The sequence below is a fragment of the Roseomonas sp. OT10 genome (assembly GCF_020991085.1).
Lineage (GTDB): Bacteria > Pseudomonadota > Alphaproteobacteria > Acetobacterales > Acetobacteraceae > Roseomonas > Roseomonas cutis.
In genome coordinates this window covers 5,057,943-5,114,695 of sequence record NZ_CP087719.1, presented here as the reverse complement: position 1 = coordinate 5,114,695, position 56,753 = coordinate 5,057,943, and the positions used below count along the sequence as shown (strand labels likewise).

The 56,753-nt window shown below is 71.5% G+C and carries 47 protein-coding genes and 1 tRNA gene (2 of these 48 cut by a window edge); 21 read left to right on the top strand and 27 right to left on the bottom strand.

Features of this window, described 5'->3' with window-relative positions; translation table 11 throughout:
• On the top strand, positions 1-479 hold the final stretch of the coding sequence (locus tag LPC08_RS23265) for a DEAD/DEAH box helicase (protein WP_502592168.1). The gene continues 1,348 nt to the left of window position 1, outside the view; 479 of the gene's 1,827 nt are visible here — the last part of the coding sequence; the start codon falls outside the window, past its left edge; the stop codon is at positions 477-479.
• A gap of 332 nt (positions 480-811) precedes the next feature.
• Here the strand turns inward: LPC08_RS23265 and LPC08_RS23260 are convergent, their stop codons facing one another.
• The gene (locus LPC08_RS23260) at positions 812-2,146 is read right to left on the bottom strand and encodes an MFS transporter (RefSeq protein ID WP_230450593.1); all 1,335 of its coding nucleotides are present in this window, start codon (positions 2,144-2,146) and stop codon (positions 812-814) included.
• A 261-nt stretch (positions 2,147-2,407) separates the two neighbouring features.
• On the opposite strand from LPC08_RS23260, the gene LPC08_RS23255 reads away from it, so the two are divergent.
• Positions 2,408-3,085 carry a TetR/AcrR family transcriptional regulator gene (locus tag LPC08_RS23255; protein WP_230450592.1) on the top strand — a complete coding sequence of 226 codons (678 nt, stop codon included), beginning with the start codon at positions 2,408-2,410 and terminating at the stop codon, positions 3,083-3,085.
• Here LPC08_RS23255 and LPC08_RS23250 read toward each other — a convergent pair.
• Complete coding sequence (locus LPC08_RS23250) at positions 3,070-4,413, bottom strand: DUF2254 domain-containing protein (protein WP_230450591.1); 1,344 nt, start codon at positions 4,411-4,413, stop codon at positions 3,070-3,072. The genes LPC08_RS23255 and LPC08_RS23250 overlap by 16 nt on opposite strands.
• Positions 4,410-5,396, bottom strand: coding sequence for a mechanosensitive ion channel family protein (locus LPC08_RS23245; RefSeq protein ID WP_230450590.1), 987 nt, complete (start codon positions 5,394-5,396; stop codon positions 4,410-4,412). The genes LPC08_RS23250 and LPC08_RS23245 overlap by 4 nt, the downstream gene beginning before the upstream one ends.
• 114 nt (positions 5,397-5,510) lie before the next feature.
• Here LPC08_RS23245 and LPC08_RS23240 point away from each other — a divergent pair, with 114 nt between their 5' ends.
• Together LPC08_RS23240 and LPC08_RS23235 are read left to right on the top strand one after the other, a co-directional pair.
• Positions 5,511-7,355, top strand: a complete 1,845-nt coding sequence (locus tag LPC08_RS23240; protein WP_230450589.1) for a transglycosylase domain-containing protein — start codon at positions 5,511-5,513, stop codon at positions 7,353-7,355.
• Positions 7,352-7,879, top strand: coding sequence for a hypothetical protein (locus LPC08_RS23235; protein WP_230450588.1), 528 nt, complete (start codon positions 7,352-7,354; stop codon positions 7,877-7,879). Before LPC08_RS23240 ends, LPC08_RS23235 begins: the two co-directional genes overlap by 4 nt.
• Before the next feature lie 424 nt (positions 7,880-8,303).
• Here the strand turns inward: LPC08_RS23235 and LPC08_RS26255 are convergent, their stop codons facing one another.
• Both LPC08_RS26255 and lhpI read right to left on the bottom strand, forming a co-directional pair.
• Positions 8,304-10,739 (bottom strand): PQQ-dependent sugar dehydrogenase, encoded by a 2,436-nt coding sequence (locus LPC08_RS26255; protein ID WP_304622047.1) that lies wholly within the window; start codon positions 10,737-10,739, stop codon positions 8,304-8,306.
• A 200-nt stretch (positions 10,740-10,939) separates the two neighbouring features.
• Entirely contained in the window at positions 10,940-11,881 is a 942-nt protein-coding gene (gene lhpI / locus LPC08_RS23210) for a bifunctional Delta(1)-pyrroline-2-carboxylate/Delta(1)-piperideine-2-carboxylate reductase (protein ID WP_230450587.1), read from the bottom strand.
• A 289-nt stretch (positions 11,882-12,170) separates the two neighbouring features.
• On the opposite strand from lhpI, the gene LPC08_RS23205 reads away from it, so the two are divergent.
• From LPC08_RS23205 to LPC08_RS23180, 6 genes are all read left to right on the top strand, one after another.
• A complete protein-coding gene (locus tag LPC08_RS23205) occupies positions 12,171-13,214 on the top strand; it encodes an amino acid ABC transporter substrate-binding protein (RefSeq protein ID WP_230450586.1) in 1,044 nt (347 codons plus the stop codon).
• Between the two features lie 89 nt (positions 13,215-13,303).
• Positions 13,304-14,506 carry an amino acid ABC transporter permease gene (locus LPC08_RS23200; protein ID WP_230450585.1) on the top strand — a complete coding sequence of 401 codons (1,203 nt, stop codon included), beginning with the start codon at positions 13,304-13,306 and terminating at the stop codon, positions 14,504-14,506.
• Positions 14,507-14,519: 13 nt separating this feature from the next.
• Positions 14,520-15,653, top strand: a complete 1,134-nt coding sequence (locus LPC08_RS23195; protein ID WP_230450584.1) for an amino acid ABC transporter permease — start codon at positions 14,520-14,522, stop codon at positions 15,651-15,653.
• 129 nt (positions 15,654-15,782) lie between these two features.
• Entirely contained in the window at positions 15,783-16,574 is a 792-nt protein-coding gene (locus tag LPC08_RS23190) for an amino acid ABC transporter ATP-binding protein (RefSeq protein WP_304622046.1), read from the top strand.
• A 662-nt stretch (positions 16,575-17,236) separates the two neighbouring features.
• A complete protein-coding gene (locus LPC08_RS23185) occupies positions 17,237-19,105 on the top strand; it encodes a potassium transporter Kup (protein ID WP_230450583.1) in 1,869 nt (622 codons plus the stop codon).
• A gap of 97 nt (positions 19,106-19,202) precedes the next feature.
• A complete protein-coding gene (locus tag LPC08_RS23180) occupies positions 19,203-19,568 on the top strand; it encodes a hypothetical protein (RefSeq protein ID WP_230450582.1) in 366 nt (121 codons plus the stop codon).
• Positions 19,569-20,198: 630 nt separating this feature from the next.
• Here the strand turns inward: LPC08_RS23180 and LPC08_RS23175 are convergent.
• Positions 20,199-20,274 (bottom strand) — tRNA-Ala (locus tag LPC08_RS23175).
• A gap of 204 nt (positions 20,275-20,478) precedes the next feature.
• On the opposite strand from LPC08_RS23175, the gene LPC08_RS23170 reads away from it, so the two are divergent.
• Positions 20,479-21,231, top strand: a complete 753-nt coding sequence (locus LPC08_RS23170) for a CoA transferase subunit A (RefSeq protein ID WP_230450581.1) — start codon at positions 20,479-20,481, stop codon at positions 21,229-21,231.
• A 12-nt stretch (positions 21,232-21,243) separates the two neighbouring features.
• Entirely contained in the window at positions 21,244-21,900 is a 657-nt protein-coding gene (locus LPC08_RS23165; RefSeq protein ID WP_230450580.1) for a CoA transferase subunit B, read from the top strand.
• A gap of 219 nt (positions 21,901-22,119) precedes the next feature.
• Here the strand turns inward: LPC08_RS23165 and LPC08_RS23160 are convergent, their stop codons facing one another.
• The 7 genes from LPC08_RS23160 to cyoA all read right to left on the bottom strand — a co-directional run bounded on the left by LPC08_RS23160 (position 22,120) and on the right by cyoA (position 28,888).
• Positions 22,120-22,686, bottom strand: a complete 567-nt coding sequence (locus tag LPC08_RS23160; RefSeq protein WP_370643268.1) for a response regulator transcription factor — start codon at positions 22,684-22,686, stop codon at positions 22,120-22,122.
• On the bottom strand, positions 22,670-23,959 hold the full coding sequence (locus tag LPC08_RS23155; protein ID WP_230450579.1) for an ATP-binding protein: 1,290 nt from the start codon (positions 23,957-23,959) through the stop codon (positions 22,670-22,672). Before LPC08_RS23155 ends, LPC08_RS23160 begins: the two co-directional genes overlap by 17 nt.
• Complete coding sequence (locus LPC08_RS23150) at positions 23,956-24,684, bottom strand: SURF1 family protein (protein ID WP_230450578.1); 729 nt, start codon at positions 24,682-24,684, stop codon at positions 23,956-23,958. The genes LPC08_RS23155 and LPC08_RS23150 overlap by 4 nt, the downstream gene beginning before the upstream one ends.
• 5 nt (positions 24,685-24,689) lie before the next feature.
• Positions 24,690-25,082 (bottom strand): cytochrome o ubiquinol oxidase subunit IV, encoded by a 393-nt coding sequence (gene cyoD / locus LPC08_RS23145; protein ID WP_230450577.1) that lies wholly within the window; start codon positions 25,080-25,082, stop codon positions 24,690-24,692.
• The gene (gene cyoC, locus LPC08_RS23140; protein ID WP_230450576.1) at positions 25,079-25,714 is read right to left on the bottom strand and encodes a cytochrome o ubiquinol oxidase subunit III; all 636 of its coding nucleotides are present in this window, start codon (positions 25,712-25,714) and stop codon (positions 25,079-25,081) included. The genes cyoD and cyoC overlap by 4 nt, the downstream gene beginning before the upstream one ends.
• A gap of 4 nt (positions 25,715-25,718) precedes the next feature.
• Positions 25,719-27,719 carry a cytochrome o ubiquinol oxidase subunit I gene (cyoB, locus tag LPC08_RS23135; protein ID WP_230450575.1) on the bottom strand — a complete coding sequence of 667 codons (2,001 nt, stop codon included), beginning with the start codon at positions 27,717-27,719 and terminating at the stop codon, positions 25,719-25,721.
• Between the two features lie 89 nt (positions 27,720-27,808).
• Positions 27,809-28,888, bottom strand: coding sequence for a ubiquinol oxidase subunit II (gene cyoA / locus LPC08_RS23130; RefSeq protein WP_230450574.1), 1,080 nt, complete (start codon positions 28,886-28,888; stop codon positions 27,809-27,811).
• Positions 28,889-29,055: 167 nt separating this feature from the next.
• Here cyoA and LPC08_RS23125 point away from each other — a divergent pair, with 167 nt between their 5' ends.
• The gene (locus LPC08_RS23125) at positions 29,056-30,387 is read left to right on the top strand and encodes an MFS transporter (protein WP_230450573.1); all 1,332 of its coding nucleotides are present in this window, start codon (positions 29,056-29,058) and stop codon (positions 30,385-30,387) included.
• Between the two features lie 149 nt (positions 30,388-30,536).
• On the opposite strand, the gene LPC08_RS23120 is transcribed toward LPC08_RS23125, so the two are convergent.
• Positions 30,537-32,204, bottom strand: a complete 1,668-nt coding sequence (locus tag LPC08_RS23120; RefSeq protein ID WP_230450572.1) for a hydantoinase B/oxoprolinase family protein — start codon at positions 32,202-32,204, stop codon at positions 30,537-30,539.
• The gene (locus LPC08_RS23115; protein WP_230450571.1) at positions 32,201-34,255 is read right to left on the bottom strand and encodes a hydantoinase/oxoprolinase family protein; all 2,055 of its coding nucleotides are present in this window, start codon (positions 34,253-34,255) and stop codon (positions 32,201-32,203) included. Before LPC08_RS23115 ends, LPC08_RS23120 begins: the two co-directional genes overlap by 4 nt.
• 162 nt (positions 34,256-34,417) lie before the next feature.
• Here LPC08_RS23115 and LPC08_RS23110 point away from each other — a divergent pair, with 162 nt between their 5' ends.
• The 7 genes from LPC08_RS23110 to LPC08_RS23080 all read left to right on the top strand — a co-directional run bounded on the left by LPC08_RS23110 (position 34,418) and on the right by LPC08_RS23080 (position 43,052).
• Complete coding sequence (locus LPC08_RS23110) at positions 34,418-35,734, top strand: NAD(P)/FAD-dependent oxidoreductase (RefSeq protein ID WP_230450570.1); 1,317 nt, start codon at positions 34,418-34,420, stop codon at positions 35,732-35,734.
• Positions 35,735-35,774: 40 nt separating this feature from the next.
• On the top strand, positions 35,775-37,304 hold the full coding sequence (locus LPC08_RS23105; RefSeq protein ID WP_230450569.1) for an ABC transporter substrate-binding protein: 1,530 nt from the start codon (positions 35,775-35,777) through the stop codon (positions 37,302-37,304).
• 30 nt (positions 37,305-37,334) lie between these two features.
• A complete protein-coding gene (locus LPC08_RS23100; protein WP_230450568.1) occupies positions 37,335-38,282 on the top strand; it encodes an ABC transporter permease in 948 nt (315 codons plus the stop codon).
• Position 38,283: 1 nt separating this feature from the next.
• Positions 38,284-40,137, top strand: a complete 1,854-nt coding sequence (locus LPC08_RS23095; protein WP_230450567.1) for a dipeptide/oligopeptide/nickel ABC transporter permease/ATP-binding protein — start codon at positions 38,284-38,286, stop codon at positions 40,135-40,137.
• 358 nt (positions 40,138-40,495) lie between these two features.
• On the top strand, positions 40,496-41,482 hold the full coding sequence (locus LPC08_RS23090) for an ABC transporter ATP-binding protein (protein WP_230450566.1): 987 nt from the start codon (positions 40,496-40,498) through the stop codon (positions 41,480-41,482).
• An 84-nt stretch (positions 41,483-41,566) separates the two neighbouring features.
• The gene (locus LPC08_RS23085) at positions 41,567-41,989 is read left to right on the top strand and encodes a Rid family hydrolase (RefSeq protein WP_230450565.1); all 423 of its coding nucleotides are present in this window, start codon (positions 41,567-41,569) and stop codon (positions 41,987-41,989) included.
• A 121-nt stretch (positions 41,990-42,110) separates the two neighbouring features.
• Complete coding sequence (locus tag LPC08_RS23080; protein ID WP_230450564.1) at positions 42,111-43,052, top strand: LysR family transcriptional regulator; 942 nt, start codon at positions 42,111-42,113, stop codon at positions 43,050-43,052.
• A gap of 53 nt (positions 43,053-43,105) precedes the next feature.
• Here LPC08_RS23080 and LPC08_RS23075 read toward each other — a convergent pair whose 3' ends face one another.
• From LPC08_RS23075 to LPC08_RS23065, 3 genes are read right to left on the bottom strand one after another with little or no spacing between them, the layout of a single operon-like run.
• Positions 43,106-44,173 carry a Gfo/Idh/MocA family protein gene (locus LPC08_RS23075; protein ID WP_230450563.1) on the bottom strand — a complete coding sequence of 356 codons (1,068 nt, stop codon included), beginning with the start codon at positions 44,171-44,173 and terminating at the stop codon, positions 43,106-43,108.
• Positions 44,170-45,204: a Gfo/Idh/MocA family protein gene (locus tag LPC08_RS23070; protein ID WP_230450562.1), complete on the bottom strand. Its 1,035-nt coding sequence runs from the start codon at positions 45,202-45,204 to the stop codon at positions 44,170-44,172. The genes LPC08_RS23075 and LPC08_RS23070 overlap by 4 nt, the downstream gene beginning before the upstream one ends.
• Positions 45,197-46,483, bottom strand: coding sequence for an ABC transporter substrate-binding protein (locus LPC08_RS23065; protein ID WP_230450561.1), 1,287 nt, complete (start codon positions 46,481-46,483; stop codon positions 45,197-45,199). The genes LPC08_RS23070 and LPC08_RS23065 overlap by 8 nt, the downstream gene beginning before the upstream one ends.
• A 164-nt stretch (positions 46,484-46,647) precedes the next feature.
• On the opposite strand from LPC08_RS23065, the gene LPC08_RS23060 reads away from it, so the two are divergent.
• Positions 46,648-47,886: a Gfo/Idh/MocA family protein gene (locus LPC08_RS23060; RefSeq protein WP_230450560.1), complete on the top strand. Its 1,239-nt coding sequence runs from the start codon at positions 46,648-46,650 to the stop codon at positions 47,884-47,886.
• A gap of 346 nt (positions 47,887-48,232) precedes the next feature.
• Here the strand turns inward: LPC08_RS23060 and LPC08_RS23055 are convergent, their stop codons facing one another.
• From LPC08_RS23055 to LPC08_RS23015, 9 genes are all read right to left on the bottom strand, one after another.
• Entirely contained in the window at positions 48,233-49,285 is a 1,053-nt protein-coding gene (locus LPC08_RS23055; protein WP_230450559.1) for an ABC transporter ATP-binding protein, read from the bottom strand.
• A complete protein-coding gene (locus LPC08_RS23050; protein ID WP_230450558.1) occupies positions 49,282-50,169 on the bottom strand; it encodes a carbohydrate ABC transporter permease in 888 nt (295 codons plus the stop codon). Before LPC08_RS23050 ends, LPC08_RS23055 begins: the two co-directional genes overlap by 4 nt.
• Positions 50,162-51,106 (bottom strand): carbohydrate ABC transporter permease, encoded by a 945-nt coding sequence (locus tag LPC08_RS23045; RefSeq protein ID WP_230450557.1) that lies wholly within the window; start codon positions 51,104-51,106, stop codon positions 50,162-50,164. The genes LPC08_RS23050 and LPC08_RS23045 overlap by 8 nt, the downstream gene beginning before the upstream one ends.
• A 179-nt stretch (positions 51,107-51,285) precedes the next feature.
• Positions 51,286-52,266, bottom strand: coding sequence for a Bug family tripartite tricarboxylate transporter substrate binding protein (locus LPC08_RS23040; RefSeq protein ID WP_230450556.1), 981 nt, complete (start codon positions 52,264-52,266; stop codon positions 51,286-51,288).
• Positions 52,267-52,294: 28 nt separating this feature from the next.
• Positions 52,295-53,116: a sugar phosphate isomerase/epimerase family protein gene (locus LPC08_RS23035; RefSeq protein WP_230450555.1), complete on the bottom strand. Its 822-nt coding sequence runs from the start codon at positions 53,114-53,116 to the stop codon at positions 52,295-52,297.
• Positions 53,117-53,126: 10 nt separating this feature from the next.
• Complete coding sequence (locus LPC08_RS23030) at positions 53,127-54,287, bottom strand: dihydrodipicolinate synthase family protein (RefSeq protein WP_230450554.1); 1,161 nt, start codon at positions 54,285-54,287, stop codon at positions 53,127-53,129.
• A gap of 5 nt (positions 54,288-54,292) precedes the next feature.
• Positions 54,293-55,447, bottom strand: a complete 1,155-nt coding sequence (locus LPC08_RS23025; RefSeq protein ID WP_230450553.1) for a Gfo/Idh/MocA family protein — start codon at positions 55,445-55,447, stop codon at positions 54,293-54,295.
• Positions 55,448-55,508: 61 nt separating this feature from the next.
• Positions 55,509-56,144, bottom strand: a complete 636-nt coding sequence (locus LPC08_RS23020; RefSeq protein ID WP_230450552.1) for a TetR/AcrR family transcriptional regulator — start codon at positions 56,142-56,144, stop codon at positions 55,509-55,511.
• Positions 56,145-56,256: 112 nt separating this feature from the next.
• A protein-coding gene (locus tag LPC08_RS23015) for a Bug family tripartite tricarboxylate transporter substrate binding protein (RefSeq protein WP_230450551.1) crosses the window boundary here: on the bottom strand, positions 56,257-56,753 show its end. 505 nt of this gene lie beyond the right edge of the window; 497 of the gene's 1,002 nt are visible here — the last part of the coding sequence; the start codon falls outside the window, past its right edge; its stop codon occupies positions 56,257-56,259.

Here is a 56,753-nt window from a genome sequence, read left to right as displayed (position 1 = left end):
GGGACGTAGTCCGCAATGACCGCCAGCTTGCGCTCTTGCTGACGAAACTGCGACAGCTTGGGGCGTCGGGGTTCATCAAGACCCAGGCCCAAGCATCGGGCCCGCGCGCGCCTGCGGATCCGAGCGACCGGGTTGAAAACGCGCTGGAGTTTCTGCGGAACTGGGCCTCGTTCAACTTCCCCCGCGCTCTCACTGCGCTAGAGCGAATCCAGGCGGAGGTTTTCGGTCGCCTCGGCCTTCCCCAGGGGGCCTACGCACCCTTTGCGGTCAGGGTCGAAAATTTAATGCTGCCCCCAGCGTTATCGGCGCTCGATGAGTATGGTCTTCCTCTGCAGATCGTCGCGCGGTTGGAGCCAGTCCTGCCCTCCAACAGCGATCTCGATGCCGTTCTTGCAGCGCTGCGCCAGCTAGAGGTCAGTCGTTTGCGGCTCAGCCGTTTTGAGGCGGCTCTTGTTGAGGAAATCCAGGCGAGCCTTTGAGGATGAATTGAAAGTTCGTATTATTCAGTTGCTGACAGGGCATCCCTGAGTGTCAACCTTGATTGTCTCTGAAAACCATCTTTTAGAGGTATACCGATCAGTACCTCGCGACTAGCCGACTTGGTAATCCGCCCAACTTCGCCCTAAACTGCCAAGCTGTCATGTCTGCTTTCCGATAGGTAAGACCTGCATATGAATGACTGGCAAGGGCGCGTATCGGACGCTGCCCAGCCTCTACGCTAGGCCACTTGGGCATCGCCCGGACGGTCCTGAGACCGATGCCCGTCCATGTGGCACGGCCGGCCGGGTTCCCCGGCCGGCCGTGCCTCCCCTCAGCCCGCCTCCGGCCGCCCCAGCCGGTCCAGCGGCACCTGGTAGGTCTCGCGCATGCTCAAGGCGGACAGCGCCGCCAGTCCCGCGGCCGCGCTGCCGAAGACCGCCACCGGGACCCAGTTGCCCAGGTTCGGCCCGGCCAGCGCCGCGGCGATGGTTGGCGCGAAGCCGCCCAGGGCGAAGCCGAACTGGGTGCCGATGGCCATGCCGGACAGGCGGACCTTGGTGCCGAACTGCTCGCTGAACATCGCGAAAGCGGAGCCGCTGTAGGCGCTGTAGATCACGCCGGACATCAGGATGCCGAACAGGAAGACCATCGGCAGGTTGGCCTGGGTGATCGACCAGATGAAGGGCCAGATCAGGATGGCGCTGCCCGCCGCGCCGATGACGAAGACCGGCTTGCGCCCGATCCGGTCGGCCAGCAGCGCCCAGGCGGGGATGGCGCCCAGCGCCACGACGTTGGCCAGGATCTGCATCCACAGCATCGCCGAGCGCGGCAGGCCGACGGTCGCGACGCCGTAGCTCAGCGCATAGACGGTGGCCAGCGTGCTGATGACGGAGGTCAGCGCGGCGAAGACCACCTTCATCACGTCGGGCACGTAGTGGCGCGCCAGCAGCTTCAGCGGGGCGACGGGCACCGCGTGGTGCTCCTGCTCCGCCTCGAAGGCGGGGGTCTCGGGCAGGCTGCGCCGGATCCACCAGGCCACGGCCATCACCGCCACGCTGAACAGGAAGGGAATCCGCCAGCCCCAGCTCAGCAGCGCCTCGTCCGACAGGGTGGAGATCGGCAGGAAGACGGCGGTGGCCAGGATCAGCCCGCCCTGGGTGCCGGCCAGGGTGAAGCTGCTGAAGAAGGCCCGCCGGTTCTCCGGCGCGTGCTCGACGGTCATCGAGGTCGCCCCGGACTGCTCGCCCGAGACGGCGAGGCCCTGGCAGACGCGCAGCAGCACCAGCAGGATGGGGGCCCAGACGCCGATCTGGTGATAGGTGGGCAGCAGGCCGATCAGGAAGGTGCAGGCGCCCATCCCGAACAGGGTCAGCATCAGCACGGCCTTGCGGCCGAACTTGTCGCCGATGTGCCCCATCACGAACGAGCCCAGCGGCCGGGCGACATAGGCCACGCCGAAGGTGCCGAAGGAGAGCAGCGTCCCCAGGGCGGGGTTGTCCGCCGGGAAGAAGATCTTGCCGAAGACCAGTGCCGCGGCGCTGCCGTAGATGAAGAAGTCATAATATTCCAGCGCGCTGCCGATCCAGGCGGCGATGGCCGCCTTTCGCGGCGATGGCCCTGCATGGGCCTCCGTGGCGCCGAGCGGCGCGGTACCGGCAACGTCCATTCGCTTCCTCCATGGCCGCGTCTCGCGGGTTTGCTGGCCTGTTCCCGGCATGGGTGGGGCGGCGTTGCCGGAACCAGGGCGATTCATGACAGAACGGATAACTGACGAACCTGTCAGTTCATAACTCTTGTATCTGTTAGACGGACTGGTCAGTTCGGTCAATCACAATCTACAATGGACCCCTGGGGCCCGCCGGATGCCGGGCCGCGGCCCCCGCCCCGTCCGGGCGGAGGGCCCCGCCGGGAAGGAGACCGCACAGGCATGCAGGACGGCGCCGCGACCGCCACGCCACGCGGGGACCGCGCACCGGGACCCCGGGCGTCGCGGACCCATGATCCGGAGCGGACCCGCCAGGGCATCCTGGCGGTCGCCACGGAGGAGTTCGCGCGCGGCGGGCTGTCGGGGGCGCGGATCGACGAGATCACCGCCCGGACCCGCACCAGCAAGGGCGTGATCTACTATCATTTCGGCAGCAAGGAGGGCCTCTACCAGGCCGTGCTGGAGGCTGAGTACCGGCGCATCCGGACGCAGGAGAGCCAGCTCGGCCTCAACCGCCTCGCGCCGCTCGACGCGCTGCGCGCGCTGGTCGGCTTCACCTTCGACTTCAACCACCGCAACGAGACCTTCGTGCGGCTGGTGGCGATGGAGAACGTCCAGCAGGGCGCCTTCCTCGGCGACCTGACCGCCATCCGCCAGCTCAGCACGGCGATGGTCGAGGAGATCCGCGGCTTCTACGGCCGCGGCGTCGCCCAAGGCGTGTTCCGGCCGGGCATCGACCCGCTGGAACTGCACTGGCAGATCAGCGCGCTGTGCTTCTTTGCCGTCTCCAACCGCCCCACCTTCTCCCGCCTCTTCGGGCTCGACCCGGGGGATGCGGCGGCCCAGGCCCGGCGCCGCGAGGGCGTGCTGGAGATGGTGGAGCGCTACGTCGCCGCCTGACGCCCGCGGAGGCCCTCCCCGGCCGCGCGCGCCTCCAGGTCGGCCAGCCCGGCTGCGTCCTCCACCGTCGCGCGCCCCGTGGCCAGGGCGAGGGCGACGTGGCGGCGCAGGGCGGCGTGGCGGCGGGGGTCCGTCTCCACCCCCTCCACCTGGCGCAGGATCTCCACCAGCCGGATCAGCACCGTGGCCGAGCCGCCGGCGCTCTGGCGGATCATGTGGAACATGGTGTCGCACAGCCCGTCATAGTCGGTGACATGGCGCGACAGCACCGCCCGGCCATCGCGGCGCAGCACGGGATCGGGCAGGCGGCGGCCGGCGAGGGTGCAGAGCGACGCGCCCAGCCGGTCCAGCACCGCCACGGCGGTGAAGGGGTCGTTGATGCCGGGCGACAGGGCGCGCACCGCCACCTCGACGAGCTGGCGCACGGCGAACTCCAGGTCCTGCGCGGCGGCCTGCCGCTCGCCCAGGCTGGCGGCCGCGGCGAAGGCGGCCTCCGCGGCACCGGCATCCGCATCCGGCGGGGAGAGCGTGCCGAAGGCGGCGCCCGGCAGCAAGTAGTCGCCCGGGCGCACGTCCAGCCGCAGCCGCGCGCCCTGTCCGGCCGCCCAGTCGGCCAGCGCCGCGTCGTCCAGCGCGCGCAGGTAGCCGCCGCCGGCGAAGCGCAGGACCCGCCCCCGGGCGCCCTCCGCGTCCGGGCCGGGCCGGGGCGCGGCGCCGGCCCGGGCAGCCTCGGGCGCCTCCCCGGTGGGCGCGTCGCGGCCCTCCTCCAGCGTCGCGATGGCCCCGGCCAGCTCGGCATGGACCAGGGCGATCACCGTGTCGACGTTGATGCTGTTGGCGACGTGGTGGACGAACCAGACGAGGGCGGCGACGCAGAGCAGCGCCAGGGCGAGCGCCGCGGTGACGCCCAGATGCGGCACGAAGGCCACCTCCTCCACCGAGCGGACGGTGCGCAGCAGCACCAGGGCGCAGGCGAAGGTGCCGAGGAAGGTGCCCAGCACGATCTGGTTGCCGGGGTCGCGGGTGAAGTTGCGCAGCAGGCGCGGCCCCATCTGCCCCGAGGCGAGCGAAAGCGCGGCCACGGTGATGGAGAACACCGTGCCGGCGACGCCGATGGCCGAGGAGGCGACGGCGCTCAGCAGCGCCCGCGCGCCCGCCTCTCCGCCGGCATAGATCCAGCCGCCGCTGACCCAGCTCTCCGTGAAGCCGGCGCGCTCCGCCCAGACCAGGGCCTCGCCCAGCGCCACGCCCAGCACCACGAGGAAGGCGGGGCGGAGCCAGAACAGGTCGCCCAGCGCTTCCAGCCAGCCGGTCAGGCGGCCCCTCACCGGCGCGGTTCCGGTGCGCCGGGGTCCCGCGCGGGGGCGGGCCGCGGCCGCTCCTCCTCCTGCCGGACCTGCCAGCGGGAGCGGGGGACGGGGCGCCCCCTGGCGGGCCAGCCCTCGCGCTGCCGGGCGCGGTCGCCGTCCGTCTCCTCCGTCTGGTCGTGGAACAGGACTTGCGAGGTGGGATAGGGCAGGTCGATCCCCGCCTCGGTCAGCGCGTCCTTCACCGCCTCGATGGCCCCGTCCAGCGCGTCCACCGCCTCCCGCCGCCGCGGCGGGTCGATCCAGAAACGCGCCGCCATGTCCACCCCGGCGCTGCCCAGCCCGGTCACCAGCGCCTCGGGCGGCGGGTCGGCCAGGACGCCGGGCGTGCCCCGCAGCGCCTCCACCACCACCTGGCGCGCCCGGGCGATGTCGTCCGCATTGCCGATGGTCAGCGGGAAGTGCAGCCGCCGCCGCTCATAGGCGGTGATGACCTCGATCTTGTCGGTGAAGAGCGAGGCGTTGGGGATCAGGATGCGGCGGTTGTCGTAGGTGCGCAGCACCGTGGCGCGGACCCAGATGTCCTCGACCGTGCCCTCCAGGCTGCCCTGGCGGATCTGGTCGCCGATGCGGAAGGGGCGGGTCAGCAGGATCAGCACGCCGGCGAGGAGGTTCTGCAGCACGTCGCGGAAGGCGAAGCCGATGGCCACGCCGCCGATTCCCAGCAGGTTGAACAGGTCGGCCGCCGAGACGGAGGGAAAGGCGATCGAGGCGGAGACCAGGAACACCACCAGCGTCGCCACCCCGCCGGCGATGCGGCCGAGCACGGCGGCCGAGCCGGCCGAGGCCTCGCGCAGCGCGGCGGCGCGCGTGACCGCCGCCCGCACGCCCCGTACCAGGAGCATCCCCAGCCCGAAGACCAGGAGCCCCATCAGCAGGCCCGGCACCAGGGCCACGGCGGCGGCCCCGAGGGCCTGGAGGCGGCCCAGCGCATCGTCGAACATGGCGTCTTCCCCAGGGAGTGGGGCCACAACGCCGCAGCCGGCGAAAGGGTCCGTGCCCTCCTGCGCCGGCCCGCCCTGTCCCCTTCCCCGCGACGGCCCCATAATCGGCCACCCATGCGCCGCCCCCCTGCCCCCGCCGCGACCCAGGCGCCGCCCGCGGCCCGACGGCCGGCCGGCGCCGCGGCCCGGTCCGCCCCGAAGCACGCCCCCCGGCCCGCACGGCTGGGGCGCTGGCTGCGCCGGCTGCTGCTGCTGGGGATCTGGGGCACGCTCGCCCTGGCCGGGATGTTCCTCCTGCTGGTCTGGGACCTGCCGCCGCCGGAGCGGGCGCTCGCCGCCACGCGCCGCCCGTCCCTGGTGCTGGAGGCCACGGGCGGGCAGACCATTGCCACCAGCGGCGACCTCTACGGCGACACGCTGCGGCTGCGCGACATGCCGCGCACCCTGCCCGCCGCGCTGATGGCGATCGAGGACCGGCGCTTCCTCTCGCATCCCGGGCTGGACCCGATCGGGCTGGCGCGGGCGGCCTGGACCAACCTGCGCTCCGGCCGGGTGGTGCAGGGCGGCTCGACGCTCACGCAGCAGCTCGCCAAGAACCTGTTCCTGTCCCCGGACCGCTCCTTCCGGCGCAAGGCACAGGAGCTGGTGATGGCGCTGTGGCTGGAGCGTCGCTTCAGCAAGACGGAGCTGCTGGAGATCTACCTGAACCGCGTCTACCTCGGCGCCGGCGCCTATGGGGTGGACGCGGCGGCGCGGCAGTATTTCGGCGTCTCCGCCCGGCAGGTGACGCTGTGGCAGGCGGCGATGCTGGCCGGGCTGCCCAAGGCGCCGTCGCGCCTCAACCCGCGCGCCAACCCGGACGGGGCGGTCCACCGCGCGCGGGAGGTGCTGGACGCCATGGTCGAGGTCGGGGCGATCCCCTCCACCCAGGCCCAGGCCGAGGCGGAGCGCATCACCCTGTCCGCGCGCCGCTCGCGCGGCTCCGGCTGGTTCGCCGACTGGGTGCAGGACGACCTGTCGGAGCGCTTCCCCGGCGCCGACGACCTGGTGCTGCGCACCACGCTCGACCTGCGGATGCAGGGGGTGGCGGAGGCGAAGCTCGCCGCGCTGCTCGCCGGGCCGGGGGCGGCGGCGCGGGTGGGCGAGGGCGCGGTCGTGATCCTCGACGCCCCCACCGGCGCGGTGCGGGCGATGGTCGGCGGCGGCGACTACCGCACCAGCCAGTTCAACCGCGTCACCGACGCCCACCGCCAGCCCGGATCGGCCTTCAAGCCCTTCGTCCTGCTCGCCGCGCTGGAATCGGGGATGTCGCTCTCCGACACCGTCTCCGACGCGCCGCTGAGCCTGGGCGGCTGGTCGCCGGGCAATGGCGGCTGGCGGGAGCGCGGGGCGATCACGCTGGAGGAGATGATGGCCCACAGCGTCAACACCGCCGCCGTCCGCACCCTGCTGCGCGGCGGCGGGGTGCGCGCCGCCACCGCCGTGGCCCGCCGGCTGGGGCTGGCCGGTGCCCTGCCGGACGACGCCACTCTGGCGCTGGGCACGGGGCAGACGACGCTGCTGGAGCTGGCGACGGCCTATGCCGCCTTCGCCAATGGCGGCCTGCGGGTGGAGCCCTTCGGGCTGGCCGCGCTGCGGGAGGGGCGGAGCCTGCGCTCCCTGCCGGCACCGGCGCCGGCCCGGGCGATCCAGGGCGACGACGCCCAGTCCGTGCGCCGGGCGCTGGAGGCGGTGGTGGCGCGCGGCACGGGCCGTGCCGCCGCCGTGGCGGGGCGCGGGGTGGGCGGCAAGACCGGCACCACCCAGGATTCGCGCGACGCCTGGTTCATCGGCTTCTCCGGCCGGTTGGTGATCGGCGTCTGGCTGGGCAACGACGACGCCACCCCGATGGACGACGTGCGCGGCGGCACCCTGCCCGCCCGGCTGTTCCACGACATCCTGGCGGAGCTGCCGCGATGAGCCCGACGGACGCGCCCCGGCCGGAGCCCCTGTCGCCCGGGGAGGAGGCGCTGCGCCGGCTGTTCGGCCCGGCGCGGCACGCGGCCAACAACCTGGCCCTGGTGCTGCTGATGAACCTCGAAGGAGCAGCCGGGACCCTGCCGGAGGGAAGCCGGGAGGCACGGCAGGTGGGCCGGGCGCTGGAGGCGGCGCGGGCGTATGACGGGCTGGTGCGGGGATTGCTGGCGCTGACCAGGCCGGAGACGGTGGTGCCGGTGGTGGCCGAGGACTGGCTGCGGGAGATCCTGCCGCTGCTGGGGCTGGCGACAGGCAAGCCGATGCGGCTGGAGGTGACGGGAGAGAGGGTGCGGGTGGCGGTCGCGCGGCCACGGATGGATGCGGTGCTGGTGGGGATGGCGGCAGCACGGCCGGCGGCGGCAGAGGCGGTGGTGCGGCTGGAGGGGGCACGGGTGTCGGTGGCGTGGGGGAACGCCGCATCGGCCGGAGAAAGCCCCGGCACGCTGCTCCTGCCAGCGGAGGACTGAAGAAGGAACGATACGGCCGGCGGGATGCGTTGATCCGTGCCGGTGCGGGGTGCGCCCGTGGCCCGGGGGCAAGGCTCCGCCTCGCCCCCGATACCCCCACTCCGCCAGGACCCTGCGGGCCCTGGACCCATTTGGCGCTGCCGCGGGACAGCCTGATACGGGGTCGAGGCGCCGAGGAGCCATGCTCCTCGGCGGGACCGGCCGCAGCACTCGCTGACGCCTTCAAAGCTATTCTGGAGTTCCGCCTGTCCGCGCCCCGTCAGGGTTCAGCCCACGGCAGACGGCAGCCACGAAGCGCCAAACTCCCAGCGGGGTCCGGGGCCCGCTTGTGGCCCCGGCAGGGGAGGGTCTGGGAGGGGACGGCGTCCCCTCCCGGTCCGACGCCGGGACGAGGGGATGCGGCGGGCCGGCCTCCTCCTGGGGATCAGGCGAAGACGTAGTCGCCCGCGGCGAGCGCGGGACCCGGCACGCCGCTGGCGCTCACCAGCAGCCGTCCCTCGGACAGGCCGGCCAGGTCCTGCACCTCGTAGACCAGCGCATTGCCGGAGGTTCCGACGAGCGCCAGGGTCGAGCCCGCGGCGAAGCCGGTGAAGCGGATCACGTCGCCCCCCGCCGCGCCCGCGCCCTGGAAGTCGACGATCAGGTCCGTCGCGCCCGTCGCGGCGATGTCACCCCGGCCGATGTTGAAGGTGTCGCTCCCCGCCCCACCGCTGACGCGGTCGGCGCCGAGGCCGCCCGTGATGGCGTCGTTGCCCGCACCGCCGGCGATGACGTCGTCCCCCACGGCGCCGTTGAACGCGTCGCTTCCGCTGCCGCCGCGCAGGGTGTCGTTGCCTTCCAGCCCGGCGATCTGCACCCGGCCGGCCGAGCCCGCGTAGTCCAGCAGGTCGGCGCCGGCGGTGCCCCGCACATAGGCGCCCGCCGCGGCGTCGTCGTTGCGGATCGTGCCACCGGCCGTCGCGCGCAGCGGGTCGATGCTGCCGGTGCTGGGCGCGGACAGGGCGAGCGTGAAGGTCTCGTCGCCCTCGACCTCCCCATCTCCCGCCACGGCGACCGTGACCAGGACGGTGTCCTGGCCGGCGGCGAAGGCGACCGTGCCGGAGGGGAGGACACCGCCGGCGAAATCAGCCCCGTCCGCCGTGCCGCCGGTCATGCCGAAGCGCACGGTCGCCGCGGCGTCGGTCGCGCCCTGGCGGGTCACCACGAAGGTGAAGGGGGAACTGCCGCCATTCCCTTCCGCCCGGGCGGCGGAGAGGGCGGCGATCGAGAAGGTCGTCGGCAGGTAGCTCGACGCATCCACCGTCTGGTCGTCGAAGGCGAGGCGCTCGATCCCCGCCAGGCTATCGGTGCCGTCATGGGGCCCGGCGCGGCTGTCCGAGACGACGAGGCGGCCGCTGGCCGCGTCGTACCGGACCGCGTGCTGGGCGAGGGTGCCGGAGAAGCGGGCCGTGTCGTTCCCCGCGCCGCCGTCCAGCGCGTCGTTCCCCAGGCCGCCCGCCAGCTGGTCGTCCCCGGTGCCGCCCAGAAGGCTGTCGTCGCCGCTGCCGCCGTACAGCCGGTCGTTCCCGGCTCCGCCGTCGAGGGTGTCGTTCCCGTCGCCCGCGGCCTCCGAGAAGCGCAGGCGCAGGAACTTGCCGTCGACGCCCATGGCGTAGAGCCCGCCATCGCCGCTCTGGGCGAAGGAGACGATGGAGCTGAACCGCCCCGCGTCGATGCGCAGGTCCTGGTCCAGGTTGCGGAAGAACTGCGGCGCGCCGTCGACGATGCGGGTGGCCCAGAGATGGTTGGCCGAGAAGTCGGCGAAGAGGTAGAGGCCCTGGGCGCCGCCGGGCCCATGATACACGTGGCCGCCGGTGACCGAGGCGCCGTTGAGCGGGCCCGTGCCGTGCTGGTACTCCAGGGTCGGGTCCGTATAGGCCGGGTCGTCCGGGCCGATCGAGCCTTCCTTGACCCTCCATCCGAAGTTCAGGCCGCCGGCGCTGCCGGCCGGGACATGGTTGATCTCCTCGATCCTGTCCTCGCCCACATCGGCGATGTAGAGGTCGCCCGTCCGCGTGTCGAAGCTGTTGCGCCAGGGGTTGCGCAGGCCGAGCGCCCATACCTCCGGCGCCCCGTCGCCGGAGGGGAAGGCATTGCCCTCGGGGATGGCGTAGTTGCGGCCCGCATCCTCGGGGAAGCCGTCCGAGCGCGGGTCGATCCGCAGCATCTTGCCGAGCAGCGAGTCCGGGTCCTGCGAGGTGTCCTCGACGCGCCCCGGGAAGCCGCCATCGCCGGTGGCGATGTAGAGGTGGCCATCCGGGCCGAAATCCATCCAGCCGCCGTAATGCTGGCTGCCCGGGTGATCGAAGGTGAGGATGAGGCGCGCGGAGGCGGGATCGGCCTGGGCGGGGTTCGCCGCGGAGCGGGTGTATTCGCGGATCTCCACCGCGCCGGCCGCGTTCGTCAGGTAGACGTAGAACCTGCCGTTGGCGGCATAGCCGGGGTCGAAGGCGAGGCCGAGCAGGCCCTGCTCCCCGCCGGCCGCGAGGCCGGCATCCGGCAGGTCCAGGAAGGGCGTCGCCAGCCTGGCTTCCGTGGCGGTGTCGAGGATGACGATCCGGCCGGTGTGCTGCTCGACGATGTAGAGAAGGTCTGGCTGGCCGGGCGGGGAGGCGGCGTAGACGGGGCTGGCGAAGTTGAGCGCCAGGCGGTGGACGTCGATGACGCCCGAATCCGGGGCGAGGTCGGCGGCGCCGAAGCCGTAGAGGAGGTCGTCGCCCCCCTCCCCGCCCAGGATGTCCGAGCCTCCGCCGCCGGAGAGGGTGTCCGCCACGGGCGAGCCGGTGGCCCGGTCCTCATCCGGGCCGTGTTCCACGATCATGCCGCCTCTCCCCCGCGTCTTGGTTCTGCATGATGAAATGGCCTGACCAGACCGGCAATCGGCGGGAGCAGGAATGGCATCTCATCCTTGCGGGGTGGGGCCGCATCCGTCCGGGGCCAGAGGCCCGTGGCGGCACCCAGGCCCACCCGCGACGCGCGCCCCCGGCCTGATCGCGGACCGGCCGGGGCGCGGAGCGGCGGTCAGGGTGCTTCGGCGGCCGCCCCATAGGCCAGCGCCGCCGCCGCCAGATCCTCACCCGCCCAGCCCACCGACTTGAACACCGTCACCTGCCGCGCGTCCTCCCGCCCCGGCTTCTCCCCCCGGCACAGCTCCGCCAGCTCCGCCGCCACGTCCCCGCGCCCGATGGCCCCCTCCGCCATGGCCTGCCGGATGTCCCCCGCCTCCGCCAGCGCCCCGGCATGGGTGTCCACCACCAGCCGCGCCCGGGCCAGCAGCGCCCCGTCGCTTTCCCGCATGTCCGGGCGGAAGGCGCCGACCAGGTCCACATGCGTCCCCGGCCCCACCGCCGCCCCGCGCACCAGCGGCTCGGCCGACAGCGTGGCGGCGGCCACGATGTCCGCCCCGGCGGGGTCGGGCGTGGCGGCGGCGCGGGCCGGGTGCCCTTCCGCCGCCAGCGCCGCGACCAGCCGCGCCGCGCTCTCCGGCCGGCGCGACCAGACGGCGATCTCCTCGATCGGGAAGGCGCTGCGGTAGCAGCCGGCCAGGGCATGGGCGATGCGGCCGCTGCCCAGCAACAGCAGGCGCCGGCTGTCCGGGCGGGCGAGGTGGCGGGCGGCCAGCACGCTGGTCGCCGCCGTGCGCCGGTCCGTCAACTCGCCGCCGTCGAGGACGGCCAGCGGCCGGCCGGTCGCGGCCTCCGACAGCAGGTAGACGGCGTGCACCGCCGGCAGGCCCGCGGTTGCGTTGGCTGGAACGACATGCACCAGCTTGACCCCGGTGAAGCCACCTGCCTGCCAGGCGGGCATCAGCAGCAGCGAGGCCTGCCCCGCGCCGGAGGGGCCCAGCCCGTGGTGGTGGCGCAGCGGCGCCTCGCAGCCCTGGCGGAACATGGCCTCCAGCGCGCCGATCAGCGCCGGCCAGGGCAGGCGGGCCCGCACCTCCGCCGCATCCAGGATCCGCATCACCCCTCCCCGCCCCGGCCGTGCCGCGCCGTCCGCGGCCGGTGCGGCAGTGTCGCCGCCGGGCGGGCGGCGCGCCAGGGCCGCCGGCCGCCCCTGGCACAAGGCTTGCGTGGGGCGCGCGGATGACTCTCCCCGACGCAGGGGAAGAGCGCGCGAATTGCGCTGGTCATGCGGTCGCGGTAACGGGAGAATCGAGGGGCGTGGACACCGCGAGGCGCGGTCTCCGTTCAGGCCCCGAACCGCTGCGCTGGATTCGCAGCGGAACCTGCTCGGTTTGGGGAGATTGTTCATGCGGCCATTGCGTCTAGCCTTTCTGGGAGCGGTCGGGGCCCTCGCCCTGGGTGCCGGCCTCGGCGGCGCCCAGGCCCAGCAGCCGGCAGCCCAGGGCCCGGCGGCGACACTGGATGCCATCCGCGCGCGCGGCACGCTGATCTGCGGCGTGAACACGGGCCTCGCCGGCTTCGCCCAGCCGGACAGCCAGGGGGCCTGGAAGGGCTTCGACGTGGATTTCTGCCGCGCCGTCGCCGCCGCCATCCTGGGCGACGCCAGCAAGGTCCGCTACGTGCCCACCACGGCGCAGAACCGCTTCACCGCGCTGCAGTCGGGCGAGGTCGACCTGCTGTCGCGCAACACCACCTGGACCATGTCGCGCGACACCAGCCTGGGCTTCGACTTCGGCGCCATCACCTTCTTCGACGGCCAGGGCTTCATGGTGAAGAAGGCCCTGGGCGTGAACAGCGCCAAGGAGCTGAACGGCGCCACCATCTGCGTCCAGCCCGGCACCACGACCGAGCAGAACCTGACGGACTGGGCGCGCTCCAACAACGTGCAGTTCACCCCGGTGGTGATCGAGCGGCTGGAGGAGCTGGTCAGCGCCTATGTCGCCGGCCGCTGCGACGCCTACACCACCGACGTCTCCGGCCTCGCCGCCACCCGCTCGGCGCAGCCGACGCCGGCTGACCACGTGATCCTGCCCGAGGTCATCAGCAAGGAGCCGCTGGGCCCGGCCTACCGCCACGGCGACCAGCGCTTCGGGGACATCGTCCACTGGGTCCACTACGCCATGCTGACGGCGGAGGAGCTGGGGATCGACAGCAAGAACATCGACCGCATGGCGAACGACCCGCGGCCGGACGTGCAGCGCCTGGTCGGCAAGACCGGCGACCTGGGCCAGATGGTGACGCTGCAGCCGAACTGGGCGGTGAACGTCATCAAGCAGGTCGGCAACTACGCCGAGGTGTTCGAGCGCCACCTGACCCCGATCGGCATCCAGCGCGGCCCGAACGCGCAGTGGACCAAGGGCGGCCTGCAATACGCGCCGCCGCTGCGCTGACGCGGGACGGGACGGGCCGGGGCTGATCCCCCGGCCCGTCCCACCTTTGCCACCCGGCCCGGCATGGGCAAGGAGAACAGGCCAACACGATGTCGCAGACCACCATCGACCCGCGCCTCCTCCGCCCGCCGCCGAAAAGGCCGCTGCGACTGAGCTGGCGGGACGAGCGCCTCCGCTCGATCGTCTGGCAGGTGCTGATCGTCGGGCTGGTGGTCGCCCTGGTCTGGTGGCTGGCCCGCAACACCGCCCACAACCTCGAGGTCCGGCGCATCGCCACGGGCTTCGGCTTCCTGTGGCGCGAGGCGGGGCTGCCGATCGGCGAGCACCTGATCGAATACTCGCCCACCAGCACCTATTTCCGCGCCCTCACCGTGGGCGTGCTGAACACGCTCAAGGTCGCCGTCATCGGCATCGTCCTCGCCACCGTCCTGGGCACGCTGATCGGCATCGCCAAGCTGTCGAAGAACTGGCTGCTCTCCCGCGTCGCGGGCGCCTATGTCGAGCTGGTGCGCGACCTGCCGCTGCTGCTGCAGCTGCTGTTCTGGTACACGATCCTCCAGTCCCTGCCCGGGCCGCGCCAGGCGCTGAACCCCGGCGGCGGCATCTTCCTGTCCAACCGCGGGCTGAAGCTGCCCTGGATCGAATGGCAGGATTCCCACACCTTCGCCCTGCTCGCCTTCGTCGTCGGCGCCGTCGCGACCTGGGCCTATGCCCGCAGCGCCCGCGCCAAGCAGATAGCGGACGGCCAGCCCCGCCGGGTATGGCCCTTCGCGCTGGCCTTCCTGGTCGGCCTGCCGGTCGCCGTCTGGGCCCTGACCGGCGCGCCCTGGACGGTGAGCTGGCCCGCCCTGCGCGGCTTCAACTTCCAGGGCGGCATCACCGTCAGCCCGGAGTTCTTCGCGCTGCTGATCGGCCTCGTGATGTACACGGCCGCCTTCATCGCCGAGATCGTGCGCGCCGGCATCCTCTCCGTCTCGCAGGGGCAGTGGGAGGCGGCGCAGGCGCTGGGGCTGCGGCCCGGCGCGACGCTCCGGCTGATCGTGCTGCCGCAGGCGCTGCGCGTCATCATCCCGCCGATGACCAGCCAGTACCTGAACCTGACGAAGAACTCCTCGCTGGCCGTCGCCATCGGCTACCAGGACATCGTCTCGATCGCCAACACGACGCTGAACCAGACGGGCCAGGCGATCGAGGGCATCGCCATCATCATGCTGGTCTACCTGACCATCAGCCTGAGCATCAGCCTCTTCATGAACTGGTACAACACGCGCATCGCGCTCATCGAGCGCTGAGGAGGGCCGGGTCATGAGCGACGTCACCCTCAACACCGCCGCGGCGGCGGTTCCGGAGGCCGCTCCGCGCAACCCGCCCGCCCTGGCCGTGGGACCCGTGGCCTGGGTGCGGGCGAACCTCTTCTCCTCCTGGATCAACACGGCGGTCACGCTGCTGCTGGCCTACCTGATCGTGCGCTGGACGATCGGCTTCATCGACTGGGCCTTCGTCAACGCCATCTGGTCGGTGCCCAGCAACCAGACCCAGGCCTGCCGCGACCTCAAGGGCGTGGGCGCCTGCTGGGCCGTCATCACGGAGAAGCACCGCTTCATCCTGTTCGGCACCTATCCCTTCGAGGAGCACTGGCGGCCGGCGGTGGTCTGCCTGCTGTTCATCGGGCTCTACATCGTCTCCGCCATGCGCCGCTTCTGGCGGTGGGAGCTGGCGGTGGTGTGGCTGGTGACGCTGACCGTCATCGGCATCCTGATGTGGGGCGGCGTGCTCGGCCTGTCCTATGTCCCGCAGGAGCGCTGGGGCGGCCTGCCGATCACCCTGATCCTCTCCACCTTCGGCCTCGCCTTCGCCTTCCCGCTCGCCATCCTGGTGGCGCTGGGCAAGCGCTCCAGCATGCCGGCGATCCGGCTGCTCTGCGTCGTCTATGTCGAGCTGATCCGCGGCGTGCCGCTGATCTCGCTGCTGTTCATGGCATCCGTGATGTTCCCGCTCTTCCTGCCGGAGGGGATGAACGTCGACAAGCTGCTGCGCGCCCAGGTCGCCATCATCCTCTTCGCCGGCGCCTACCTGGCCGAGGTGGTGCGCGGCGGGCTCCAGGCCCTGCCCAAGGGCCAGTACGAGGCGGCGGACGCGCTGGGCCTGTCCTACTGGAAGAAGACGGGCTTCATCGTGCTGCCGCAGGCGCTGCGCCTCGTCATCCCGCCGCTGGTGAACACCTTCATCGGCTTCTTCAAGGACACCTCGCTGGTGCTGATCATCGGCATCTTCGACCTGCTGACCGCCGGCAAGACGGCGATCGTCGAGCCAGCCTGGCAGGGCTTCGGGGTGGAGGTGTACGTCTTCGTCGGCGTGATCTACTTCCTGTTCTGCTTCGCCATGTCGCGCTACAGCCAGAACCTGGAGGCGGAGCTGAACCGCCACCGCCGGCGCTGAGCCGCAGGCGTCCCCTCGCCCGCCGCCCGGGAAGCCGCGCTTCCCGGGCGGCGATCCCTTCCGGGCCCCGGCGGCCCGCCCCCTCCGGGCCACGTGCCCGATCCGCTTCCGAACGGAGGAGTTCCGCCCATGAGCGCCGCGCTCGACGAAGGCTCCATCGCCTCGGCCATCAAGGCCGATGCCCCGCCGGCGATCCTGCTGGAGAACGTCAACAAGTGGTACGGCGCCATGCACGTGCTGCGCGACGTGAACCTGGCCGTCGCGGCCGGCGAGCGGGTGGTGGTCTGCGGCCCCTCGGGCTCGGGCAAGTCCACCATGATCCGCTGCATCAACCGGCTGGAGCAGCACCAGCAGGGCCGGATCGTCGTGGACGGCATCGAGCTGTCGGACGACCTGCGCAGCCTGGACGCGATCCGGCGCGAGGTCGGGATGGTGTTCCAGTCCTTCAACCTGTTCCCGCACCTGACCATCCTGCAGAACTGCACCCTGGCCCCGATCTGGGTGCGCAAGATGCCCAAGGCGGAGGCCGAGGAACTGGCCATGGACTACCTGCGCCGGGTGAAGATCCCCGAGCAGGCGAACAAGTACCCCGGCCAGCTCTCCGGCGGGCAGCAGCAGCGGGTCGCCATCGCCCGCGCCCTGTGCATGAAGCCCAAGATCATGCTGTTCGACGAGCCGACCTCGGCACTCGACCCGGAGATGATCAAGGAGGTGCTCGACACCATGATCGGCCTGGCCGAGACGGGCATGACCATGATCTGCGTCACCCACGAGATGGGCTTCGCCCGCACCGTGGCCGACCGGGTGGTGTTCATGGACCGCGGCGAGATCGTCGAGTCGGGCACGCCGGACCAGGTCTTCAACGACCCCAAGACCGACCGCCTGAAGATGTTCCTCTCGCAGATCCTGCGCGGCCACTGACAAGGGACGGCGGGAGGCGCTGACCCATGGCGGCGCGGGGTGCGCCCGTGGCCCGGGGACAAGGCTCCGCCTCGCCCCCGATACCCCCACTCCGCCAGGACCCTGCGGGCCCTGGACCCGATCAGCGCTGCCGCGCGGATGACTGCGACGGGGTCACGGCGCCGAGGAGCATGGCCCCTCGGCGGGTACAGTCTCCTTACTCGCTGACGCCTTTGACGCTTTTCCAGAGTCCCGCCTGTCCGCGCGCCGTCAGGGTTCAGCCCACGGGCTGACTACAGCCGCACCGCACCAGACTCCCAGCGGGGACCGGGGCCCGCTTGTGGCCCCGGCAGGGGAGGGTCCGGGACGGGGATCGACGCACGGCGTCGATGCCACGGGCCGGCCTCGCCTCCCGGTCCGACGCCGGAACACCACAGCCCGACAGGTCACCTCATCCCGCCACCGTATGATACGGGCGGTCCGCTCCGCCCGCCTGGGGGGACGGCATCCCTTTCCTGCCCTGCTCCGGCGCACCCGGGGTCCGGGCGACGGGACGAGGCGGCCGGCCCTTGCCGTCCTGTCCCGGCTGTCCGGAGGTTGAACGGGCTGCCCCTTGCGTCCGCCTCTCGGCCCAGCCTATGCCTGTGGCGTAACGCAATGCGTCCCGGCCCGTGACCTCAGACATGTCGCACAGCAGGGGACGCCCCCTCACCCTGCCGCTGCTCCTCGCCGTCCTGGGGGTCGTCTATGGCGACATCGGCACCAGCCCCCTCTACGCGCTCCGTGCCGCCCTGCTGCACTTCGCCTCGGATGGGCTGGAGCGCTGGGAGGTGCTTGGCGTCCTCAGCCTGATCGTCTGGTCGCTCTTCATCGTCGTCACGGGGAAATACGTCCTCCTCGTGCTGCGCGCCGACAATCGCGGCGAGGGCGGCATCCTGGCGCTGATGGCGCTGGCCCATCGTGTCACCGCCACGCCGCGGGGACGCAACCTCGTCGTCATGGTCGGCATCGCCGGCGCCTGCCTGTTCTTCGGCGACGGCATCATCACCCCGGCCATCTCCGTCCTCTCGGCGGTCGAGGGGCTGAAGCTGATCTCGCCGGTCTTCGACCAGGCGGTGACCCCTCTCTCCCTGGCCATCCTGGTCGCGCTCTTCCTGGTGCAGTACCGCGGCACCGGGGCGGTCGGCCGGATCTTCGGCCCCGTCACCGTGCTGTGGTTCGCCGCCATCGGCCTGCTGGGGCTGGTGGAGATCCTGCGCGAGCCGGGGGTGCTGGCGGCGCTGTCGCCGCACCATGCCATCCGCTTCTGCATCACCTACAGGCTGGCGGCCTTCATCGCGCTCGGCTCGGTCGTGCTGGCGATCACCGGGGCCGAGGCGCTCTATGCCGACATGGGTCATTTCGGGAAGCGTCCCATCCAGCTCGCCTGGATGACCTTCGTCCTGCCCTGCCTGCTGCTGAACTACCTGGGCCAGGGGGCGCTGGTGCTGAGCGACATCGCTGCGCTCGACAACCCCTTCTACCTGCTCGCGCCCGGCTGGATGCGGCTGCCACTCGTGGTGCTGGCGACCTTCGCCACCATCATCGCCAGCCAGGCCATGATCTCCGGCGCCTATTCCATCGCGCGGCAGTGCGTGCAGATGGGGCTGCTGCCGCGGCTGGTGGTGCATCACACCAGCGAGACGGAGGAGGGGCAGATCTACCTGCCCCAGGTCAACTTCGCCCTGCTGATCGGCGTGGTGATCCTGGTCCTGACCTTCCGCAATTCCGACAGCCTCGCCGCTGCCTACGGCATCGCCGTGACGGGCACCTTCCTCGCCACCTCCTGCCTCGCCGGCCTGGTGTTCCGGCGCAGCTTCGGCTGGCCCCTGGCGCTGGTGCTGGCCGTCTTCGTGCCGCTCTTCCTGCTCGACCTCGCCTTCTTCATCTCCAACGTGCTCAAGATCCCCGATGGCGGCTGGGTGCCGCTGGTGCTGGGCGTGGCGATGTTCGTGCTGATGGTGACATGGCGGCGTGGGCGCGAGCTGCTGATGAGCCGCTTCCGCCAGGACAGCCTGCCGCTGAAGTCCTTCCTGGCGCGGCTGCCGCAGTCCCGCACCATCCGGGTGCCGGGCATCGCCGTCTTCATGACCGGCCAGGCGGACTACGTGCCCAACGCGCTGCTGCACAACCTGAAGCACAACAAGGTGCTGCACGAGCGGATCATCTTCGTCACCGTGCTGAACGAGGACGTGCCGCAGGTGTCCGAGCGCAGCGAGGCGACCCAGCTGGCCCCGGGCATCTACCGCGTGCTGCTGCGCTACGGCTTCCTGGAGAGCCCGAACATCCCGCGCGACCTGGAGGCGCTGAAGGATCTGGGCGAGGGCTTCAACCCGATGCAGGCCAGCTACTTCCTGGGACGGGAGACGCTGGTGCAGGCCACGGTGCCGAAGATGGCGGCGTGGCAGCAGTGGCTGTTCCGGGTGATGAGCCGCAACTCCGTTCCGGCGACCGAGTTTTTCCGTATCCCCAGCGATCGGGTGGTCGAGCTCGGCGTCCGGGTGGCCATCTGACACCAGGTGCGGACCCCGTGCCGCCGGTGCTGTGCCGCCGGCACCCGGCGGCACGGGGGCGCCCCCCCGGGGGCGGATGGCGTGAAGGAGGAGGCGCATGACCCGGATCATCCTGTCCCCCAGCGGCGGTCCCGGCCTTCCGGAGGGAAGCCCGGAGCATCGCTACGAACTGGAGCTGGTGCTGGATGGGCAGGGCCTGCCTTCGGCCGAGGCCTGGCTCGGGGATACCAACCCCTGGCCTGCCCGGCGCCAGTGGCCGGGCCAGGGCGTGATGGAAGGGGACGTGCAGTACGATCCCGACCTCGGCTGGGCGCTGCGCTTCTTCCACCCGTCCGACCGGGCGGATGATGCGCCCTTGCATGCGGTCATGCAGGTGCGGACCTGGCTGCGACCCGGCGAGAATGTGACGATCGTGGAGCCGAACGGGAAGGAACATGGCTGGCGGGTCGTCAGCATCGCTTGATCCCAACGGTGGATGACCTGACCGGTCATGCTGTGGTGTTCGGGCGTGGGACCGGGAGGGGGCACCGGCCTGCGGCATCGACGCCGTGCGTCGATCTCCGTCCCAGACCCTCCCCTGCCGGGGCCGCAAGCAGGCCCCCGTCCCCGCTGGGAGGCTGGTGCTGCGCGGCTGCCGTCAGCCTGCGGGCTGATCCCGGGGAGAGCGCGGACAGGCGGGACTCTGAAAAAGCTTCAGAAGGCGTCAGCGAGTGCGGAGGCCGGTCCCGCCGAGGAGCATGGCTCCTCGGCGCCTCGACCCCGTCGCAGTCATCCGCGCGGCAGCGCCCACCGGGTCCAGGGCCCGCAGGGTCCTGGCGGAGTGGGGGTATCGGGGGCGAGGCAGAGCCTTGCCCCCGGGCCACGGGCGCACCCCACGCCAGCACGCATCAGGGCATCACACCGTCCGTATGAGCCTGCCATCGCCCGAAGCCGACTTGATTTGGCGCCGCCGTCCGCGGCAAGCCCTTGTTCCTGGTTTCGGTGGCCTGGCCTGGTGTCTTTGCCGCAACGGGCCGGAGGGCTCTGTGGGTGATGCCGGAATGCCAGTGGCCAAAAGCAAACGGGGCGTCCGTTACCGGACACCCCGTTGAATTGGTGGAGCCAATCGGAATCGAACCGACGACCTCCTGAATGCCATTCAGGCGCTCTCCCAACTGAGCTATGGCCCCGCACCAGGCGGTGCGGGCGTATAACCCCCCCCTGCCGGACACCGCAAGACCCCTGCCCGGAGAAACTTGCGCCGGCTGCATGCGCCCGGTGCGGGGGCGCCCGGTGCGGGGAGGGCTGGTACGGCCGGGGGTGCCGGGGCCGGGAGTTCCCTGGGATGCCTCTGATGCTCTATGAGAACGTTCAAGCGAGGAGCAGGAGCGCCCATGAGCAGCAAGGTCTACACGGATGCCCGCAGCGCCCTGTCGGGCGTGTTGCGGGATGGGATGCTGATCCATTCCGGCGGCTTCGGCCTCTGCGGCATCCCGGCGGCGCTGATCGAGGCCATCCGCGAGAGCGGCGTGAAGGACCTCACCGTCGTCTCGAACAATGCCGGGATCGACGATGCGGGGCTGGGCCTGCTGCTGAAGACCCGCCAGATCCGCAAGATGATCTCCTCCTATGTCGGGGAGAACGCCGAGTTCGCCCGGCAGTACCTGGCCGGTGAGCTGGAGATCGAGTTCAACCCCCAGGGCACGCTGGCGGAGCGCATCCGCGCCGGCGGCGCCGGCATCCCCGCCTTCTTCACCCGCACCGGCGTCGGCACCGCCGTCGCCGAGGGCAAGGAGGTGCGGAACTTCGACGGGCATGACTACGTGATGGAGCGCGGCATCTTCGCCGACCTCGCCATCGTCCATGCCTGGAAGGCGGACACTGAGGGCAACCTCGTCTTCCGCAAGACTGCCCGCAACTTCAACCCGATGATGGCCACCGCCGCGAAGGTGACGGTCGTCCAGGTGGAGGAGCTGGTGCAGCCGGGCGAGATCGACCCGGACCACATCCACACCCCCGGCATCTACGTGAAGCGCATCGTGCTGCTGCCGCCCGGCTACGAGAAGCGGATCGAGCAGCGCACCCTGCGCAAGCGCGCCGATGCCGCCCCGGCCGCCGCCGGCACCGACCCCCTGCCCACCGCCTGAGGAGCGCCCGTCATGCCCTGGACCCGTGACCAGATGGCCGCCCGCGCGGCCCGCGAGCTGCAAGACGGCTTCTACGTCAACCTCGGCATCGGCATCCCGACGCTGGTGGCCAACCACATCCCCGACGGCGTCTCGGTGCAGCTGCAGAGCGAGAACGGCATGCTCGGCATCGGCCCCTTCCCCTACGAGGGCGAGGAGGACCCGGACCTGATCAATGCCGGCAAGCAGACCGTCTCGGAACTGCCCACCACCTCCTACTTCTCCTCCGCCGACAGCTTCGCGATGATCCGCGGCGGGCATATCGACCTGTCGATCCTGGGCGCCCTCCAGGTCGCGCAGAACGGCGACCTCGCCAACTGGATGATCCCCGGCAAGATGGTGAAGGGGATGGGCGGCGCGATGGACCTCGTCGCCGGGGTGAAGAAGGTGGTGGTGCTGATGGAGCACACCGCCAAGGGCGACGCGCCGAAGCTGCTGAAGCAGTGCAACCTGCCGCTCACCGGCAAGGGCGTGGTGGATCTGGTGGTCACCGAGCTGGCGGTCTTCTCCATCGACCGGGAGGCCGGCCGCATGACCCTGGTCGAGATCGCCCCCGGTGTCACCGCCGAGGAGATCCGCGCCAAGACCGAGGCGGAGTACGAGGTGCCGGCGAACCTCCTGGCGGCCTGACGGCCGGCGCCGCGGTGGGCCATCCCGCGGGCCCGCCGCGGCCCACGGGCCGGCCCCGCCCTGCCCCCGGGGCCCTCATCTGCCGGGAGCAGGGCTTACGCGGGAGGCGTTCGTGACCGTGCGGGAGCGGGCGGGGGGGCGCGGAGCCGCTCCCCCGGCGGGGATCGGCCCGGGGCGTAGCGCCGCCGGGGTGACGAGGGGGCTGGACCGGCCTCCCGGTCAGACAATCGGGCGCTTCTCCAGCTTCCTGGCCAGGGTGCGCCGGTGCATGCCGAGGCGCCTGGCGGTTTCCGAGATGTTGAAGCCGGTCTCCACGAGCACCTCGTTGATCCGTTCCCACTCCAGGGTCTTGATGGACGCCGTCGAGCGACCGGATACGGAGACGTCCGGATTGCCGGCCGCCTTGTCGAAGGCCGCCTCGATGTCGTCCGTGTTCGACGGCTTGGCGAGGTAGTGGCAGGCGCCGAGCTTGATCGCCTCCACCGCCGTCGCGATGCTGGCGAAGCCGGTGAGGACGACGATCCGCATGGACGGGTCGCGGGCGTGCAGCGCCTGCACACAGGGAAGCCCCGACGCGGTCTTCAGCTTCAGGTCCACGACCGCGAAGTCGGGAACGTCCTGGGCCAGGGCCACGTCCAGCTCCTCGGGCCCGCCGACCACCCGGACCTGGTAGCCACGCCGCTGGAAGGAACGCTGGAGCGCGTGGGCGAAGACGGCGTCGTCCTCGACGATGAGAAGCGAGCGCGGCTCGTCCAACTCGGCCTCCATGTCATGCCCCGGGGACAAGGGGAACGAAGATCCTGACCTCCGCCCCCCCCTGCGGAAGATTGGCGACCTCGACCCGGCCGCCAAGCCGTCTTGCGACCGTCACCACCAGGAACAGGCCCAGGCCGTGCCCGGCCCCCTTGCTGGACCTGTAGGGCTGGCCGAAATGCTGCAGCATCTCGGGCAGGAAGCCCGGCCCGTGGTCGCGGACGGCCAGCACCAGCATGTCGCCGGCCTGCGTGGCCGAGAGGTGGACCCGCTCCGCCGAGGCCTCGGCGGCGTTCTCCAGCAGGTTCCATACGGCTTGGCGCAAGGCGGGATCGGCCACCACCAGGGCCCCCGCGATGCCGTGGCCGTGGCATTCGAGCGGGATGGCATGGTGGGCGGCGCGCCAGGCCTTCGCCAGCTCGCTGATGAAGAGGCCGGCATCGATGCTGCCGAGCATCTCGCTCCGCGGCTCCCCGGCCGAGTGCAGGATGTCCGTCACGATCGACTTGCAGCGCCGGACCTCGGCCTGCATCTCGCGCAGTTCGCCGAGCAGCTCCGGGTCCGAGGCCAGCTTGGGCATGCGCTGCCAGTCGCTCAGGATCACCGACAGGGACGCCAGGGGCGTGCCCAGCTCGTGCGCCGCCCCGGAGGCGAACAGCCCCATGCGGACGATGTGGTCCTCCTCGGCGGCATGCTGCCGCATGTCGGCGAGATAGGCATCACGCGCGTGCAGGTTCTGGCTGATGCGGGTGATGAACAGGACCAGCAGCGCGGCCACGAGCGTGAAGCTCATCCACCGCCCCAGCGTGTAGAGGTCCGCGACCTCGTCCATCAGCTGCGGCGGGAACTGCAGCGGCAGGTGGCGATAGGTCAGGAGGGCGAAGCACCCCGCCGTCACCGCCACCAGGATCCAGACGAGCCCCGCCCGGAGCAGGATGGCGCCCAGCACGACCTGGACCAGGTACAGGGCGATGAACGGGTTCTCGGCGCCGCCGCTGAGATAGAGCTGCGCCGTCAGCGCCATGACGTCGAAGAGCAGCGCCAGCAGGAACTCCAGGTTCGTGATGCGCCGCCGCAGCATCCTCGAGCTGGCCAGGTTGACCGCGGCGAGCAGCGCCACGACCCCGAGCATCACGCCCACCGGCAGCGGCACGCCCAGCCCGAAGCGGACAGCCATGATGGTCATGAACTGGCCGGCGACCGCGAGCCAGCGCAGCTGGATGAGCTGCCACATGTTGTCGTTCGCGATCGCATCCGACGCGGAGCCGATATGGCGCGTCAGGGCGAGGAGCGGAGCGTCCTTCACGCGTCTTCGGCCTCCGCCCCGCGCACCAGCAGGACCCAGAGCCCCGCCAGGCCCATCGCCGCCAGTCCGAACCAGGTCAACGCATAGACCAGATGGCTGTTCCGGAAGGCGACCACCGTCAGGCCGCCGACCGGATAGCCCCCCGGGCTCGCGGCCGCATCCGCGTCGATGAAGTAGGGCGCGACCGGGCCCAGCCCCCGTGCCGAGGCGATGGCCGCGACGTCGCGGGAGAACCAGCGGCCGCCGGCCGGGTCGTTGCTCCGCAGGAAGGCGCCCCCGGGCTCGGACGGGCGCAGCAGGCCGGTGACGGTCACGCGCCCGGCCGATGGCCGGGCCTGCCGGTCGGCGGCGGCGCGCCGGTCCGGCGGCACGAAGCCGCGGTTCACCAGCACGGTCCAGCCGTCATCCGTGCGCAGCGGCACCAGCAACCAGAAGCCCGGACCCAGCTCCGTGACGGCCTGGACCAGGGTCTCCCGGTCGTCCAGCAGGGTGCCGGCGACGCGCACGCGCGTATAGGCTTCCGCCGGCGCCGAGAAGCCGGGCCACTCCGCCGGCCCCGGCGCGGGCCGCGGCTCCGCATGGATGCGGCGCTCCACCGTGGCGATCAGGTCCAGCTTCCAGGCGCGGCGCTGGACCTGCCAGACCCCCAGGGCGATGAACAGCACCGTCGCCGTGCCGAGGAGCGCCGCCAGAAGGCCGCGCTTCGCCGGGGACGGGCGCGCCAAGGCCGCTATCGGGCGCCGGTCGCGGGCATCATGGGCATCATGTTCGTGTTCAGGTGATACATGATCCAGATCGACCCGCTGATGGTGATCAGCACGATCACGGCCGTGAACACGAAGGCGAGCAGCGTCCAACCGCCTTCCGAGCGCGTGTTGAGGTGCAGGAAGTAGACGACATGCACGATGATCTGGACCACCGCGCAGGCGAAGATCAGCAGGGCCGTCACCTGGGGGTTCTGCAGCACGTGCCCCATCACCAGCCAGAACGGGATGGCGGTGAGGATGACCGACAGGGCGAAGCCGATCAGGTAGCCGCGTCGCGTGCCGTGGCCGTGCGTATCGCCGTGGCCGTGCAGATGGGGGGCGGGCGTGGCCGGATGGGCGGCCGTCGGGGCGGTCATCGGAGCACTCCGAACAGGTAGACGAAGGTGAAGACGCCGATCCAGATGATGTCGAGGAAGTGCCAGAACATGCTGAGGCACAGCAGGCGGCGCTGGTTCTCCAGCACCAGCCCGCGCTGGCCGATCTGGACCAGCAGGGTGGAGATCCAGATCAGCCCGAACAGGACGTGGAGGCCGTGCGTGCCCACCAGCGTGAAGAAGGCCGACAGGAAGGCGCTGCGCTGCGGCGTGGCCCCCTCGGCGATCAGGCTGGCGAACTCATAGAGCTCGACGCCCAGGAAGGCGGCGCCGAACAGGGCGGTGACGGCCAGCCAGAGCCGCGTCCCGGGCAGCCGGCCCGCCTCCATCTCCAGCATGGCGAAGCCGAAGGTGATGGAGGAGATCAGCAGGAAGGCGGTGTTGAGCGCCACCAGCGGCAGCTCGAAGATCTCGTGCGGCGTGGGGCCGCCGGCGAAGCTGGTGCTCAGCACGCCGAAGGTCGCGAAGAGCGCGGCGAAGATGAGCGCGTCGCTCATCAGGTAGATCCAGAAGCCCAGGATCGTCGCGCCGTTGCCGCCGGCGTGGTCGTGGTCCTCCGCCTCGGCCAGGTGGTAGGTGCGCGCCGGCTCGGCGGGGTGCGTGGCGTGCGGCATCGTCTCAGGCTCCTGCCGCCGTCAGCCGCGCCCGCTGGCCTTCCGTCCGCGCCACCTCGCTGGCGCTGATGAAGTAGTCGCGGTTGTAGTTGAAGGTATGGCCGATCGCGACCGCCAGCAGGCCGACGGCGCTCAGCGCGGCCAGCCACCACATGTACCAGATCATCCCGAAGCCCAGGGCGAGGGCCAGGACGGCGAGGTACACCCCGACGCCCGTGTTGCGGGGCATGTGGATCGGCCGGTAGCCCTCGGTCGGATGCCTGTAGCCGCGCTCCTTCATGTCGTACCAGGTGTCCAGCTCGTGCACGACGGGCGTGAAGGCGAAGTTGTAGGGCGGCGGCGGCGAGGAGGTGGACCATTCCAGCGTGCGGCCGTCCCAGGGATCGCCCGTGACGTCGCGCAGCGCCTTGCGCCGCACGATGCCCATGACGATGCTCATCACCGTGCCCAGGATGCCGACCAGGATGATGAGGGCGCCGACCGCGGCCACCACGAAGTAGGGCTGGAGCGTCACGTCCTCGATGTAGTTGATCCGGCGGGTCACGCCCATCAGGCCCACGATGTAGATGGGCGTCCAGGCGATCCAGTAGCCGATGACCCAGCCCCAGAAGGACACCTTGCCCCAGAACGGGTCGAGCTTGAAGCCGAAGGCCTTGGGGAACCAGTAGGTGATCCCCGCCAGCAGCCCGAAGACCACGCCGCCGATGATGACGTTGTGGAAGTGCGCCACGAGGAAGAGCGAGTTGTGCAGGACGAAGTCCGCCGGCGGCACCGCCAGCAGCACGCCCGTCATGCCACCCACCACGAAGGTCAGCATGAAGGCGACGACCCACATCATCGGCAGCTCGTAGCGGATGCGGCCGCGGTACATGGTGAAGAGCCAGTTGAAGATCTTCGCGCCCGTCGGGATGGAGATCACCATCGTGGCGATGCCGAAGAAGGAGTTGACGCTGGCGCCCGACCCCATGGTGAAGAAGTGGTGCAGCCAGACGATGTAGGACAGGATGGTGATGACCACCGTCGCGTAGACCATCGACGAGTAGCCGAACAGCCGCTTGCCCGTGAAGGTCGAGGTCACCTCCGAGTAGATGCCGAAGACCGGCAGGACCAGCACGTAGACCTCCGGGTGGCCCCAGATCCACACCAGGTTCCAGTACATCATGGGGTTGCCCCCCATGTCGTTGGTGAAGAAGTGGGTGCCGATGTAGCGGTCCAGGATCAGCAGGAAGAAGGCCGCGGTCAGGATCGGGAAGATCGCCACGGCCAGCACGTTGCTGCACAGCGCGGTCCAGCAGAAGACGGGCATCTTCATCATCGTCATGCCCGGGGCGCGCATCTTGATGATGGTCGCGACCATGTTGATCGCCGACAGCGTCGTCCCCACGCCGGCGATCTGCAGCGCCCACAGGTAGTAGTCCACGCCGGTGTCGGGGCTGTACTGCAGGCCGGCAAGCGGGGCGTAGGACAGCCAGCCGGTGCGCGCGAACTCGCCCACGAACAGGGACATCATGACCAGGGCGGCGCCGGAGACCGTCAGCCAGAAGCTCAGGTTGTTGAGGAAGGGGAAGGCCACGTCCCGCGCGCCGATCTGCAGGGGCATGACGAAGTTGATGATCCCCACCACCAGCGGGATGGCGACGAAGAAGATCATGATCGTGCCGTGCGCGGTGAAGATCTGGTCGTAGTGGTGCGACGGCAGGTAGCCTTCGTTGGCGCCGAAGGCGACCGCCTGCTGCGCCCGCATCATCAGCGCGTCGGCGAAGCCCCGCAGCAGCATGATGATGCCGAGGATGACGTACATGATGCCGATGCGCTTGTGGTCCACGCTGGTGAACCACTCCTTCCAGAGGTAGCCCCACAGCCGGAACCAGGTCAGCGCGGCCACGATGCCGAGGCCCAGCAGCGCCACGACGATGAAGGTGATGAGCAGGATCGGCTCGTGGATGGGGAAGGATTCAAGCGTGAGACGGCCGAAGACCGTCTTGAGGAAGCTATGCTCTGGCATGGTCTGGTCCGGGGATGAGGCCGCCCTGGGCGCCGGGGGCGCGAGGGAGCATGGAAGGGGTCATGCCGGCTGGTGCCTTCCGCCGACGGCTAGTTGTGGGGGGTTGGCTGGCCGGGCCCCGTGGGGCCGGGCGGGGCGGTGATGTTCGGGCCGGACCCCTTCTCCTCCGGCTCCCGCAGCAGCGCGGGCGTCGGGGGGGACCCGTGGGTGCCGCCGTGGGAGGGGGGCATGCTCATGCCGCCATGGGACGCGTGCCCGCCGCCGCCGCGGACCCGCTCCATGTCGCGGGCCATCACCTCCGCCGCGCAGGGCCTGCCCGGCTCGACGCACTGGTTGACCGCCCGGTCGAACAGGCCGTCCTGGACAGAGCCGAAGCGCGTCACGGGAACCCGTTCGCTGGGGCGGTCGAGCGCCAGGTACTCGGTCTGCCCGAGCGGGCCGCCCGACCTCGCCTGCTGCACCCAGCCGTCGAAGCCCGCCTGGTCCACGCCGCGCAGCCGGAAGCGCATGTGGGAGAAGCCCGCCCCTGTGTAGTTGGCGGAATAGCCCATGGAATCGCCGGGCTCGTTCAGCACGGCGTTGAGCTCCGACCGCATGCCCGGCATGGCGTAGATCATCCCCGCCAGGGTGGGCGCGTAGAAGGTGTTCATCTGCGTGCTGGAGGTGATCAGGAAGCGGACCGGCACGTTGACGGGCAGGACCAGCTCGTTCACCGCGGCCACCCCCTGCTCCGGGTAGATGAACAGCCACTTCCAGTCCATCGCCACGACCTGGATCTCGAGCGGCCTGGTCCCCGGGGGGACCGGCTTGCCCGGCGCGATCCGGTCCAGGGGCCGGAAGGGGTCGAGCAGGTGCGTGCTCGACCAGGTGACCGCGCCCAGGCAGATGATGATGAGCAGCGGGCAGGCCCAGATCACCAGCTCCAGGGACATGGAGTGGTCGAACTTGGGGTCGTAGGTGGCCTTGCGGTTGCTGGCCCGGTAGCGCCACGCGAACAGGACCGTCAGCGCCATCACCGGCACGATGATGAGCAGCATCAGCCCCGTCGCGATCAGGATCAGGTCGCGCTGCTGGATGGCGATGTCGCCGGTGGGATTCATCACGACCATGTCGCACCCGGCGAGCATGAGGAGTAGACAGGACATGCCCAGACGGGCGAGGCGCTTCACCGCCGCCGTTCCTTTTTCGCGCATGGGACGCCCATACCGGCCTGTGACCCTGGCGTAACATTGGACATTTTGTCCAATCCCCTGCCCCTCCCCATTCGGGCAGGAAGCCTCGTTCAGGCAGTATGGGCTGGACCGGATGCGGGCCTGGGCCGGGATGGGGTACGACGATGAGTGAGGCCGACGCCGCCGCGAGTTCAACGCCGCTGGAGCGGGACGCCCGCCTCGTCACGGCGCGCGATCACCGCATCGCGCCCGGCGAGATCGCGATCGGGGTCATCGTCGGCCGGACGAGCGAGTTCTTCGACTTCTTCGTCTACGGCATCGCCTCGGTGCTGGTCTTCCCGTCGCTGATCTTCCCCTTCGTCGATCCCCTGACGGGCACGCTCTACTCCTTCGCCATCTTCTCCCTGGCCTTCGTCGCGAGGCCGGTCGGGACGTTCATCTTCATGGCGATCGACCGCAAGCACGGCCGCGGCGTGAAGCTGACCATCGCCCTGTTCCTGCTCGGCGGCTCGACGATGTGCATGGCCTTCCTGCCGAGCTACCAGCAGGCCGGCTCCCTGGCGGTGGCCCTGCTCGCCCTGTTCCGGCTGGGCCAGGGGGTGGCCTGGGGCGGGGTGTGGGACGGGCTGCCGTCCCTGCTGTCGCTGAACGCCCCGCCCGAGCGGCGCGGCTGGTACGCCATGATCCCGCAGCTCGGCGCCCCGCTGGGCCTGCTGGTCGCGTCCGGGCTGTTCGCCTTCTTCCTCACGACCCTCTCCACCGAGGATTTCCTCGGCTGGGGCTGGCGCTATCCCTTCTTCGTCGCCTTCGCGATCAACGTCGTGGCGCTCTTCGCCCGCTTGCGCCTGGTCGCGACGCCGGAGTTCGGGCACCTCTACGAATCCCGTGCGCTGCAACCCGCGCCGGTGGGTGAGACGCTGCGGCACGAGTGGCGCACCGTCCTGCTCGGCACCTTCGCGCCCCTCGTCAGCTTCGCGATGTTCCACGTGGTCACCGTCTTCCCACTGTCCTGGTCGGTGCTCTTCAACGAGGATACGCCGGCCCGCTTCCTGATGGTCGAGATGATCGGCGCCGTGGTGGGCCTGCTCGCCATCCTGGCCTCGGGCCTGATCGCCGATCGCATCGGCCGGCGGATGCTTCTCGGCGGGTCGGCGGTGCTGATCGCGGCCTATAGCGGGTTCGCGCCGCAGTTGCTGGGCCAGGGCCGCATCGGGGAGGCCATCTACCTGATCCTCGGCTTCCTGCTGCTCGGCCTGGCCTTCGGGCAGTCGTCCGGCGCGATCAACTACGCCTTCTCCGCCAGGCGCCGGTATACGGGCGCGGCGATCACCTCCGACCTGTCCTGGCTGATCGGCGCCGGCTTCGCGCCGCTCGCCGCCCTCCTGCTCTCCAGCACCTTCGGGCTGCTCTCCGTCGGCGCCTATCTGCTGTCCGGGGCGGTCTGCACGCTGCTGGCGCTGGCCTTCAACAAGGAGTGGGCCGGCAAGTCCGCCTAGACGGCCCCTCCCCGCCCCCCGGCGGCCTGGCCGGGACGCCGCGCGTCTCGCCGGAGCGGCAAGGCGGCATGGCCGGCAGGACCGGGCCCCCGGGAGGAACCGCCCGCCGGCGGTTCCGGGAGGGCACGCCCGGCGTGCCCTCCCGGGCGTCACGCCCCGAAGACGCTCTCCGCCAGGGCGGGGGTGAAGCGGCGCTCGCCGATGTCGCGCTGCACCCGGGCGCGGTCGCGCAGCACCGGCGGGCCATAGCCGCCGGCGCCGGGGGTGATGATGTCCACGATGTCGCCCGTGCGCATGACGCCGCTGCCGCCAACCAGCGGTGCCGCCTCCTCGTTCATGCTGACGCTGCCGTTGCCGCCGGGCAGGCCGCCGGCCAGGCCCCAGGGCGCCGAGTTCAGCCGCGACATGGAGATGCGCAGGCGGCAGGGCGCGTCGGCGCGGTAGGTGCGGCGGATGCCCATGCCGCCGACGAACTGCCCCGCCCCGCCGGAGCCGTCCACCAGCTCGTAGCGCAGCAGGGTCAGCGGGTACTCCACCTCCAGCGCCTCCACCGGCAGGTTGGAGGTGTTGGTCATGTGGACCTGCACCCCGTCCAGCCCGTCCTTGTTGACCCGCGCGCCGGAGCCGCCGCCGATGGTCTCCAGGTAGATCCACATGCTGCCATCGGGGTTGGTGCCGCTGAAGGTCGCCGAGGCCACGGTGCTGTTGCAGGCCGCCGTCACCCGTTCCGGCACCACCTGGGCGAAGGCGAGGTGGATCACGTCCACCACGCGCTGGCACAGGGAGATGCGGCCGTTCACGGCCGCGGGGTGGGAGCAGTTCAGCACCGTCCCCGGCGCAGCCTTCACCGTGATCGGGCGGGCGAGCCCGGCATTGGGCAGGATGGTCGGGTCCACCACGCCCTTGACCGTGTAGTAGACGGTGGAGAGCAGCGCGGTCCAGATCATGTTGAAGCCGGCGCGCACCTGCTCCGGGCTCTCGAAGGACAGCGTCAGCTCGTCGCCCCGCACCGCGATCTCGCAGCCGATCTGGATTTCGCCCGGCCAGTCCTCCGCGTCGAACAGGTCGGTGGCGGCATAGGTGCCGTCCGGGATCGCCGCGATGCCGGCGCGCATCTTGCGCTCCGCGTAGTCCTGCAGCGCGTCGCCCGCGGCGAGCACCGTGTCGCGCCCGTACTTGGCGCAGAGCGACTGCATCCGCTGCACGCCCAGCCGGTTCGCCGCCATCTGCGCGCGCAGGTCGGAGAGGCGCTCGCGCGGCACCTGGCAGTTGAGGAGGAAGATCTCCTCCACGTCGCGTTGCAGCACGCCCTCGCGGTACAGGCGCACGGGGGGCAGGCGGATGCCCTCCTGGTAGATGTGGGCGTGGCCGCGGTCGGCGAAGTCGGAATGGTGCGCCGTGTTGATCACCCAGGCGACCATCTCATCCTCGAAGAAGACCGCCTCCGCCAGCACGATGTCGGGCAGGTGCGTGCCGCCGCCCTCATAGGCGTCGTTGCCCATGAAGACGTCGCCGGGGCGGATGGTCTCGATCGGGTGGCGCTTGAGGATGTTCGGGATGAACTCCAGGAAGGAGCCCAGGTGCATCGGGATGTGCTCGGCCTGGCAGAGCGTCTGGCCCTTCAGGTCGAACAGCGCGGTGGAGCAGTCGCGCCGCTCCTTGATGTTGGTCGAGTAGCTGGCGCGCACCAGCGCCTCGCCCATCTCCTCGGTGATGGAGGAGAGGGCGGAGCCGATCACCTCGATGGTGATCGGGTCGACGGCGGCCGTGCCGGGCCTGGCGCCGGCCGGGCGGGGCGGGGGCTGGAGGGCGTTCATGCGTCGAACTCCAGGATCAGGTTCAGGTAGGGTTCCACCCGCGCCGTCATCCCCGGCAGGATCAGGGTGGTGGCGTCCATCTGCTCGACGATGGCCGGGCCGGCGATGACGTTGCCGCAGCGCAGCCGCTCACGGTCGTAGATCCGGCAAGGCGTGAAGCCGCCGGCCTCCGGCAGCCAGACCTCGCGCGTGCCCATCACCGCGGCCGAGGCATCCGGCCCGGCATCGGCCTGCGGCTGGAAGCTGGCCTTGGCGACCAGCCCGACCGCCTCGATGCGGAAGGTGACGAGTTGCACCGGCTCGCCCTCCGCCACGAAGCCGTACTGGCGGCGATGCGCCTCGGCGAAGCCCTCGCCCAGCGCGAGCAGGGTCGTGCCGTCCAGCACTCCCCCCGGCAGGGCCACCGGCAGCTCGTAGTTCTGCCCGGCATAGCGCATGTCCACGGTGCGGGTCAGGCGCCGCTCGGCGGGGGCGACGCCCTCCTCCTCGAACCAGGCCTCCGCCTGCGTCTCCAGCTCGGCGAAGGCGGCTTCCAGCACGGGGATGGCGCCTTCGCCCAGCAGGGTCAGGCGGGTGGCGGCGAAGTCGGCGCGCAGGTCGGTGAGCAGCAGCCCCATGGCGCAGAGGATGCCCGGGTTGCGCGGCACGACGATGCGGCTGATGTCCAGCTCCCGCGCCAGCCGCGCCGCGTGCAGCGGCCCGGCGCCGCCGCAGGCGAAGAGCGCGTAGTCGCGCGGGTCGTGGCCGCGCTGCACGGAGATCACCCGGATCGCCTTGGCCATGTTGGCGGTCACGACGGACAGGATGCCCTGCGCCGTGTCCATCAGCTCCATGCCGAGCTGGTCGGCGAGGCGCCCGATGGCGGCCCTGGACAGCGACTGGTCCACCTTCATGCGCCCGCCCAGCAGGTATTCCGGGTTCAGCGTCTGGAGCACGACATTGGCGTCGGTGGTGGCGGGCTCGGCATTGCCCTGGCCGTAGCAGACCGGGCCGGGGAAGGCCCCGCAGGAGCGCGGCCCGACCTTCAGCAGCCCGCCATTGTCAACGAAGGCGATGGAGCCGCCCCCGGCGCCCACCGTGTGGATGTCCAGCATCGGCGCCTTGATCGGGTAGCCGTGCACCGTGGCCTCGCCGGTCAGCCGGCACTGCCCGCCCTGGAGCAGCGCGACATCCGTGCTGGTGCCGCCCATGTCGAAGGTGATCAGGTCGGGGATGCCGATGGCGCGGCCGATCTCCTGCGCCGCCACGACGCCCGTGGAGGGGCCGGAGAGGACGGTGCGGACCGGCAGGCGCGCGGCCTGCTCGAAGCCGATGACGCCGCCGTTGGACTGCGTCAGGTGCGGCGTGGCGGTCAGGCCCAGCTCCGCCAGGCGGTTGGCCAGGCGGCGGATGTAGCCCTGCATCACCGGGCCGAGATAGGCGTTCACCACCGCCGTCGAGAGCCGCTCGTACTCGCGGAACTCGGGCGCCACCTCGTGGCCGGTGCACAGGAAGGCCTCCGGGCAGACCTCGGCCACGATCTCCCGCGCGCGGGCCTCGTGCTCGGGGCTGACGAAGCCGTAGAGGAAGCTGACGGCGATGGCCTCCACCCCCGCCTCCTTCAGCGCGCGCGCGGCCTCGCGCACCGCCTGCTCGTCCAGCGCGATCTCCACGCGGCCGTCGTGGCGGATGCGCTCCGGCACGCCCAGGCGCAGGTCGCGGGCGACCAGGATGGGGGGCTTGTCCGCCTGCATGTCGTAGAGGTCGGGGCGCTTCTGCCGGCCCAGCTCCAGCAGGTCGCGGAAGCCGTCGGTGGTGACCAGGCCGGTGCGCACGCCCCTGTGCTGGATCAGCGCGTTGGTGCCAACCGTGGTGCCGTGGCCGAAATAGGCGACCTCGCCCGGATCGCCGCCGACGCGGCCGATCCCCTCGGCCACGCCCTCGGCGATGCCCTGGGACGGGTCGGCCGGGGTGGAGGAGACCTTCCAGACCTCGACCCGGCCGGAGCTGTCGTCGAACAGGCAGATATCCGTGAAGGTTCCGCCGGAATCCACGCCGATGCGCCAAGCCATGCAGAACTCCTCCGTCGGTCGGCGGCGAAGCCTAGGCAGGGGCCGGCGCGAAGGGACGCCACGAAATTCCCATAACAACTATACGCTGGACAGCATGGCGCCTCCTGCCGCCCAATCCCCCGGTCACGTAACGACCCCTTCCCCGACGAGGATGACGGCCGCATGGCGCCACAGGTGGACCGGTTCCAGGGCAGCGAGGAGATTCCGGCGCGGACCTCCGTCGTGGTGATCGGCGGCGGCATCGCGGGCGTTTCCACCGCGCTGTTCCTCGCGGACCGCGGCGTGCCCGTGGTGCTGTGCGAGAAGGGCGTCATCGGCGGCGAGCAGTCCAGCCGGAACTGGGGATGGACGCGGGTGATGGGCCGCGACGAGCGCGAGATCCCGCTAGGGCTGGAAAGCCTGAAGCTGTGGCACCGCATGAACGAGATGACCAGGGCGGAGACCGGGTTCCGCGAATGCGGCATCGCCTATCTCTGCGACACGGAGAAGGAGGTCGCCGACTACGAGGCCTGGCAGGAGAAGGCGCGCCCCTACCAGGTCCACACCCAGCTCCTGCGCGGCCAGGACATCGACCGCGTCGTGCCCGGGGCCGCGCGGCCCTATGTCGGGGCCCTGTACAATCCCGGCGACGGGCGGGCGGAGCCGACCAAGGCGGCGCCCGCCATCGCCGCCGGCGCCGCGGCGCGGGGCGCCACCATCCTGACCGGCTGCGCCGTGCGCGGCATCGAGACCAAGGGCGGCCGCGTGGACGCGGTGGTGACGGAGCGCGGGCGGATCGCCTGCGACAGCGTCGTGCTGGCGGGCGGGGCCTGGTCGCGGCTCTTCGCCGGCAATGCGGGGATCGACCTGCCGCAGCTCAAGATCCTGGGCAGCGTCTTCCGCACCGGCCCGGTGCCGGGCGCGCCCGAGGTCAGCGCCGGCAGCAACCATTTCGGCTTCCGCAAGCGGCTGGACGGCGGCTACACCGTCTCCCGGCGCAATGCCAGCATCTCCGTCCTCACGCCCGACAGCTTCCGCCTCTTCGCCGATTTCGCGCCGACCCTGGTGAAGTCCTGGCGCGAGCTGCGGCTGCGCGTCGGCTCGCAGTTCCTCACCGAATGGAACACGCCGCGCCGCTGGCGGATGGACGAGCAGTCGCCTTTCGAGCGCGTGCGCGTCCTTGACCCTGAGCCGAATGCCGGGCTGATCGACGAGGCCAAGCGCCTCCTCCCCGCCGCCTTCCCCGCCTTCAAGGCGATGCACGAGGTGGAGCGCTGGGGCGGGCTGATCGACGTGACGCCGGATGCCGTGCCGGTGATCTCCGCCGTCGATGCGATCCCCGGCTTCTTCATGGCGACCGGCTTCTCCGGCCACGGCTTCGGCATCGGCCCCGGCGCGGGACGGCTGATGGCGGACCTCGTGACCGGCGCCACCCCGGTGGTGGATGCCGAGCCCTACCGGCTGAGCCGCTTCAACCGGAGCCAGCGACTGGCCGCCTGACACGCCCCGACCCGGCCCCCGCCCGGACCAAGGAGACAGCATGCTTCCGACCCGTCGCGCCCTCCTGGGCTCCGCCATGGCCATGGGGGCGGGTCTCGCCCTGCCCCGGACCGTCCGCGCGGCACGCGTGCCGAACACGCTCGTCTTCGGCCTCTCCAGCTACCCGCCCAACCTGCAGGCCTTCGCCCCCGCCGGCACCGCCGCGCTGACGGTGAAGCTGCAGACCCATCGCGGCCTGCTCTCCTATGATGCCGCCGGCAAGGTGCGGGCGGAGCTGGCCGAGAGCTGGGAGCCGCAGGGCCCGACCGGCTGGCGCTTCAAGCTGCGCGAGGCGGTGTTCCACAACGGCAAGCCGGTGACCGCCGAGGACGTCCGCTGGACGCTGGAGCAGGTCGCGGCGGAGCGTTCCGTCTCGCCCTTCGCCGGGCAGTTCCGCGAGATCGAGCGCGTGGAGACGCCCGATGCGCGCACCGTCATCGTCGTGATGAAGGAGCCGACGATCGTCCTGCCGGAATGGCTGGCGCATCCGCACGTGCCGATCGTGGCCAAGGACTCGCTGGGCCGCGACGGCGTCGGGATCGGTGCCGGCCCCTACACCGTCAAGGCGCAGGAGCGCGGCACCTCCGTCGACCTGGAGGCCAACCCGCGTTTCTACCGCCCCGGCCTGCCGAAGATCCGCAACCTGCGCTTCGTCGCCTATGCGGACGAGAACCTGCGCGTCGCCGCGCTGCGGGCGGGGGACGTGGACATCATCGAGTACGTCCCCTGGGAGGCGATGGCCTCGATCGAGGCCGACCCGCAGCTGAAGCTGGACAACCAGAACGGCCCCTTCATGTGGATGGGCTTCAACGGCGCGCGCAAGCCCTTCGACAACCCGCTGGTGCGCCAGGCCTGCGCCTATGCCATCCGGCGCGAGGAGATCGTGCAGGCGGTGTTCTTCGGCCGCGGCGCGCCGCTGGCCGGCGTGCCGCTGATCGACAGCAGCCCCTTCTTCGACGCGGCGCGCAGCCGTCACTTCGCCCATGACCCGGGCAAGGCGAAGGCGCTGCTGTCCCAGGCAGGGCTCGCGGACGGCTTCTCCGCCCAGCTCCTCTCCACCGCGCAGTACGGCATGCACAAGTCCACCGCCGAGATCGTGCAGCAGCACCTGGCCGAGATCGGCGTCAAGGTAGAACTGAGCATGCCGGACTGGGCGACGCGCGTGGCCCGCGGCGGGCGCGGCCAGTACGACTTCTTCATCCAGGGCAGCACGGCGGACAACAACGACCCGGACGGGCTCTCCACCCTGCTCGACGGCACCCTGCCCCCCAGCACCGTGCGCAGCATGAACATCCCCACACCGGAGGTGCACCAGCTCTTCGCCGAGGGACGGCGGGAGTTCGACGCGGCGAAGCGCAAGGAGATCTATGCGCGGCTGGAGGCGCAGGCGCTGCAGGACTGCGCCCTGGTCGGCCTCGCCTGGCGCGCGCAGGGCTATGCGATGGCGAAGGACGTGCAGGGCTTCAGGGGCCTGCCGGGCGGGCTGAACTTCAACTCCGGCATCACGCTGGAGGACGTGACCCTTGGCTGAGCCGCTCCCGGCGGGGGCGGGGCGCGGCTGATGCTCTGGGTGCTGCGCCGGATCGGCATCGCCCTGGCCCTGCTCTGGCTGGTCAGCAGCATCGTCTTCCTGTCGCTGCACATGGTCCCGGGCGACCCGGCGGAGCTGCTGCTCTCCGCCGGCGGCGCCCCCGACCCGGCCGCGGTGGCGGAGCTGCGCGAGCGGCTGGGGCTGGAACGGCCGTTGCTGGAGCAGTACGGCAGCTTCCTCGGCGGGTTGCTGCGGGGGGATCTCGGCACCTCGCTGGTGGACGACTACCCGGTGGCACAGGAGATCGCGCTCCGCCTGCCGCGCACGCTGGAGCTGATCCTCGCCGGCACGGTGCTGGCCCTGCTGGTCGGCATGCCGGCCGGCATCGCCGCGGCGCTGCACCGGGGCAGCGCCTTCGACCGCATCGCCTCGGCCGTGGCGGCCTTCCTCCTGGCCCTGCCGGTCTTCGTGGTGGGCACGCTGCTGGTGCTGGTGCTGGCGCAGATGCTGCGCGTCATGCCCGCCGGCGGCTACGTGCCCCTGGCCCGCGACCCGGCGCAGCACCTGACCCTGCTCGCCCTGCCGGCCATCGCCATCGCCAAGGGGATGGCGGCGGTGGTCTTCCGCATGACGCGCGCCGCGGTGCTGGACACGCTGGGCAAGGACTTCATCCGCACCGCCCGGGCCAAGGGGCTGGCGCCGCGCCGCATCCTGCTGCGCCACGTGGTCCGGAATTCGCTTACGCCCGTGCTGACGGTGCTGGCCTTGCAGATGGGCTCGCTGCTCGGCGGCACGGTGCTGGTCGAGTACGTCTTCAACTGGCCCGGCCTCTCCACCCCGTTGCTGCGCGCGGTGGAGGCGCGGGACTATCCGATGGTGGTGGGCATCGTGCTGGTCATCTCGGGCCTGTTCCTGCTGATCAACCTGGTGACGGACCTGCTCTATGCCGCGCTCGACCCGCGCATCCGGGCGGCCTGAGATGCGCAGGCTCTGGCTTCCCGGCGGCGCGGTCGCCCTGATCATCCTGCTGGCGCTGGCGGCGCCGCTGCTGGGCCTGCCCGACCCGGTGCGGCAGGACATCGCCCGCCGCCTCGCCGGCCCCATGCTGGGCAGTCCGCTGGGGCGGGACGAGTTCGGCCGCGACGTGCTCTCCCGCCTCGTCTGGGGCGCGCGCACCAGCCTGTCCGTCGCCTTCGCCTCGGCGCTGATCGCGGGGGTGCTGGGCACGGCGCTCGGCCTGCTGGGCGGCTGGTTCCGCGGCCTGGGCGAGGTCCTGGCGGTGCGCAGCATGGACGTGATCCTGTGCTTCCCGCCCGTGCTGCTGGCGCTGCTGGTGGTCACCCTCGCCGGGCCCGGGGCGGGCACGCTGGTGCTGGTGCTCTCCGTGCTCTACCTGCCCGGCTTCGCCCGCGTGACCTATGCGGAGGTGCTCTCGGCCCGCGAGCACGACTACGTGGAAGCCGTCCGGGCGCTGGGCGCCCCCACCGGGCGCATCCTGCTGCGCACCGTTCTGCCCAACGTGGCCGGACCGGTGCTGGTGCAGTTCTCGCTGGCCGTCGCGGCGGCGGTGGTGCTGGAGAGCGGGCTCTCCTTCCTCGGCCTGGGCGTGGTGCCGCCCGCCCCCTCCTGGGGGCTGATGATCCGCGGCGCGCGGGCCACCATGGAGCAGGCGCCGCTGCTGCTGCTCTGGCCCTGCCTGGCGCTGACCCTGACCATCCTGGCGATGAACCTGCTCTGCGACGCGCTGCGCGACGCGGTGGACCCGCGCACCCCGTCCGGCCACCGGCCGCTGCGCCTGGCCGAGCGGCTCCTGCCCGGGCTGCTCCCCGCGCCGCGCGCCCCCGCCGCGGCGGAGACGGTGCTGGAGGTGCGCGGCCTGACGGTGGAGATCGCCACCCCGCGCGGCCCGATCCGCCCGGTGCAGGACGTCTCCCTCTCCGTCCGTGCCGGCGAGACCCTGGCCGTGGTGGGCGAGAGCGGCTCGGGCAAGTCCGTCACCGCGACCGCGGTGATGGGGCTGCTGCCGCCCGTCGCCGTGCCGGTGGCGGGCGAGGCCTGGTTCGGCGGCCGCGACCTGCTGCGGACGGAGGAGGCGACGCTGCGCAGGTTGCGGGGCGGCGCCATGGCCATGGTCTTCCAGGACCCGATGAGCAGCCTGAACCCCGTCCACCGCGTCGGCGACCAGGTGATCGAGGCGATCCAGGCGCACCAGGGCCTGCCCGCCGCCGAGGCGCGCGCGCTGGCCGAGGCGCTGTTCCGGCAGGTCGGCATCGCCGATCCCGCCCGCCGCCTGCGCGCCTTCCCGCACGAGATGTCGGGCGGCATGCGCCAGCGCGTGATGATCGCCATGGGCCTCGCCAACCGGCCGAAGCTGCTGATCTGCGACGAGCCGACCACGGCGCTGGACGTGACGGTGCAGGCGCAGATCCTCGACCTGCTGCGCGCCCTGCAGCGGGAGACGGGCACGGCGATGGTCTTCATCACCCACAGCCTGGGCGTGGTGGCGGAGATCGCGGACCGCGTCGCGGTGATGTATGCCGGCCAGATCGTCGAGCAGGGCAGCGTGGCCGAGGTCTTCGAGCGGCCGCTGCACCCCTACACCCGCGCCCTGCTGGCCGCGGTGCCCGAGGGCGACGAGCTGCCCGCGGGGATTCCGGGCGTGGTGCCGCCCCCCTACGCCCTCCCGCCCGGTTGCCGCTTCGCGCCGCGCTGCCCGCATGCCATCGCCGCCTGCTCCGCCGCCCCGCCCGCGCTGGAGGCGCCCGGCGCCGGTCGCGAGGTGCGCTGCATCCGCTGGCACGCGCTGGCCGCGGTGCCGGAGGCGGTGGCGTGAGGGCGGCACCGGCCCCCGGCGGAGGCCCCGACGCAGCGCGTCGAGCCCCCGATACCCCCTCCGCCGGGGGCGCCCCGGCCCCCGGACCCCGGCGGGAGGCCGGCGCCGCGTGGCAAGGTGCAGGCCTGCGAACTGAAGCCGGAGGGCGCGCGGTCAGGCGGGGCCCAGGAACAGACGAATGCCGGCAGCGGGCGAGGCGCCCGAATACGCCGGAGGCCCATGGCCTCGGGCGCATCGACCTCGTCGCAGGCTGTCCCGCGGCAGCACCCCCTGGGTCCAGGGCCCGCAGGGTCCCGGCGGAGTGGGGGTATCGGGGGCGAGGCGAAGCCTTTCCCCCGGGGGCCGGGGAGTCCACCGCATGAGCGAGGCGCTGATCGAGGCCAGGGAGCTCGCCAAGACCTTCCCGGCGCGCGGCATGCTGCGGCGCGGCAAGCCGGTGCAAGCGGTGCGGCGGATCGACGTGAGCGTGGCGCGCGGCGAGGCGCTGGGGGTGGTGGGCGAGAGCGGCTCGGGCAAGAGCACGCTCGGCCGCCTGCTGCTGGGCCTGCTGCCGGCGACGGGCGGCACCATGCGCTTCGACGGCCAGGCCATGGAGGGGATCTCCGGCACGGAGTGGCGGCGGCTGCGGCGGCGGATGGGGCTGGTGTTCCAGGACCCGTTCGGCAGCCTCGACCCGCGCCGGCGGGTGGGCGAGCAGATCGCCGACGGCCTCGCGATCCACGGGCTGGCGCCCGCGGCCGAGCGCCCGGCGCGGGTGGCGGCGCTGCTGGCGCAGGTGGGGCTCGATCCGGCGCACGGGCAGCGCTTCCCGCACGAGTTCTCGGGCGGGCAGCGGCAGCGCATCGGCATCGCGCGCGCCCTGGCCACGCAGCCCGAATTCCTGGTGCTGGACGAGCCGGTCTCGGCGCTGGACGTCTCCATCCAGGCCCAGGTGCTGCAACTGCTGGCCGAGCTGCGGCGCGAGCTGTCGCTCGCGATGCTGTTCATCAGCCACGACCTGCCGGTGGTGGCCAGCCTCTGCGACCGGGTGGTGGTGATGTATCTCGGCCGGGTGATGGAGGAGGGACCGTCGCGCCAGGTCTTCGCCCGGCCGGCGCATCCCTACAGCCGGGCGCTGATCTCGGCGACGCCGATGCTCGACCCGTCGCGGCGGACGGCGCGCATCCTGCTGCCGGGCGACCCGCCCAGCCCGGCCAACCCGCCATCGGGCTGCGTCTTCCGCACCCGCTGCGCCCATGCGCGCGACGCCTGCGCGGAGACGGTGCCGGAGCTGCGTCCCTTCGGCGGGAACGGGCAGCGCGTCGCCTGCATCCGGGCGGAGGAGATCGCCGAAGCGGCGGCGTGATAGCTGTTATTGGCTCGGCGGCGCTGATCCCCGGGCCGGCCGGCCGCTAGGCTCGCGACCTATCCGGAGAGGACAGATTCCCCCATGGTCGACGTCGTCAAGGTCAAGTCCGGCAGCAAGTTCGAGGATTCCCAGAACTACTCGCGCATCGTGGCGGTGGGCGACCTGATCTTCGTGTCCAACACCGCCGGCATCGACTACGCGACCCGTCAGATCTCGCCCGATGCGGGCGAGCAATGCACGAAGGCGCTGCAGAACATCGAGCGCGCCCTGGCCTCGGTCGGCGCGACCATGGCCGACATCGTGAAGGTGGTGAAGCACATCCCCAACCGCGAGGACAAGGACAAGGTCGGCGAGGCCTTCGCCCGCGCCTTCCAGGGCATCGACCCGACCTCGACCACGCTCTGCACGCCGCTCGCGAGCGACATCTACAAGGTCGAGCTGGAGGTCATCGCCTATCGCGGCGCCGGCAAGGCCGGGCAGCAGCGGCTGCGCATCACCGTCTGACGGCCCTCGGCCTCCTCGCCCCCGCCGGCCCGGTGCGGCCCGCCGTGCCGCCCCGGCGGGACATGTTGCGGCCCGACGCGGCCCGGCGGCATCATCCCGCCCGCTTCCAGGGAACGCGGCGATGAACCAGCGCGACCTCGAATGCTTCGTGAAGGTCGTGGACGCCGGCAGCTTCTCGCAGGCCGCCATCCTGCTCGGCCGCCCGCAGCCGGCGCTGAGCCGGCATATCCGCGACCTGGAGACGGACCTCAACACCACCCTGCTGTACCGCAACGGCCGCGGCGTGGTGCTGACCGAGGCCGGGCGCCGGCTCTATACCCGCGCCACCACGATCCTGACCCAGATCGCCGAGGCGCGGGCGGAGGTGATGGCGCGGGGCGGGCTGACCGCGGCGAGCATCGGCATGCCGGCCAGCCTCAGCCGCATCCTCGCCGCGCCGCTGGCGGCCGCGCTGGAGGCGGCGCATCCGGGCATCGGCCTCCGCTTCACCGACGCCTGCAACGGCCACCTGCTGGAGTGGCTGGCGGACAGTCGCCTGGACGTCGCCCTGCTCTACGCCACGGAAGCGTCGCAGCGGCTGTCCGCCGAGCCGCTGATCAGCGAGCCCATGCACCTCATCCGGCGGGCCGGCGGGGAGAGGGCGCCGGCCACCGTGCCGGCCGCCGGGCTGACGGCGCACGCCCTGGTGCTGCCGGGTCGGCAGCACGGGCTGCGGCAGCAGGCCACGCTCTGGGCCATGCGCAACGGGATCGAGCTGCGCATCCGCGCGGAATGCGACGGCTTCGCCTCCCTGCTGGAACTGGTCATGAGCGGCGTCGGGGCGACGATCCTCCCGGCCACCTCGGTGCGGCTGGAGATCGAACGCGGGCTGCTGCAGGCCTCGCTGATCGTGGACCCCGTCTTCTCGCGCCAGATCGTCCTGGCCACGCCGGCCAACCGGCCCAGCATGAAGGACCTCCTGCGCGCCATCAGGCGACAGGTCCGCGGCCTGGACCAGGCGACCGGCTGGAGCGCCGTGGAGCCGCCGGCACCGCAGGGCGGGCAGGTCACCGGGCCGTCGTGACGCCGCCCGCGGCCTGTCCCGTGGCAGGGGACCCGCTGCCCGGGCGGTGACGCCTATCGCGGCTGCCAGCCGCCGTAGCGCGGGTGCTCCGGCCCGATCGGCAGCGTCACCCGGCTGCCGGTGGCGGCGGAGTGGTACAGCGCCGTCAGCAGCTCCAGCGAGCGCCGCGCATCGGCCAGGGTGACGGGCAGCGGGCCGCCGCTGTCCAGCGCCTCGGCATAGGCGCGCATCTGCCCCTCGAAGCGCGGCGGTACCTCCTCCCAGCCCTCCAGCAGCGCGTCGATCCGCGCCTGCACCGCCGGGCCCGCCGCGGTGATCGTCCAGGGGCCGTCGCCGGGACGGTAGGGGGAGAGGGTGCTCTCGAAGGTGACGTTCTCGAAGCACAGCCGCAGCCGGGTGATCTGCACCTGCGAGCCGATGGTGGCGGAGAGCGCGACCAGCGCGCCCGAGCGCATCACCAGCGAGGCGACGGCGCAGTCCTCCACCTGGATGTCGTTCACCCGCGTCGCCGTCTCGGCAAAGACGCTGCCGACCTCGCCCATCAGCTCGCAGAGCAGGTCGTGCGGGTGGATGGCATGGGTGACCAGCGTGCCGCCCAGCTCCGTCTCCCACTTCCCGCGCCAGGGCACGGCGTAGTAGTCGGCGCCGCGCAGCCAAGCGGTCTCCACCGTGCCGAGATGGGGCTTCCCCGCGATCCCCGCATCGATGATCGCCTTCGCCCGCGCCACGCCGTCGCCCCAGCGGTACTGGAAGATCGGCATCACCCGGCCGCGGGCGCGGGCCTCGGCCGCGATCACCTCGTCCGCGTCGCGCAGGCTGCCGACCAGCGGCTTCTCGCAGATCACCTGCTTGCCCGCCTCCAGCGCCGCCAGCATCATCGGCTTGTGCACGGCGGGCGGGGTGCAGATGTCCACCACCGCCACGTCGGGCATCCGCAGCACCTCGGCGAAGTCGGTCACCGCGCGCGGGATGCCGAACTCGGTGGCGAAGGGGCGCAGCCGCTCCGGGTTCAGGTCGCAGACCGCCACCACCTCGAAGCGGTCGCGGTGCGGCAGGTAGCCTTCCAGCATGTGGTTGCGGCCGATGCCGCAGCCCACCACGGCCACCCTGTGCCGCGTCACGCGCGCTGCCCTTCCGTCATCGCCTCGGCCATCCTTTGGGCCGTCAGCGCCAGCTCCATCGCCTTGAAACAGCGCGCCTGCGGCATCGCCGTCTCTGTGCGGTCGCGCAGGTCGGCGGCGAACTGCCGGCCGAAAGGCAGCTCCACCCCCGAGCAGTCGATGTGCCGCATGCCCTGCCGGTCCACCAGGAACAGGTGGTCGCCGCCCGGCCGCCCGGCGATGTCCACGTATTTCCGCAGCTCGATGTACCCCTCGGTGCCGAGGATGGTCAGCCGCCCGTCGCCCCAGACCGGCAGCCCGTCCGGCGTGTACCAGTCCACCCGGACATAACCGGTGGCGCCGCCGCCGCGCAGGTGGAAGTCGCCGAAATCCTGCAGCCCCGGCCGGTCCGCATTGGCATGGTTGCCGATCGTGGCAGAGAGCACCTCCGCTTCCGTCGTGTCGGCGAAGAACAGGAACTGCTCGCACTGGTGGCTGGCGATGTCGCATAGGATGCCGCCATAGCGCGCCCGCTCGAAGAACCAGCCCGGCCGGCTGGGCTTGCGCAGGCGGTGCGGGCCGAGGCCGACGGTGTTGACCACCTGCCCGATGGCGCCGGCGCGGACCAGCTCGCCCGCCTGCACCGTGGCGCGCTGCTCGAAATGCTCGGAGTAGAGGATGGAATAGATCCGCCCCGTCTCCGCCTGCACCCGCCGCACCTCGGCCAGCTCGTCGAGCGAGACCATGCCCGGCTTGTCGGAGAGGTAGTCCTTGCCGTGCCGCATCGCGCGCAGCCCCAGCGCCGCCCGGTCGCCCGGGATGCCGGCGCTGACGATCAGCGCGACGGAGGGGTCCTCCAGCAGCCGGCGCTCGTCCTCCACCCGGGGGATGTCCGGGTGGTGGGCGGCGAAGGTCGCGGCGACGTCGTCCTCCGCCGCGAAGAAGCCCACCGGCGCGCCGCCCGCGTCGCGCATCGCGCGGACCTGGCCGTTGATGTGGTCGTGGTTCGGCGCGATGACCGCGAAGCGGAAGGCGGGCACGGCGTCAGCCACGGCTGAGGATGTCGTTGGCCTCGGAGACGAACTGCTGCGCCGCCACGCGCGGGGTCTGGCGGCCGAAGCCCACCTGCTCGCCGATGCGGCGCAGCAGGAAGGCGATCTCGCCCGCGCCCTTCGGCGGCGGTGGCGGGATCGGCCCGGCCAGGGGGGTGACGAGGTCGATATAGGCGACCTGCATCTTGCCCAGCTCGTCCAGGCTGCCGTCCAGCGCCGCGCGCTGCCGCGGATCGACCAGCACGCCGCGCTCCACGCCCAGCGCCTTGGCGGCCTCCGGATCGGTGACGAAGAAGTTCAGCAGCTTCACCGCCTCCTCCGCCCGGGGCGTGCGCGCATAGATGCTGAAGAACTGCGACGGCTTCAGGTAGTGGCCCGGCTTCGCGCCCGGCCCCCCGTTCGGCAGGGTGGTGATGGCCAGCTTGTTGCGGTTGATCTGCTGGTAGCCGACGAGCTGGTTGGAATGCGGGTAGGCGATGGCCGCGCGGCCGAGCGAGAGCGGGTTGGTCTCGATCGTGTCCTTGTCCAGCGCCTGGATGTCGGCGGGGACGCAGGCCTTGCGCTTGCGCGCGTCGGACCAGAAGGTCAGCCACTCCTCGGCCTCCGCCACGCCGAAGCCCAGCTTCTCCTCCGCCGTGTAGAGCGGCCTGCCCTTCTGGCGCAGGAAGTACTCGAACATCGGCTCGCGGTCGGTGCCGTCGGCCAGGCCGTAGAAGTCGGGGCGGTTCACCTTGCGGGTGATCTCCTCGCCCTTCGCCACCAGCTGCTCCCAGGTGGTCTCCGGGCTCGGCTCGGCGATGCCCAGCTCGGTCAGCAGGGTGCGGTTGTAGATCGTCGTGCTGGCATTGTTGCCCAGGTTGACGCCATAGAGCTTGCCGTTGGCCCGGCCCACGTCGAGCCCCGCCTTGTCCCAGCCGCCGATGTCCAGCGTCGCGGGGATGAAGCGGTCCAGCTCCAGCAGCGCGTTGCGGCGCGCGTATTCGAACAGGTAGCGATAGTCCATCTGGAACATGTCGGGCGCGTTGCGGCCCACGGTCTGCGTCGCGAGCTTCGTCCAGTAGTCGCCCCAGCCGACGCTTTCCCCGTCCACCGTCACGTGCGGGTAGCGCGCGGTGAAGAGGGCGTTCGCCTTCATGGTGCGGTCGGACCGCTCCCGCGATCCCCACCAGAAGGTCCGCAGGCGCACCGCCGCCTGGGCGCGCGCGGCTTCGGGAAGCAGGAACGGTGCGCCAAGGCCGAGCCCGAGGCCGGCGGACAGCATCTGCCTTCTCGTGGACATCAAATCCTCCTCGGCGTCCCCTTGGGAGGATCGCCATAAGTAACTGGTTGGTTCTATGCTGCCCGATGGCGCCCGGATTTGGAAGAGCGCGATGGGCCTCCGCCACGCCCGGACAGGGTGGGCCAGGAGGGATGGGCCAAGAAGGGTGGGCAAGAGGGGTGGGAATGCTTCAGGAGGTCAGCCCGCGGAACCGGATGGCCCTGGTCGGCACCGGGCACCGCGGCACGGGGATGTGGGGGAAGGAGTTGCTGGGCCGCTTCGGCGACCAGCTCGACCTGGTCGGGCTGTGCGACCTGAACGAGCTGCGGGCGCACCGCTCGCAGCGCGCGATCGGCACCAACGCGCCTGTCTTCACCGATTTCGACGCGATGCTGCGCGAGGTCCGGCCGGGCACCGTCATGGTCTGCACCCGCGACGACACGCATGACGAGCTGATCGTGCGCGCGCTGGAGGCGGGAGCGGACGTCATCACCGAGAAGCCGATGTGCACCACCGCCGCCAAGGCGCGCAGCATCCTGGAGGCGGAGGCGCGGACGGGCCGACGGGTGAACGTCGCCTTCAACTACCGTTACGCGCCCTTCGCCGCGAAGATCAAGGAGCTGCTGCTCTCCGGCGTGATCGGGGAGGTGGTGTCGGTGGACTTCCACTGGTACCTGAACACGAAGCACGGCGCCGACTACTTCCGCCGCTGGCACGCCTACGAGGCGAATTCCGGCAGCCTCTTCGTCCACAAGGCGACGCACCATTTCGACCTGCTGAACTGGTACATCGCCGCCGAGCCGGTGGAGGTCTTCGCGCGCGGCGCGCTGCGCCACTACGGCCCGAACGGCCCCTTCCGCGGCGAGCGCTGCCGCACCTGCCCGCATGCCGGGGAATGCGACTTCTTCCTCGACATCTCAGCCGATCCCTGGCTGGAGATGCTGTACGAGGACCCGTCGCGCGAGGACGGCTATGTCCGCGACGCCTGCGTCTTCCGCGAGGACATCGACATCTACGACACGATGAGCGCCTCGCTCAGCTACGCCAACGGCGTGCAGGTCAGCTACTCCCTCAACGCCTGCATGCCGATCGAGGGCCACCACCTGGCCTTCAACGGCCGCAGAGGCCGCATCGAGATCCGCCACCGCGAGACCCAGCCCTTCCCCATCCCCGAGTTCGACGAGATCCTGGTGATGCCGAACTTCGGCGAGGCCCAGCGCCTGCGCATCCCCCGCGAGCATGGCGGCCATTTCGGCGGCGACCGGCGCCTCCAGGCCATGCTGCTGGACCCCACCCTGCCCGACCCGCTGCACCAGCGCGCCGGCGCGCGGGCGGGGGCGCTGTCGGTGCTCTGCGGGGTCGCCGCGGTGGAAAGCGTGAAGACGGGACGTGCGGTGCCGGTGGCCGCGCAGCTCGGCGGGTAGATTCGTGTTCCCCGGGGGGAAGGCTCCGCCTTGCCCCCCGATACCCCCCATCCGCCAGGAGCAGAGCCCCTGGACCCCCTGGGGGCTGCCGCGGGACAGCCTGACACGGGGTCAAGGCGCCGGAGGCCCATGGCCTTCGGCGGGATACGCCGCCTCGCTTGCTGACAGCTTCCTGTTTTTTCAGGGCCCCGCCTGACCGCTCGCCCTTCGGGTTCAGCCCGCTGGCTGATCTTCAACCACGCAGAGCCAAACTCCGCCGGGGTCCGGGGGCCGGCTCGCCCCCGGCGGATGGGGTATCGGGGAAGGCAGAGCCTTCCCCGGGGAACGGGCGCAACGCCCCGAGATGTCACGGGCGCGCCGCGTTTCCCCCATCCGGCAGGAAGACGTGGCACAGCGCGGGATCGCAGTGCAGCGGCAGGCTGTCGCCGATGCCGATGTGGCGCTGGCCTTCGAGCTGGACGGTGATCGGCTGGCCGTCGGGCATGGTGCCGTAGACGAAGGAGGCGGCGCCGAGCTGTTCGACCAGTTGCACGCGCGCCTCGCCCAGGCGCAGGCCGAGTGGGTCGGTGCTGATGTGTTCCGGGCGGACGCCGAGGGTCACTTCCCCGGCCGGGGCGGGCAGCGGCAGGGCGCGGCCGCCCAGCTCCAGCCCGCCCTGGCCGGCGGTGGCGCGGAGGAAGTTCATCTTGGGGCTGCCGATGAAGCCCGCGACGAACTGGTTGGCGGGGCGATTGTACAGCTCCAGCTGCGTGCCGATCTGCTCCACCTGGCCGGCGCGCAGGACGACGATCTTGTCGGCCAGCGTCATCGCCTCGACCTGGTCGTGGGTGACGTAGATCATGGTGGAGCCGAGGTCGCGGTGCAGCTTGGCGATCTCCACCCGCATCTGCACGCGCAGCTCCGCGTCCAGGTTGGACAGCGGCTCGTCGAACAGGAAGATCCCCGGCTCGCGCACGATGGCGCGGCCGATCGCCACGCGCTGGCGCTGCCCGCCCGAGAGCTGCTTCGGCTTGCGCTGGAGCAGGTGGTCGAGCTGGAGGATGCCGGCGGCGCGGCGGACGCGGGTCTCGATCTCCGCCTTGGGCATTCCCGCCGTCTCCAGCGCGAAGGCCATGTTCTTGTAGACGTTCATGTGCGGGTACAGGGCGTAGGACTGGAAGACCATGGCGATGCCGCGCGCCGCGGCAGGCACGTCGTTCATCACCTGCCCGTCGATCCGCAGCCGGCCGCCGGTGATCGGCTCCAGCCCCGCGATCATGCGCAGCAGGGTGGACTTGCCGCAGCCGGAGGGGCCGACGAAGACCACGAACTCCCCGTCCGCGACGTGCAGGTCCACGCCCCGGATCACCGCCAAGTCGCCGAAGCGCTTGGTGACGTTCTCCAGGCTCAGCGCGCTCATCGCTTCATCCCCGTGGTCGCGATGCCCTCGATGAGCAGCCGCTGGAAGAACAGGAAGAACAGGAAGACGGGGATCAGCCCCAGCACGGACATGGCGAAGAGCCCCGCCCAGTCGCTCTCGCCGCCGCCGTCCACGAAGGCGCGCAGGCCGATCTGCACGGTGTAGGAGGCCATGTCGTTCAGGTAGATCAGCGGGCCGAAGAAGTCGTCCCAGGTCCAGATGAAGGAGAAGATCGCCGCCGTCGCCAGCACCGGCAGGGAGAGCGGCAGCATCACCTTCCAGTAGATCCGCCAGGGCGAGCAGCCGTCCATCATCGCCGCCTCGTCCAGCTCCTTCGGGATGCCGCGGAAGAACTGCACCATCAGGAAGATGAAGAAGGCGTCGGCGGCGAGGAACTTCGGCACCACCAGGGGCAGGATGGTGTCCACCCAGTCCAGGTTCAGGAACAGCAGGTATTGCGGGATCAGCGTGACATGGTGGGGGATCATCAGCGTCCCCAGCATCAGCGCGAAGAGGATGTTCCGTCCGGGGAAGCGCAGCCGCGCGAAGGCGAAGGCGGCCAGCGAGCAGGAGACGACGTTGCCGATCACCGACAGCACGGCGATGACGGCGGAGTTCCAGAAGAACACCCCGAAGGAGACGCGCAGCCCGTTCCAGCCGCGGATATAGGCAGACGGGTCGAGCCCGGGCGGGATGACGGAGATGCTGCCGAAGATCTGATCCGGCTGCTTGAAGGAGGAGGCGAACATCCACAGCAGCGGGTAGAGCATCACGAAGGCGGCCGCGCCCAGCGCCAGGTGGCGCAGCACGGCGCGCAGCGGCGAGGGCGCATGGCCGATCGCCGCCTCGGCATCGACCGCGCCATGGGGGGCGGCGTCACTCATCGTAGTGCACCCAGAAGCGCGCGGAGAGGAAGGAGAGGGCAGTGAAGCCCGCCACGATCAGCACCAGGATCCAGGCGAGCGCCGAGGCGTAGCCCATGCGGAAGAAGCCGAAGGCCTCCTGGTACAGGTAGAGCGTGTAGAACAGCGTGGCGTTCACCGGCCCGCCCGTGCCATCGGAGATGATGTAGGCGGGGGTGAAGGCCTTGAAGGCGTCGATCACCTGCACGACGGCGTTGAAGAACACCACCGGGGTCAGCAGCGGCAGGGTGATGCGCCAGAACTGCCGCGCGCGGGAGGCACCGTCGAGGCTTGCCGCCTCGTACAGGTCCTGCGGGATCTGCCGCAGCCCGGCGAGGAAGATGATCATCGGGCTGCCGAACTGCCAGATGCCCAGCACCACCAGCGTGTAGAGCGCCGTGTCGGGATCGGCGATCCAGGCCGGGCCGTGGATGCCGACGAGGGCGAGGATCTGGTTCAGCAGCCCGTTGCGCGAGAAGATCTCGCGCCACAGCACGGCGATCGCCACCGACCCGCCGAGCAGCGAGGGCAGGTAGAAGATGGCGCGATAGACGGTCAGCCCGCGGATGCCCTTGTTCAGCACCATGGCGACCGCCAGCGCGAAGGCAAGCTTCAGCGGCACGGTCAGGGCGACATAGGTGAAGGTGACGCCGAGCGAGGCGCTGAACTTCGCATCCGCCGTGGCGATGCGGACATAGTTCGCCGCCCCGATCCAGCGCGGCTCCGTCAGCAGGTCGTAGGAGGTGAAGCTGAGGTAGAGCGAGACCAGCGCCGGCCCCAGGGTCAGCCCGAGGAAGCCGACCAGCCAGGGCAGCAGGAACAGGTAGCCCGCATAATCGTGCAGCCACCGGCGCCGGGCCGGGCGGGCCGCGCCGGCCGGCGCCCAGCCGGCGAGGCTAGGCGTGCCGACGCCGGCCATCGCCGCACCCCTCATGGTCGAGCATGGTGTCGTTTCCCCTGTCGTCCGCCGGCCCGCTGTCCGGGCCGGAGGCGCGGCGTCTCGCCTGGCGCCGGACGCCACCGGTTCGTTGCGCCGAGGCTAGGAAGCGGCCTTCCCACCTGTCAAGAAAAGCCCCGGCAACGTCCGCTGCCACGGCGTCAGTTCACGGTGATCCGCGCCTCGCGCACCACCTTGCCCCACTTCGCCACGTCGCGCGCCAGCACGGCGGAGAGCTCGGCGGGGGTGGAGGAGACCGCGTCGGCACCCGCCGCGGCCAGCCGCTCCTGCACGTTGCCCTCGGCCAGCACCTCGCGCGCCACCAGGCTGAGGCGCTCCACGGCGGCGGGCGGCGTGCCGGCAGGGGCCATGACGGCACCCCAGGAGGTGGCCTCCGCGCCGGGCAGGCCGATCTCCGCCATGGTCGGCACCTCGGGCAGCAGGACGGAGCGCTTCGCGCCCGTCACCGCCAGCGCCCGCACCTTGCCGCCCTGCACCATGCCGATGGCCGAGGGGAGCTGGTCCAGCATGAACTGCACGTTGCCCGCGACGGTGTCGTTCAGCGCCGGCGCGCTGCCGCGATAGGGCACGTGCAGCGGCTGCACCCCGGCGGCGAGGCGGAACAGCTCCGCCACCATGTGGGTCGAGGAGCCGGAGCCGGCGGAGCCGTAGCTGACTTTCCCCGGATTCTCCTTCAGCAGCGCGACGAATTCCTGCGCCGTGCGCGCCGGCACGGAGGGGTTCACGATCAGCAGGTGGTCCGTGCCGAAGGCCATGGAGACCGGCGCGAGGTCGCGCACCGGGTCGAAGCCCATATTGGTGTAGAGGTGCTGGTTGATGGTCAGCGTGCCCATCGTGCCCATCAGCAGCGTGTGCCCGTCGGGGGCGGCGCGCACCACGGCCTCCATGCCGATGTTGCCGCCCGAGCCGGTGCGGTTCTCCACCACCACGGGCTGGCCCAGCTTCGCCTGCATGCGCTCCGCCATCACCCGCGCCACCACATCCGTGGCGCCGCCGGCGGGAAAGGGAACCACGAAGCGGATCGGATGGGCGGGCGCCCATCCCCCCTGGGCCGTCGCCCGGGTGGCGAGCAGCGGCATGGCCAGCAGGCCGGTGGCGAACAGGCGGCGTCGCGTCGTCATTCTCGTGTCTCCTCCGGAACCGCAGGGGTCAGCAGACAGCGGCATGGCGTTCCTTCAGCAGCGGCAGCACCTCGTCCGGGTCTTGCGCCCACCAGCGGCGCGACAGGATCTCCACCTCCGCGCCGCCGGGCCAGCCGGCGGCCTCGGCCATGGCGCGGATGGCGGGGATGTCGATGACGCCATCGCCGGGCAGGCCGCGGTCGAACACCGTGTCCGTCGTCGGCACCAGCCAGTCGCAGGTGTGGAAGCCGGCGATGCGCCCGGCGGCGCGCGCCATCTGCCGTGCCAGGTCGGGGTCCCACCAGACGTGGTAGACATCCACCGCGACCCCCGTGCCCTCGCCCAGCGCGTCGCAGAGGTCCAGCGCCTGGCCGAGCGTGGAGAGCACGGAGCGGTCGGCACAGGTCATCGGGTGCAGCGGCTCCAGCGCCAGGGTCACGCCGGCCGCGCGCGCCTCCGGCAGGATCGCGGCCAGCCCGTCGGCCACCATCGCCCGCGCGCCGGGGAGGTCCTTCGAGCCCGGCGGCAGCCCGCCGCAGACCATGACGAGGCAGCGCGTGCCGATCGCATGCGCCTCCGCGATGGCGCGGCGGTTGTCCTCGATCGCGGCGGCGCGGCCGGCGGCATCGGCGGCGGTGAACAGGCCGCCGCGGCACAGGCCGGTGACGCGCAGCCCGGCGTCGCGGATGCGGCGCGCCGCCTGCTCGACCCCCATGGCCTGCAACACGTCGCGCCAGGGCGAGATGCCGGGAATGCCGTGGCGGGCGCAGCCCTCGATGCATTCGGCCAGCCCCCAGCGCTCCTTCACCGTGACGGTGTTGAGCGAGAGCGGCCCGGGATCGGTCCTCATGCCACGCCCCTCACGACACGCCGTGTACGGCGAGGAGCTGGCGCATGCGGCTGGCCGCCAGCTCCGGGTCGCGCAGCAGCCCGGCCTGGTCGGCGAGGCGGAACAGCTCGGCGAAGTGCCGGATCGAGCGTGCCGATTGCTGCCCGCCGACCATGACGAAATGATCCTGGTGCCCGTTCAGCCAGGCCATGAACACGACGCCCGTCTTGTAGAAGCGGGTGGGCGATCTGAAGATATGGCGCGACAGCGGCACGGTCGGGGCCAGGATGTCGTGGAAGGTCGAGAGGTCGTTGCGCGACAGCGCGGCCAGCGCCCCGCCCACCGCCGGGGCGATCGGGTCGAAGATGCCCAGCAGCGCGTCGGAATGGCCCTGGGCATCGCCCGCGATCAGCTCGGCGTAGTGGAAGTCGTCGCCCGTGTACATGCGCACGCCGGCGGGAAGCCGCTGGCGCATGGCGATCTCCTTGCCCTTGTCGAGCAGGGAGATCTTCACCCCGTCCACCTTGTCCGCATGGGCGGCGATGACGTCGAGCGCGACCTCCATCGCCGCCATGTGGTCAGGATGGCCCCAGTAGCCTTCCAGCGCCGGGTCGAACATCTCGCCCAGCCAGTGGATGATGACCGGCTCCCGCACCTGCGACAGCACGCGGTCGTAGACGCGGACATAATCCTCCGGCCCGCGCGCGGCCTTCGCCAGGGCGCGCGAGGCCATCAGGATGATGCGCCCGCCCATGCCCTCCACGGCGGCGCACTGCTCCTCATAGGCGCGGATCACCGCGTCCACGGTGACGTCGGGCCCGGGGGCGAGGTGGTCCGTGCCGGCGCCGGAGGCCATCACCGCGCCCGGCACGTCGCGCATGGCATCGAGCGAGCGGCGGATGAGCTGCTGCGCCCCCGCCCAGTCGAGGCCCATGCCGCGCTGGGCGGTGTCCATCGCCTCCGCCACGCCCAGGCCCAGCGACCAGAGGTACCTGCGGAAGGCGATGGTGCGGTCCCAGTCCACCGCCACGTCCAGCCAGGGGTCGTGCTCGGCGAGCGGATCGGCGACGACATGCGCAGCCGCGAGCGCCACGCGCGGAAAGGGCGGCCGCGCCACGGGGAAGTCGCGCGGGGCGGAGGTGGCGAAGGGCGCGAGGCCGCCTTCCGCCGTGGGCAGGTTCAGCACCGGCATGGCGCTCAGACCTCCAGCGTCGGCAGGTCGATCCAGCGCCGCTCGGCCCAGGATCGCAGCCCCGCCTCGGCGAGCTGCACGCCCTTCGCCGCCGCCAGCAGGTTCCACTGGAACTCCGGCAGGTCGCCCGCGACGTGGCGCAGGAACAGCTCCCACTGCGCCCGGAAGCCGTTGGGATAGGGCTGGGTGTCGGGAATCTCCTCCCATCCGGCGAAGAAGTCGATGGTCTGCGGCGTGTCCGGGCTCCAGACGGGCTTGGGCGTGTTCACCCGCGCCTGCGTGCGGCACTGCATCAGCCCCGCCACGGCGGAGCCGTGCGTGCCGTCGACGTGGAAGGTCACGAGGTCGTCGCGCCGCACCCGCGTCGTCCAGGAGGAGTTGATCTGCGCGACGATGCCGCCCTCCAGCTCGAAGGTGGCATAGGCCGCGTCGTCCGCATCGGCGCGATAGGGCCGGCCGCGCTCGTCGCGCCGCTCGGGGATGTGGGTGGCGCCGAGGCAGGAGACGGCCTTGGTCTCGCCGAACAGGTTGTCCAGCACGTAGCGCCAGTGGCAGAGCATATCGAGGATGATGCCGCCGCCCTCCGCCTTCTTGTAGTTCCAGCTCGGCCGCTGGGTCGGCTGCAGGTCGCCCTCGAAGACCCAGTAGCCGAACTCGCCGCGCACGGAGAGGATGCGGCCGAAGAAGCCGCTGTCGATCGCCATCTTCAGCTTCAGCAGCCCGGGCAGGAACAGCTTGTCCTGCACCGCGCCGTTCTTGATGCCCGCCTGCTTGGCCAGCCGCGCCACGTCCAGCGCGTCCTCCAGATTGTCGGCGGTCGGCTTCTCCGTATAGACGTGCTTGCCCGCGGCAATGGCGCGGCGGATCAGCCCCGCGCGCATCTGCGTGGTGCCGGCGTCGAAGAAGATCTCGTCGTCCGGGTTGGCCAGCGCCGCGTCCAGGTCGGTGCCGACCCGCTCCACCCCGTGCGCCCGGGCCAGCGCCTCCAGCCTCTCGCGGTCGCGGCCGACCAGGATCGGGTCGGGCATCAGCCGGTCGCCATTGGCCAGCGCCACCCCGCCATCCTTCCGGATCGCCGCGATGGAGCGGATGAGATGCTGGTTCATCCCCATCCGGCCCGTCACGCCGTGCATGATCAGGCCGATGCGGCGCTGCGCCATGAACGCTCTCCCCGTTTCTTAGGTAACTTGGTGGTTACCTAAGCGGCGGGGGAGCGCCGGGTCAAGGGCGAAGATAGCCCAGCACCACCTCCACGCAGTGCGCCTCCCGCGCCGCCAGCGCCGCCTCGGCCGAGAGGTCGGTGCGGAAGATGGTGGAGAGGGTGAAGCGGTTGGCGACGAAGAAATGCCCCAGCGCCACCAGGGTCACGTAGGTCTGCAAGGGGTCGGCATCGCGCCGGAACACCCCTGCCTCCGCCCCGCGCGCCAGCACCTGGCGCACGGATTCCAGCAGCGGCGAGTAGAGCGCCTGCACCGCCTCCGACCGGCCGAGATAGGCGGCGCGGTGGACGTTTTCCTGGTTCAGCAGGGCGACGAATTCCGGGTGCCGCGCCGTGTAGCGCAGGTTGAAGCGCACCAGCCGCGCCATGGCCTCCGCCGGCGGCAGGTCGGCCACCTCCAGGGCGCGCTCCTCCTCCCGCTTGGCGGCATAGGCGCGCTCCAGCACCGTCAGCCACAGCTCCTCCTTGGAGCCGAAATAGGCGTAGAGCATCCGCTTGTTGGCGCCGGCCCGGGCGGCGATCTCGTCCACCCGCGCCCCGGCCAGGCCCTTCTCGGCGAATTCGGCCAGGGCGGCGTCCAGGATGCGCTGGCGGGTGGCGGCGGCGCGCGTGCCGCGGGGGATGACGGGGGTGTCCATGCGCGGCAGGATCGGCCGGGCGCGGCGCGAAGGCCACCCTCCGCTTCCGGCGCGCCAGCCGGCGGCACAGGTCGCCCCGCGATGGGGGCCGCCCCCGCCGGCCGGCGCGCCGCTACTCCACGCGGATGCCGGCGACCCGCACCACCTCGGCGAACTTGGCCTGCTCGCTGCGGATCAGGGCGGCGAACTCGTCCGGCCCGCGGGCCCAGACCTCGACGCCCTGGCGGCGGATGCGCTCGGCCGTGTCGGGCGCGGTGACGATGCGCAGGATCTCGCGCGACAGGCGCTCGCGCACCGGGGCGGCGACACCGGCGGGGGCGACGAAGCCGAACCAGACGTACATCTCATAGCCCGGCACGCCCGCCTCCTGCAGCGTCGGCACCTCCGGCAGCGCCGGGTCGCGGGCGGAGCCGGTGACGGCCAGGGCCTTCAGCGCGCCGGATTGCAGGTGCGGCAGCAGGTTCGGCACGCCCTCGAAGGCGATGGGGATGTCGCCGGCCAGCAGGGCGGTCACCACCGGCGCGGCGCCGCGATAGGGGACATGGGTGATGTCCACCCCGGCGCGCAGCTTCAGCAGCTCGAAGGCGAGGTGCGTGCTGCCGCCGCTGC

What these genes read in the sequence shown, in the direction of transcription:
- LPC08_RS23260 (WP_230450593.1), bottom strand. Translation starts at nt 2,146, where the DNA reads ATGGACGTTGCCGGTACCGCGCCGCTCGGCGCCACGGAGGCCCATGCA.
- LPC08_RS23255 (WP_230450592.1), top strand. Translation starts at nt 2,408, where the DNA reads ATGCAGGACGGCGCCGCGACCGCCACGCCACGCGGGGACCGCGCACCG.
- LPC08_RS23245 (WP_230450590.1), bottom strand. Translation starts at nt 5,396, where the DNA reads ATGTTCGACGATGCGCTGGGCCGCCTCCAGGCCCTCGGGGCCGCCGCC.
- LPC08_RS23240 (WP_230450589.1), top strand. Translation starts at nt 5,511, where the DNA reads ATGCGCCGCCCCCCTGCCCCCGCCGCGACCCAGGCGCCGCCCGCGGCC.
- LPC08_RS23235 (WP_230450588.1), top strand. Translation starts at nt 7,352, where the DNA reads ATGAGCCCGACGGACGCGCCCCGGCCGGAGCCCCTGTCGCCCGGGGAG.
- LPC08_RS26255 (WP_304622047.1), bottom strand. Translation starts at nt 10,739, where the DNA reads ATGATCGTGGAACACGGCCCGGATGAGGACCGGGCCACCGGCTCGCCC.
- lhpI (WP_230450587.1), bottom strand. Translation starts at nt 11,881, where the DNA reads ATGCGGATCCTGGATGCGGCGGAGGTGCGGGCCCGCCTGCCCTGGCCG.
- LPC08_RS23205 (WP_230450586.1), top strand. Translation starts at nt 12,171, where the DNA reads ATGCGGCCATTGCGTCTAGCCTTTCTGGGAGCGGTCGGGGCCCTCGCC.
- LPC08_RS23200 (WP_230450585.1), top strand. Translation starts at nt 13,304, where the DNA reads ATGTCGCAGACCACCATCGACCCGCGCCTCCTCCGCCCGCCGCCGAAA.
- LPC08_RS23195 (WP_230450584.1), top strand. Translation starts at nt 14,520, where the DNA reads ATGAGCGACGTCACCCTCAACACCGCCGCGGCGGCGGTTCCGGAGGCC.
- LPC08_RS23190 (WP_304622046.1), top strand. Translation starts at nt 15,783, where the DNA reads ATGAGCGCCGCGCTCGACGAAGGCTCCATCGCCTCGGCCATCAAGGCC.
- LPC08_RS23185 (WP_230450583.1), top strand. Translation starts at nt 17,237, where the DNA reads ATGTCGCACAGCAGGGGACGCCCCCTCACCCTGCCGCTGCTCCTCGCC.
- LPC08_RS23180 (WP_230450582.1), top strand. Translation starts at nt 19,203, where the DNA reads ATGACCCGGATCATCCTGTCCCCCAGCGGCGGTCCCGGCCTTCCGGAG.
- LPC08_RS23170 (WP_230450581.1), top strand. Translation starts at nt 20,479, where the DNA reads ATGAGCAGCAAGGTCTACACGGATGCCCGCAGCGCCCTGTCGGGCGTG.
- LPC08_RS23165 (WP_230450580.1), top strand. Translation starts at nt 21,244, where the DNA reads ATGCCCTGGACCCGTGACCAGATGGCCGCCCGCGCGGCCCGCGAGCTG.
- cyoD (WP_230450577.1), bottom strand. Translation starts at nt 25,082, where the DNA reads ATGACCGCCCCGACGGCCGCCCATCCGGCCACGCCCGCCCCCCATCTG.
- cyoC (WP_230450576.1), bottom strand. Translation starts at nt 25,714, where the DNA reads ATGCCGCACGCCACGCACCCCGCCGAGCCGGCGCGCACCTACCACCTG.
- cyoB (WP_230450575.1), bottom strand. Translation starts at nt 27,719, where the DNA reads ATGCCAGAGCATAGCTTCCTCAAGACGGTCTTCGGCCGTCTCACGCTT.
- LPC08_RS23125 (WP_230450573.1), top strand. Translation starts at nt 29,056, where the DNA reads ATGAGTGAGGCCGACGCCGCCGCGAGTTCAACGCCGCTGGAGCGGGAC.
- LPC08_RS23120 (WP_230450572.1), bottom strand. Translation starts at nt 32,204, where the DNA reads ATGAACGCCCTCCAGCCCCCGCCCCGCCCGGCCGGCGCCAGGCCCGGC.
- LPC08_RS23115 (WP_230450571.1), bottom strand. Translation starts at nt 34,255, where the DNA reads ATGGCTTGGCGCATCGGCGTGGATTCCGGCGGAACCTTCACGGATATC.
- LPC08_RS23110 (WP_230450570.1), top strand. Translation starts at nt 34,418, where the DNA reads ATGGCGCCACAGGTGGACCGGTTCCAGGGCAGCGAGGAGATTCCGGCG.
- LPC08_RS23105 (WP_230450569.1), top strand. Translation starts at nt 35,775, where the DNA reads ATGCTTCCGACCCGTCGCGCCCTCCTGGGCTCCGCCATGGCCATGGGG.
- LPC08_RS23100 (WP_230450568.1), top strand. Translation starts at nt 37,335, where the DNA reads ATGCTCTGGGTGCTGCGCCGGATCGGCATCGCCCTGGCCCTGCTCTGG.
- LPC08_RS23095 (WP_230450567.1), top strand. Translation starts at nt 38,284, where the DNA reads ATGCGCAGGCTCTGGCTTCCCGGCGGCGCGGTCGCCCTGATCATCCTG.
- LPC08_RS23090 (WP_230450566.1), top strand. Translation starts at nt 40,496, where the DNA reads ATGAGCGAGGCGCTGATCGAGGCCAGGGAGCTCGCCAAGACCTTCCCG.
- LPC08_RS23085 (WP_230450565.1), top strand. Translation starts at nt 41,567, where the DNA reads ATGGTCGACGTCGTCAAGGTCAAGTCCGGCAGCAAGTTCGAGGATTCC.
- LPC08_RS23080 (WP_230450564.1), top strand. Translation starts at nt 42,111, where the DNA reads ATGAACCAGCGCGACCTCGAATGCTTCGTGAAGGTCGTGGACGCCGGC.
- LPC08_RS23065 (WP_230450561.1), bottom strand. Translation starts at nt 46,483, where the DNA reads ATGTCCACGAGAAGGCAGATGCTGTCCGCCGGCCTCGGGCTCGGCCTT.
- LPC08_RS23060 (WP_230450560.1), top strand. Translation starts at nt 46,648, where the DNA reads ATGCTTCAGGAGGTCAGCCCGCGGAACCGGATGGCCCTGGTCGGCACC.
- LPC08_RS23055 (WP_230450559.1), bottom strand. Translation starts at nt 49,285, where the DNA reads ATGAGCGCGCTGAGCCTGGAGAACGTCACCAAGCGCTTCGGCGACTTG.
- LPC08_RS23050 (WP_230450558.1), bottom strand. Translation starts at nt 50,169, where the DNA reads ATGAGTGACGCCGCCCCCCATGGCGCGGTCGATGCCGAGGCGGCGATC.
- LPC08_RS23045 (WP_230450557.1), bottom strand. Translation starts at nt 51,106, where the DNA reads ATGGCCGGCGTCGGCACGCCTAGCCTCGCCGGCTGGGCGCCGGCCGGC.
- LPC08_RS23040 (WP_230450556.1), bottom strand. Translation starts at nt 52,266, where the DNA reads ATGACGACGCGACGCCGCCTGTTCGCCACCGGCCTGCTGGCCATGCCG.
- LPC08_RS23035 (WP_230450555.1), bottom strand. Translation starts at nt 53,116, where the DNA reads ATGAGGACCGATCCCGGGCCGCTCTCGCTCAACACCGTCACGGTGAAG.
- LPC08_RS23030 (WP_230450554.1), bottom strand. Translation starts at nt 54,287, where the DNA reads ATGCCGGTGCTGAACCTGCCCACGGCGGAAGGCGGCCTCGCGCCCTTC.
- LPC08_RS23025 (WP_230450553.1), bottom strand. Translation starts at nt 55,447, where the DNA reads ATGGCGCAGCGCCGCATCGGCCTGATCATGCACGGCGTGACGGGCCGG.
- LPC08_RS23020 (WP_230450552.1), bottom strand. Translation starts at nt 56,144, where the DNA reads ATGGACACCCCCGTCATCCCCCGCGGCACGCGCGCCGCCGCCACCCGC.